The following is a 54,976-nucleotide window of genomic DNA, read 5'->3' as shown; positions in this document are numbered from 1 at the left end:
TGGCTTGCCGCATTGTCATGATAATGCGGTGCATACTCGTCCCATCGTTGCACGTTCTGCATGCGTGTCATCTTGCGGATAAACGTTCCGTTATACATCAAATTCCTCCTTGGTTCAGTCGCTCCCACGAGTCATCGTGACAGACGATGTAAAGCATATCGCTCGCCTGAAGCGGTGTATCGAGCACCGTCGCGTAATCGAGACGGTCGTTGACGGCGATTAACGTGACGCCTTGATGCAACAAGCTTTCCGCAGCGTCCCGGATGGTCGTCCATTCCGGTTTCGGTGCGAGCGCCTGGATGTTGCCGCCTGACTGTTTACTAAGCAGCTGACGGAAAATCGATGTCGTCCCCGGCTGCAGCGTCGCTTTCGCCATGAGGAGTGACACCGAGTCGTTCGCGAGAATAAAGTCGTCGATTCGGACGTGTTTGAATTTCGAGATGTTCCGTTCCTCGCACACCTCGACGACCGTATGCAAATCGACGCCGCGTTCAGACGAGAGCGCTTCGACCGCTGACGCGATGAGCAACGATTTCCCGTCGGCGAGGAGTGTCTCCGTGATGCGGGCATCCGCGAAGATGGCGACCCGGCGCGCCTTTAAAATATTGGCCTGCAAGAGTACGGCCTCATCCGACGCGTCACCGTGGACGAAGTGGACGTTGTCGTGGTCGTACGGTTCTTCCTTCAACTGATCGATTAAGACGATCTCAGCCTTTGGCTCATAGACGAGCACTTCATCAATTGCCTTTTTCGTCTTCGGCGACCAGCCGATATAGACGTAATGCCCTTCTCCTCGATACACTAACTTCCCCTCCCGTTTTAACCGTTGAAACGTCGCACCGACTTCAACGAGTTTTCCAATCAACGCCCCGATAATCCCGATCCCGAACAGGAACAAGAAAATCCCGAGCCAACGTCCCGCGACCGATGTCGGGAAAAAGTCACCGTATCCGACGGTCGTGAGCGTCGTCATCGTCCACCAGAATGAGTCGAACATCGACGGGAACGTCTCCGGCTCGAGCACAAACCCGAGGACGGTACCCGTCAAGATGATGACGAGCGATGCCAGGACGACGTTCAAAAACGATAATTTCGATAACCCGCGCCAGACACGAAAAAAGATATGCACAGAAAAACCCCTCCTTTTCCTATATACTAGAGACAACTTACTTGATTTACGAAACCACCTTACGTTCGGTTCCGTATAGAAAGAAAAAAGAAAGGACGACGTCATGAACTCAATCGTTTTGGAATATCGACTTTATAAAAATGAACTTTCATTCGAGCCACTCTACCATTATACATCGCTCGGCCTCGATGAAGTACTCGCCCGCCGCGAATGCGAATTTTTCGTCAAGGACGGCATGACCTACAAACAGCGCTCATCGGCGCTTGAAGGCGAGCAATATTTCTTGATTTACGTCGACCGCTACACGGAAGGCCCCGTCGACAAGCACGAGACGACCGACATTAAAGTCGAGATCCGGACGCTCGACGACCGGTTCGACAACCCGATGCTCGAGGCGTATTACGTCGATCGGCATCTCGACGCACTCGCCATGCTCGGCAGTCAGTATTTGTATGTCGCCGGCAAAGAATATGAGCGCGACTCGGCCGAGACGGACGAAGATCGTGGCGTCTATGTCATTTACGTCACCCCTACAGGTTATACATTGGAGGAATCAACATGAAGACAAGCAAAAAAATCTTGAGCGGTCTGTCGGCTGCTGTCTTGACCGCATCGTTAGCGGCATGCGGTACCGACGAAACAGAACAAGCGACGTTACCGGAAGAACCGACCGGCTATGAATGCGACGATTGGGACTGGGATGATGAGACGGAGTCATATTACTGTGACGATGATCGCTCCCCTCACTTCGGGAGTTTCTTCTTACTCGGTAGCCTGTTCAATTCAAAGAGTGCATTGAAGAACTCCTCGGCATATAAAAATTACCGCTCGAACGGTGGCGCCAGCAGCATCACCCCGAACAAATCAAACTCAGGCTCCAACTCGGGACTCGGTAGCGGTTCAAAAGGCGGCTTTGGGGGATGAAGCGAGACGCACTGTTTGGCCAAATCCCTTTCTTTTGGCCTGACTTGAACGACGAGGAGTACGCCCTTTACGACTGTCTTACCATGTCTACGGACGCGGTGGGGCAGATTCGGATAGCGACGCGTGACGTCGATGCGATTTTCCGTAAGACGAACCGCCTATTGCGCACCCTCCCGGACGATACTCTCCGCTTGCTCGGTTATCCTGAGGCGAGCCTACCGTTCCTGCGCGACAAGGCGCTGCCGCAAGAGACGATTATCGGTCGCTATGACTGGATCGTAAAAGACGGCACCCTCAAGTTGATGGAATTCAATGCCGATACACCGACGTTCATCAAAGAACTGTTCGACGTGAACGGCTATGTGACGACAGAATTCGGGCTCGACGACCCGAACGCGGCGTCGACCGAAGAGCTCAAGGCCGAACTTCGAAAAGCCGTCATCGCAGCGTGGCAACGACTCGGTCGGGACGGGACACCGAAAATCGTCTTCACGGCCCATGACGACAATATCGAGGACAAATGGACGACGCGCTTCCTTCAAGAGACGCTCGATTTACCGTCCGAATTCGTCCCGCTCGACCGATTGCTCGTCAATGCGGACGGCGTCTTCACACCGTCCGGGGAAAAAGTCGACGTGTTATATCGTCAGACGTATCCAATCGAGCATCTGGTCGACGACCGGGCACCCAATGGTGATTTGATCGGCATCCGCCTGCTCGAACTGAACGCAGCCAAACACGTCTCGGTACTCAATCCGCTCTCGGCGTTTCTCATGCAGTCCAAAGGCGTCCAAGCGCTCATTTGGGAACTGTATGAGGCCGATACATATTTCGACGAAGCGGAACGTTCCATCATCGAGACATATTTTTTACCGACGTATCTCGAGCCTGATCCGTTTATCGGCCAGAGCGCGTACGTGCAAAAGCCCGCCTTCGGCCGGGAAGGCGACTCGGTCATCCTCTACGACCAAGCCGGCGTCCCGTTTCATAAAGAGACACTCCAGACGTACGCGGACGAGACGGCGGTGTATCAACAGTTCATCGAGCTGCCGACCCGTCTGACGAACACGGTCAACGGTCCGCTCGAGACGCACTACATGGTCGGCTGTTTTTGCTTGAACGGCCATCCGTCCGCCCTCGGCGTCCGCGCCGGCAGCATGATTACGAATAACCAGTCTTACTACTTAGCCATCGGCACAACAAAGGAGAATAACTTATGACGTTCATCACGCTCGATTCCATCTTGAGCTTCCTCGCTCACCTCGGCACAGGGTTTGGCCTGATTTTAGCCGGACTCGTCGTCTTCGCCCTTACGACGAAGTATTCGGAACGTAAATTGATTAAAGAAGGTAACGTCGCCGTCGCCTTGAAACTTTGGGGGAAAGCAATCGGACTCGCCATCGTCATCTACACGGTGTGGGCGAACAGCGTCAACCTGCTCGACGCCTTCATCTGGGGACTCGTCGGGATACTTGCCCAAGTGCTCGCCTTCTGGACATTTGAATACGTCCTGACACCAGGCGTGAACTTAGAGAAAGAAGTTGAGAACGGCAACCTCGCCATCGGGATCAGCCTTTTCTCCGCCTCACTCGTCGTCGGCATCATCGTCGCCGCGAGCTTGACGTACTAATCAAACAGCCCATGCGCTCAGGATTGAGGCATGGGCTGTTTCTATAGAAAGGAAGAGACAAATGTTCAAACGAAAAATTATCGGAGTGTTGCTAGCTTGTATCGCACTTATCGCCTTGATACAAAACGGACCTACATTTTTAGAGAATCGAAAGCTTGATCGCTATTTGGCTGATGACGGGTTTCACGCCTACACATACGATCAATTTGATGAATCAAACCTCGCCCTGTTCACAAATGAGGACGAGACAATGCTTGGACTCGCCGAAATGAGTGGTGACGGGTATAGTGCCACAACTGTCGAGACAGTCGATGCAGCTCCGTTCGACTATATCGAGCTTGAACATGAAGGCACTTATTATTGGGGGGTGCGTCTCCACAACAACCCTCAAAAAGTGGCTTCTCTCCGCATCATCGGAGAGCGTATGCAAGGAGAACACGTCCTCAATCGTCCCGAAGAGGATACGTTTTCTAAATATCATATCTTGAAATTACATAACGTCCCTCAAGAAGATTGGACGATTCAAACGTTAGACCAAAATGAGCAAGTCATTGACTCGATCGACCTATGAAAAACCGCAGACCAGCCTTGGTCTGCGGTTTTTGTATTCTCTATTCCTAAACGGTAATTAAGCGCGTGAAAGTACGGCCGATGGACCGAAGAACTCGTAACGGGCTTGTGGAATCGTTTGGACGACCGTCTCCATCATCGCGGTCGGACCGCACGTGTAGACGTCGTGTCCCTCGACATCAAGTGCTTCGAGTTGTGTCGCACTCATGCAACCTGATACGTCATCGACGTGTGTGATGAGCTGGAGACCAGCGTTCACAAGTTCATCGAGCTCTTCACCGAGCGGACGGAGGTTCGTGCTGCGGACAGCATGGAGCAACGTGACCGAACGGCCTTGACCGAGTGCCGTCTTCGCCATGTTGAAGAGCGGCGTGATACCAATCCCGCCAGCGACGAGTGTGAGCGGACGATCCGATGCTTCGAGCACGAATTCGCCAGCCGGGGCACTCACTGGAATCTCCGTACCGACCGTCTGCTCGTGGAGCCAGTTTGAGACGAGCCCTTCCGCTTTCGGCGCGATCCAGTAACCGTCTTCTGTCGTTTCGACGACGCTATATTGACGGTGGTGCAAGATGTCTTCCCCAGCGATACGGGCTTGAACCGAGATGTATTGACCTGGGATGGCCGTCCCAACGACGCCGTCGTTCGCTTTGATGTGGAATCGTCTCACTTCCGGTGTGTCTTCAATCACTTCAGCAACCGTGAACGGTTTGAAACCGATCCATGGTGCATCATCGTACATTTGTTTCTCGAGCGAGATGAAGACGTCGGCGATGACACCATATGCTTTCGCCCAAGCGTCGATGATATCCGGCGTCGCCGCTTCACCGAGCACGTCTTGAATCGCGCCGAGTAAGTTTTGTCCGACAATCGGATAATGTTCCGGACGGATGTTCAAGCTCTTATGTTTATGAAGCGCCGGTTGGATGGCCGGAAGGATTGCTTCGAGACGATCGATATGGACGGCTGCCGCATAGACGGCGTTGGCGAGCGCCTCTGGCTGACGACCGCGTTTTTGGTTCGTATGGTTGAAGAATTGACGGACTTCTGGGTTGTTTTCGAACATGCGCTTATAGAAGTGACTCGTGATAGCGACACCGTGGTCTTTCAAGACCGGTGCGGTTGCTTTGACGATATCCATGGTTTGTTGATCTAACATTTTGTTTCCCCCTTTTTGAAAGTTCATGTTCATTATGTGAGGTAAGTCACTTCAAAAGCAATATATAAAATACTTGTTTAAATATAAGTTCAAATTTCCGCCTTGAATCCGCCACGCTTTTTTCACATCTTCCATCATCGCGCTTTCAGACGATGTCTTGTACAATGAACGGATAAGAGGTGAAACAACATGCGGCTCACGCAAACGTGCGATTACGCACTCCGAACACTCATGTATAGCGCCACGTTCTCCCATCGTCTCGTGACGATTCAAGAAGTGGCGGACCAATATCAGATTTCAAAGAACCACGTCATGAAAGTCGTCTATGAGCTCGGCAAGCATGGGTATCTCGAATCGGTGCGCGGCCGTGGTGGCGGCTTCCGGCTCGCCCGACCGATGGAGGACATCAACGTCGGCGACGTCGTCCGGACGATGGAACCGTTCGAGCTCGTCGAATGTTTCGGCGAAGGACGATGTGTCATCGCACCCGCATGCGATTTGCGGAGCGTCTTGAACGAGGCGATGCTCGCGTTCCTGCACGTGCTCGACCGCTATACGATTGCCGACCTCGTCGCCAACCGGACGAACGAACTGGCTATGTTGCTAGGCATACAAAACCCGACGGACTGAAATAGTCCGTCGGGTTTGTCTGTTATAGCGGTTTTAATTTGGCCTCAATCTCGGCTCGTCGTGGCTCAAGAAACGGTGGTAGCACCAAACGTTCTCCGAGTGACTCGACCGGCTCATCGGTCGCAAAGCCCGGCCCGTCCGTCGCGAGTTCCACTAAAATCCCGCTCGGCTCACGGAAATAAATCGATTTGAAATAATAACGGTCGATCAGGCCCGAATGACTGATGCCGAATGAATCGAGCCGCTCGACCCAACGCGCCATCTCGTCGTCATCCTCGACGCGGATCGCGATGTGGTGGACACTGCCTCGTCCTGGACGCTCCGACGGTAAATCTGGACGGTCGACGAGATGAATCTCGGTCGCCACACCCCCGTCCCCCGTCTCGAACACACGAACCGATTGGCCGTTCCGTTCGAACTCGGACGTGAACCGATAACCAAGCACGTCCGTCAGTACCCGCTCCGTCTTCTCAATTCGCCGCACCGTCCACTCGCTAAATCCGAGGCCGAAGACGGCGACGTCTGCCGGCACCGGTCCGTTTTTCCGCGGCGTCCCTGATCCGCCCTCGACGAGACAGAGCCGTTGCCCCTCCTCGTCCTCGAAGTAAAGCGTCGGACGACCGAGCACTTCCTCGACCGGATCATGGAGTACACCGAATTCGAAAAATCGCTCAAGCCAGTACGACAATGCCCCGTCCGGCACCCGAAGCGCTGTCCGCGAGATGCTACTCGACCCTTTATACGTTTGCCCGAGAAAAGGCAGCTCGAAGAACGTCAAATCCGTCCCCGGTGTCCCCGATTCATCTGCGTAAAACAAGTGATACATCGATGGATCGTCTTGGTTGACCGTCTTTTTGACAAGTCGCATCCCGAGTACCTCCGTATAGAATCGCAAGTTCTTCAACGCGTCCCCTGTCATCGCCGATACGTGATGTTGTCCTAAAATCGCCTTCATCCGACTTCTCCCCTTTCAACTTTGATTATATTGTACCATCCACAAATAAGTAAAGTTTACTTTACATTAAGTAAAGTTTACTTTACACTGAAGATAGAAACAAGAAATGAGGTGGCGGCATGCCATTAATCAATCGCGTCAAAGAGTTGCGGGCCCGGCATCAATTGACCCAAGGCGACTTGGCAGCCAAAGTCGGTGTGACGAGACAGACGATCATCTCGCTCGAAAAAGGGAGCTACACGCCGTCGCTTCTGCTGGCGATGCAAATCGCCCGCGTATTCGAGGAACCGGTCGAATCTATTTTCACAATCGAGGAGGAAACAAATTGAAACACGTCGTCATCCAATCCATCTCCAGCATCATCTTGTACGTCCTGATGGCATTTCTGTTCAGTTCGTTCTTGTCTGACGTGTCGACCGTCATCGAGACCGACCGATTCGAAATTGAGTTTAACTTATTGCCGCTCTTGCTGTTAGTCGGCTTCTTTATCATTTGGACAATCTATTCGTTCAAGACACGCCCGAACCAAAACTTAAGCTTTGGCCAATGGTCGGTCCGGATGACAGAATTTAGCGAAGTCGACGAACGCGAGCAGATCATCACGGCGAAAGCGACGAAAGCCGCCTACGTCTCGTTCGGGATTACTGTGCCGCTCCTCATGGCGTCATTCATGTTTTATCCGCTGTTCGAGAACGCGCTCCCCGCTTATCCGATTTACGCACTCGCCTCGACACTGATCATCTCGACACTCGTTTATATGACGACTTGGATCCGCGCCTATACCCATTAAGGAATTCACATCGAATTCCTTTTTTTGTGTCGATTTTTCGTCGAGTCGTTCCCTACGATTGCGAATTCAGTCACGTCGTGCTTATATATAACTAAACGGTTATATACTAAATGTATTGAAGGGGTCTTTCATCGTGAAAACCATCGATTTGACGACCGGTCAGGTTCAACGCGTCATCGTGGCGCTTGCCCTCCCGCTCGTCGGCAGTTCGCTTTTACAGTTCACGTATAGTCTCGTCGATATGTTCTGGGTCGGTGCGCTCGGTAGCGACGCCGTCGCCAGCATCGGCGCGGCCAGCTTTTATATCATGCTCGGTCAGGCGATTCAATCCCTTATCGTCGTCGGCGCCGGCATCAAAGTGTCGCAAGCCGTCGGACGGCGGGATCAGGCGTTGATTCAGCGCTACGTCCGGGCCGGGAGGCGGATGAACCTTGGTCTCGGCCTGTTATTCGTCACCGTCCTCGCCGCGTTCGGCCAGGCGCTTATCGGCTTTTTGAACATGGACGCACCGGCTGTCGAGCAGTTGGCGTACAGTTATTTGCTCGTCAGTGCACCGATGCTCATCTTTTCGTTCTTCAACTTGTTGTTCGCCCGACTGTTCAGCGCTTATGGCAATACGACGACGGCGATGCGCATCAACGCGACCGGGGTCACGCTCAATATGATTCTGTCGCCGCTCTTCATCTATCCACTCGGACTCGGCGTCGTCGGAGCCGGTCTGGCGACGCTCGTCGCGAACGTCGTCATGTTCGGCTTCTTCTGGCACCGGGCCCGCGTCTTGTTCGATTGGGAGGAGACGGTTGAACCGAATCGCACAGACTATAGAGAAATTCTTCGCCTCGGCTTCCCGATGGCGACCCAGCGCGTCTTGTTCACCGTCATCAGTATTTTCCTCGCCCGCATGATCGGTTCATACGGGACCGAGGCAATAGCGGCCCAGCGCATCGGGCTTCAAATCGAGTCGATCGCCTATATGATGATCGGCGGATTGAACGGTGCCATCGCGAGTTACACGGGGCAAAATCTCGGCGCCCGCAAAGTGGACCGGGTCCATGAGGGGTATCGGGTGACGACGCGGCTCGGCATCTTGTATACCGGGTTGATCACACTCGTCTTCCTCTTCGTTCCAAACGTCCTGATCGGGCTGTTCGTCGATGACCCGACAACGATTGACATCGGTGCGAACTATTTACGGATCATCGGGATTTCGCTCATCTTCGCCTCACTTGAGATGATTGGGAACGGCTACTTCTCCGGACTCGGGCTACCGAAAATTCCGGCGACGATTTCCATTGTCTTCACCGTCGCCCGCATCCCGCTCGCGCTTGCCCTCGAGCCTTATCTCGGTATCGATGCCATCTGGTGGAGCATCGCCCTCTCGAGCATCATCAAAGGGCTCGTCTCTGCCCTCTATGTCCGACTAATGAAAAAGGAAGTGAGTTCCCTTGCAGAAGCGATTTAATCAACTAACTAAACAATTGTTGCACGGGCGCTTCGCCATCGAGCGTGAAATGCTCCGCGTGACACCCGATGGTACGCTCGCCGCTACGAAGCACCCGACAGCACTCGGAGACAAAGCGACGCACCCATATATTACGACCGACTTCTCGGAAAGTCAGATCGAGCTGATCACACCGACGTTCCCGACCGTCGAAGCGGCGCACGACTTCTTACAGACGCTGTACGATATCACGGCACTGAATATCGGTGACGAACGGCTTTGGCCGCAATCGATGCCGTGTGCGCTTCCGGACGGCGGGGTCATCCCGCTCGCAGATTTTGGAAGTTCAGGCCTTGAGGCCGGTCGCTATCGGGAGCATCTGCTCCAAAAATACGGGGCGAAAAAACAGCTCATCTCGGGCATCCATTTCAACTTCTCTTTCGCAGACGAGTTGATTGCCTCCCTCTATGAAGGGTCACCCGAACGATACGACCGTTTCAAGGACGACCTGTATTTAAAACTCGTCCGCAACTATTTACGGACACGCTGGCTCGTCGTCTATCTGTTAGGCGGGACTCCGGCCGTCCACACGAGCTATGAAGAACGCTGCGTCAGTCAAATGCAGGCGCTCAGCGAAGATGTGTATTCGAATACGACGGCCTTGTCGTACCGGAATAGCGACTGCGGCTACACGAATGTCGAGCCGCTCTATCCGGACTATTCAACGCTCTCGGACTACACCGCGAGCGTGCGCCGCTTCATCGCCCAAGGTGACATCGCCAACCCGAACGAGCTCTACTCTCCGATTCGGCTGAAGACGTCACGAGGGGGCAATGACTTGAAACGACTCGAGACGAACGGCATCGATTACATCGAGATTCGCAATATCGATTTGAACCCGTTCGAGAAGACCGGTATCGCCCTGTCCGATTTGAAGTTCTTGCACGTCTTCTTGCTCTACTTGACGTTGAAAGACGAGACACGATTTGCGGATTGGCAGGCCGAGGCGTTCCACAACCAACAACGCGTCGCGAAAGAAGGTCTATCGCCAACACTCATGTTGTACCGCGATGGCGAGGCGTTGGCGCTCCAGACGTACGCTCGTGATTTGCTCGACGAGATTGAAGCGTTCAATGACCGATACGCACTCGGGTTCGACAACGTCTTTGCCTCTGTCCGTGATCGGATCGACCATGTCGAGGCGACTTACGCGTCACGCCTCACCTCCGCCATGATGACGGACGGCTATACAAAGTGGTCGCTCCGACAAGCGGAACTATTCTATCAAGACGCCTACGCCAACCGGTTCCGGATGCACGGCTACACGGACATGGAGCTGTCGACACAGATTTTGATGAAAGCAGCCCTGAAACGTGGGTATGCGGTCGAGGTCATCGACCGTGATGACCAATTTCTACGCATCCGCCACGGCAACCAGACCGAGTACGTCAAACAGGCGACGAAAACGTCGAAAGACAACTATGTGTCGGTACTCATGATGGAAAACAAGACGGTGACGAAACACGTGCTCGCCGAACATGGCATCCGCGTTCCGGGAGGAATCGAACTCCGCAGTGAAGCCGATTTACAGGACGCCTGGACTATGTTCGCGAATGAACCGATCGTCTTGAAACCAAAATCGACGAACTTCGGGATCGGCATTCACATCTTCAAGGACGGGACGACGTTCGAGGAGGCGCTCGAGGCGTTTCGTCACGCTCTTGCGTTTGATGACGTCGTCCTGCTCGAGACGTTCCTGCCCGGGAAAGAATATCGTTTCCTCGTCATCGGTGACGAGGTCGCAGGCATTTTACACCGTGTCCCGGCGAACGTGACCGGGGACGGCGTATCGACGATTCGTGAGCTCGTCGCCAAAAAGAATGAGGATCCGCTCCGCGGGAAAGGCTATAAGACACCGCTCGAAAAAATTGACATCGATGACATCGTCGTCTCGTTCCTGCGTCCACAAGGCAAGACGCCGGACAGTGTCCTCGCCGATGGCGAACTCGTCTTCCTTCGTGAGAACTCGAACATCAGCACGGGCGGTGACAGTATCGACTATACAGACCAGATTTCCGATTCATACAAACGGATCGCGGTCGAGTCAGCCCGAGCGATTGGCGCGACGATTTGCGGCGTCGACATGATGATTCCGTCGCTCGCGCGTGAAGGTGACTACGGCATCATCGAGCTGAACTTCAATCCGGCCATCCATATCCACTCCTTCCCTTACGAAGGCAAGGAACGACCGATTGGCGAGACCGTGCTCGATTTGTTATTTGACGGAAAAGGTTGAACAGATCCCTGAATCGGGAATAGAGACTACATTGATTAGATATATGTATCTTCTGTCTCGAGAAAGGGGTCTTTCCAATGGAAAAAGTAAAGTCTCAAATCGAAGGCAAAACATTAGTCGTCGAACGCAGTTTTAACGCGCCGCGTGCGCTCGTGTTCGAGGCATTCTCGACACCGGCCCACCTCGAAGCATGGTGGGGACCGGCCGGATGGAAGACAGAGGTTCGTACGTTCGAGTTCGAACCAGGTGGCACATGGCATTACAAAATGACGTGTGTCGACAAGGAGCAGGGTGACTATTACGGTATGGAATCATGGGGGAAATCGACGTTCCTCGAAATCGACCCGCACCGAAAAATCGTCTATACGGACGCATTCTCGGACGCGGACGGCCACGTCAATCCTGAACTTCCCGTCATGACGATCACGAACGAGTTTGTCGACATCCCGAACGGCACACTGTTCATCAGCCGCTCCGAATTCACGGACGCCGAGTCGCTCCAGCAAGTCGTCGAGATGGGGGCCGTCGAAGGCTTCTCTTCGCAACTCGAACGGCTCGACGCCATCATATCGCGTTAAAAACAAGCACCGCATCTCTCTTGTTGAGATGCGGTGCTTGTTTGGCGTCAAAATAAGAAATAGCTGACAATCAAAATCAACGTGAAAATGAACACCATCCCGATGGCGAGCGCGACAAGGCTCATCTTCGCTGACTTGAACTGCTGAGAGTTGATCGTATGCACCTTTTTCAAATACGACCGGGTCCCGACGAGGATCGTCGCGATCCCGAAGATGATCGACAAGATGCCGATGGCCGTAATCAATTGGTGCTCGGCCCCGCTCAAATTTTCACTTCGATAGTAGTGGAAGTTCGTCACGAGAAAGCCGATTCCGATGACCGTGATGGCCGTCCGAATCCAGGCGAGGAACGTCCGCTCGTTGGCAAGATGTTGCTGGATGTACTGCGAATCGACCGTCTTCTCTAAATCTAGTTTCACCGATATCCCTTCTTTCTAGCTCATCATTGCTCTAATTGTTCGAATAATCGATTGAGTTGATGTTCATCAATCTCTCCATACGCATCCCCGATACTGATCTCGGTCGAACAATAGTCGTCATGTGATACGAGATAGCCCGTGACGCCGACCCCTGTCGTCTCTTGAACGGATTGAATCCGTGCCGCGACCGCTTCGTCGTCCCCTTCGAGATGAAGATGGAACATGTTCGTCACCGGGACTTCCGGTGTCGTCCACACTCCGTCGATCGCATTGAAGCGGCGCGCCAGTTCCTTCGCCTGCTCGACATACGTCCCCATTCGGTCTTTCCGTAGCTCGTAGTAATAGTCGGCCGGGATGATGTAAGGGTACAGTCCAATCAAATCGCCACCGTACCGCCGTTTCCAAACTCTCGCATCGGCACAGAATGGTTTCGGTCCCGCTAAGATGGCACCTGCAATACCGCCGATGCCTTTATAGAATGAGACGTAGACGCTATCGAACAACGCACATACTTCCTCCGCTGTCTTCTCATAATATGGGAGCGTCTCGAGGAGGCGCGCTCCATCTAGATGCAGACGAATCCCCCGTTCCCGGCAATACTGACTGATTGTCTCAAGCTCTTTAAACGGGGGCAAATAGCCTCCGAGTTCCCGTTGTGGCAACTCAATCAACAGGCAGGCGACATCCGGTAACGCCTTCACTTCGTCGAGCGTCATCAACCGGTCGTCATCCCCAAGCAAAATCGCTTCGAGGTGATGCAACTCCTTCAACCCGTCCTGTTCGTGAATCTCCAAGTGACAGAGCGGATGATAGGCGACGTTTCGATTTCCGGTCTCGTCCGCCCAAATCCGTAAGGCGATTTGTTGTGCCATCGTGCCGCTCGGGAAGAAAATCGCATCCTCCATACCCAGTTCTTGCGCCATTTTTTGCTCGAACCGCATGATGACCTCGCCCGTCCCATAGTGGTCGCTCACCTGATTCGGGTCGACCTCAGCGAACGCCTGCTGCAAGACGCTGACGGTTCGTTTCCCGTGGCCGCTCAGTTGATGCGACGTCTGTTGATACGATGTGCGTAAATCCATGTCATCCCCTCCACAACAAGCCTCCTGTCCGTAGACAGGAGGCTCCCAAGTTAGTCGCGCATGCGGACGATTAATTTACCGCGCACTTTGCGTGTTTGTAGCTGTTCCAAACCATCTTTTAACCGTTCGAACGGCAAGACGTCCGTGACGAGGTCGTTCAATTCATCCGCCTCGAGCAGCTTCATCATCTCTTCGGCCATATAGGACAAGTTACGGATGGCCCGCTCGTTCTCACTCGCATGGGCCGCACCGAGGGCGACTTCATGAATCGAAGGCGACAGCGTGAACCCTTTCATGTTCGACATGTCAGGTGGACCGGCGATATAAGCGAGCTGTCCGCTGAATGCGAGTCGATCCAAATCGGCCGTCGCCACGTCGCGTCCGACCGTGTTCAAAATCAAGTCGACACCGCGACCGTCTGTCAGTTCCATGATTTTCTCCGTCACATCCTCGACGTTGTAGTCGATGGCGACATCGGCACCGAGCGATGTGACCCAGTCAAAGTTTTCCGGCGATGCGGTTGTGAACACTTTGAGCCCAAGTTTTTTGGCAAGTTGAATCGCGTAACCACCGACTCCGCCCGCTCCGGCGTGGACGAGAATCGTCTCTTTGTCGCGTGTGTTCAACTTCTGCATAATGGCCTCATACGCTGTCATGCCGGCACAGAGGATGGCCGCAGCGGCCTCGTCGCTCACTTCCGGCGGGACGACGGCGCAAGCACGCGCATCGACGACCGCATACTCGGCGAAGCCGCCGTTGTTTCCAAGACTCGTGTGGACGGCGACACGTGAACCGGTAATGATATTGGCGATGCTCGAACCGACTTCGACGACTTCCCCGACCAGGTCGACGCCGAGAATGTGTGGATAGGACCAGTTCGGGTTGCCGTTCGTGCCGACTTTATAGTCGACCGGGTTCAAGGCGACCGCTTCGACTTTGATGAGCAGTTCGCCCGCATCTGGTGTCGGTCGCTCCACCTCACCGATGTGCAGATGTTCTAATCCAGGTTGATCAAGTAGCCAAGCCTTCATGCTCAATACGCTCCTTCCGAATACGTCAGTTCATAGGAATGCGAGTAGATTTCGACGAGGTTGCCGAACGGGTCTTCACAATACACCATCCGGTACGGTTTATCGCCCGGGTAATATTCCCGGATTGGCATCCGTTGTTTTCCGCCATGGGCGACGATTTTCTCGACGAGTCCTTCGATGTCCGGGTCTTGGACGCAATAGTGGAAAATACCCGTCTTCCAAAACTCGAAATTGTTCTCCGGCTTCTCATTGTTCGGGAACTCGAACAGCTCGATGCCAATCTTATCGCCGGTCGACATGTGGGCGATTCTGAAGCTGCCCCAGCCCGGTCCGAACACGTCCGTGCACATGACACCGATCGGCGAGTCGTCTTCGACGACGTCTGATGGTTGCATGATGGTGTACCAGCCCATCACGTCCTCATAAAATTTAACTGCTTCCGTCACACTCGGGACCGATAGTCCGATATGTGAGAATGTACGTGGATATGTCACTGTCATCCGCTCCTTTTTGTTTGCTCAATTTGATGGATAACGATACGATACCTTCATCGCAGCAATAAAAAAAGTACGCACATTCAAGTAACTACCCGAAAGCGAGGCGAATTGAACATGACGACCCCGTTCCCCGTCAATAAGGCGCTCGACATCATCGGCGGTAAATGGCGGCCTCAGGTGTACTGTACGCTCGAGAACGGCCCGCGCCGCTTCTCAGAGATTCAGCGCGCCATCCCTGACGTCAGCCGTAAAGTGTTGACCGACCAACTCCGTGAACTCGAACAACTTGGCATGGTCCGCCGCATCGACTATTCGACCGAGAAACAGCTGCACGTCGAATATTCGCTCACCGAGGAAGCGTTCAGCCTACAACCGGCGATGAAGGCGCTCTGCTCTTGGGGCGAGACACACGACGAATAAACCCTCGCCATCCGGCGAGGGTTTTGTCATGCGGCGAATAAACTGATGAGGTTTCCATCCGGGTCGATGACGATGGCATAACGTTGCCCCCAGAACGCATCCCACGGTTCGCGATGTGAGGCATAGCCGTGCCCGACAATCGCTTCATAGCACGCATCTAGCTCATTTCGACTATCGCACAAGAAGGCGAGTTCGATCCGGTGCCCCGTCGCCGGTTTCCATTCCCCATACACCAATTCGGCCACTTCGACCGTATCGAAGGCGAGCCGGACACCGCCGTCATCGACCTCGACGTGCGCTTCCCCATCCATCGCATCCGGGATCGACAGGCCGAGCAGCCTATAAAAATCGAGCGCCCGTTTCATGTCTTCGACGACGATGCCAATCATATCTAGCTTGATTCCCATGTGATCACCTCATTTTCCAAGTTGGTGGTGCTATGATGAGTGTAGCACTACATCCTGCTCGTGAAACGAGGAAATTCAAATGACCCATCAATTCGCTGTCCTGACCCAGCCACAGGCGGAAACGATCGCCTACACGTGGCACTATGAAGGGGATTATTCCTTTTACAACATGGAGGCCGATCAGGACGATTTGGCCGAATTTTTAGACGTCGAACAGCGTGGACAGTCGGTGTTCGCCATCACGTCTGACGGTGAACTCGTCGGGTTCGTGAGCGTCGCGCCAACGGATGCTGAAACAGTCGATATCGGCCTCGGCATGAAACCCGATTTGACCGGGAACGGGAGCGGACGGACGTTCGTCACATCGATTCTAGACTTCGTCAAAGCGACATACTCGCCTCATCGCATCACCTTGTCCGTCGCCGCCTTCAACGTACGGGCGATCCGTGTCTATGAGACGTGCGGTTTCAAACAGACCGGTTCGTTTCAACAATCGACGAACGGGAGCACGTTCGCCTTCATCCAGATGGAACGTCAAGAAAGTCCTCAGAACCAACCGTTCTGAGGACTTTTCCTATGTGAGCTGTTTCTTTTGGATGTATGACAAACCGAGCGCCGCAATCAAAATCGCCCCTTTGACGATATCTTGGGCATAATACGGCACGTCCCACATCGTCAGTCCGTTCAGCAAAATCCCAATCAAGACGGCACCGATCAACGTACCGACGACGTTCGGTCGTCCGGTACCGAAGACGGCGTAACCGATATAGGCGGCCGCGACGGCATCCATCAACAGTGGTGCCCCGGCCGATACTTGTCCGGTACCGATGCGCGACGCCAAAATGATACCGCCGATGGCCGCAAAGAGACCGCTCAACACATACGCGTACAGCTTAATCCGCGTGACGGCGATGCCAGAGCGACGGGCCGCCTCGACGTTCGAGCCGACGTAATAAAACTCACGTCCTGTCTTCGAATACGTCAAAAACAGATGCGCCCCGGCGAAGAACAGAAGCATCAAGATGGCGACGAACGGGACAGGTCCGATTGAACCTTGGCCGATGAAGAGGAACGACGGGATGAAACGTCCCGGTGCCGTCCCTCCATCAATCGGCATGTTGTCGTAGATTGAAAAACCTTTCGTATACGTCAATTGGACCCCGTTGATGACGTACATGATGGCCAGCGTCGCGAGCAAGTCCGGTAACCGGAACTTGATCGTCACGAGCGCGTTCAACAGCCCGACGAGCACACCGAGCGCAATCGGGACGAGCAAAGCGACGAGCAGTTCTTGACTATGTAACACGAGGCTTGACGCCGCCCCGATTGTTGCAAGGCTCGCCGTCGAGCCGACCGATAAGTCGAATCCGCCGACGATAAGCGAGAACGTCACCCCGAGGGCGAGCAAGGAGACGATTGATACGGATTTGATGATGTCGCTAAAGTTCGCGTACGTCAAAAACTGGTCGTTCGTCACACCGAAGACGGCGATGAGTGCGAGAATCGCGAACAGCGTACCGTATTGACCGATGCCACTGAAGCGTTTCGTGCGTTGTTTGATGACGAGTTGGGCCATGTTAGACGCCTCCTTTCTGTTGCCAACGGCCGCGGTCGAGCCAAAGCGTCCGGTTGGCGACCAATTCTAATTCATGCGGTTCGCTCGAGGTGAAGATGACAGTCTTTCCACTTTTCGCGAGGCGAGTGACGAGTTCATAAATATCCCGTTTCGCCGTCACGTCGACGCCTTTCGTCGGTTCGTCGAGCAGATAGACGTCCCGGTCTTCGAGGAGCCATTTGCTGAGGACGATCTTCTGTTGATTCCCCCCGCTCAGCTCCCGGACCGGTTGCCCGACCTGGTCGTATTTCACTCGCAGCGAGGCCAATACACGTGTGATCGCGTTCGCCTTCCCTTCAATCGCGAGGACGTTCCGTTCAATCGAATCGTCGAGGAAAAGCCCCTGTTTCCGGCGTTCTTCTGGTACGAGGGCAAATCCGGACCGGACCGCCTGACGCGGTTCACGAATCTTGAGCGGTTTCCCGTCCAACATCACTTGTTGTTCGACACCAGAGAGACCGAATAGCGCCTCAATCAACTCCGTCTTCCCGCTCCCGGTGACGCCGCCGATGCCGACGACTTCGCCTTTATACGCCGTGAACGAAAGCCTCGTCCCGAACGTCGGTAACGTGAGGTCTGCCTGAATCCGGATCTCGGTTTCAGGAACGGCTTTCTCTACCGCCTCTGCCATGTCAGATCCGCTCAAATACGTATGGATATCTCGTTCTGACAACGCCTGAAACGGCCCTTCGTAAGCGATGCGCCCATCCCGGAGGAACGTCGTCGTCGTGGTGATGCGCGACAGTTCGTCCGATCGATGGGTGATGAGAAGAATGCCGACGTCCTCTGCTGCGAGCGACTGCAGTAATGTGAGCAGTGCCGCCGCATCATCCGTCGACAAGGCGGCCGTCGGTTCGTCGAGCAAGAGGTAGGCCGCATCACTCGCGAGCGAACGGGCAATCAAGACACGTTGTTTGACACTGAGCGGGAAACGCCCGACCGGTTCGGTCACGTCAATCTCTAGCCCGACACGTTCCAAGTAGGCAGCCGCTCGCTGTTTTAGTTCGCGAGGACGAATCCGCTCGACCGCCTGCCACGGCACGACGTTCTCATAAATCGGTAAATCGAGATAGAGCGCGTCATCGACTTCTTGCGACACCGTGATGACCCCGCGGCGAATCGCCTCGGCCGGTGTGAGTGTGACCGCCGTTTCGTCGAGCTCGACCGTCCCGGACGTCGGGATGATGGCGCCACTCAACAGCTTCACGAGCGTACTCTTTCCGGCCCCGTTCAATCCAAGCAATCCATGAATCTCGCCACGTCGAAGCGTGAAGCTAACATCGTCGAGCACGGTGACGTCGCCATAGCGTTTCGTGACGCGTTCGAGCCGTAACATCAGTCCGTCCCTTTCATCCAGTCCGACCAGGCCGCGTCTGATGCGCCCCAGTTCGGGACGTATTGACCGAGGTCGTCCATCGTCACTTTTTCGTCCGGCAAGACGTCACGATCGACGAGATACGGGTCGACCGAATGAATTGACGGCGTCTCTTCACCCGCTAATTTTTGATACGCATAACGGACTTGGATCCGTCCGATTTCAGCTGGGTCGGTCGCCGCCGTTACTTTCCACGGGCTACCGTCCTCTTGCATGAGTTGAAGGTCTTCGTCACTCAAATCGATGCCATAGACGGCGATTTCATCGCGTCCAGCCTGTTTGATGGCACGGCTCGCCCCTTTGGCGAACTCGTCCCACATCGCGAATACGGCATCAATCTCGCCTTCCGGATACTTCTTCAAAATCGCTTCCATCTGGCTCTGTGTGTCGAGCGCCGTATTGTTTGTCGCCGAACCGAACTTGGCGACTTCCGTAATGCCCGGGTAGCGTTTCAAGAACGCATCATAAATCGTGTGGCGTCGTTCCATCGGTGTGAAGCCACCGACCCAAATCGTGACGATTTTGCCTTCGCCGTCCAAATCTTCAGCGAGTGCCTTGAGCGAACGCCAGGCGAGCGAATAGTCGTCCTGGTCGATGACCGTCACCCCGTCGTTCGTCAAATCGTTGTCGAACGCGACGACTTTGATACCTTTGTCGAGTGCGCGTTGGACCGGTTCTTTCAACGCATCGGCGCGGCCATGGTCAATCAAGATGACATCGACGCCTTGCGTCGTCGCCGTGTCGACGTAGCTCGCCATCTTCGACAGATCGTTGTCGGCGTTGTACACTTTCACGTTGCCGCCGAACGATTCGACTTGTTCTGTCACCCCATTGATATACTGCGACGAGAACGTCCCGATCGACATCTGCATGATCAAGGCGACGTCGATCTCTTTCGGCAACGTCCCGTTCGAGACCGAGACGGGCTTGGTCTCTGCCGTCTTCTCGGCCGGCTTCGACGGGGCCGCTTGCTCGTTCGTGCAACCGACGAGCGCCAAGACGAATGTGAATAACAAAATCAATAGTTTTTTAGACATGAATCGTTCCCCCTACATGATGTGTGATGGTGGCTTCTGTCGGTTCGAACACCCCCGCCTCGGTGATGAGTCCGGTGATGAGGTCGGGCGTCGTGACGTCGAACGCCGGATTGAAGACGGTGATACCGACAGGCGCCGTCGGTTGACCACCGATATGTGTGACTTCTGACGGATTCCGCTCCTCGATTTCAATCGTGTCATCCGCCGTCAAATCGAACGTCGAATGCGGCGCAGCGACGTAGAACGGAATGCCGTAATGCTTGGCGAGGACGGCGAGCTGCAACGTCCCGATCTTATTGGCGACGTGACCCGTCCGTGTGATACGGTCGGCTCCGACGATGATGGCGTCGACTCGTTTTGACTGAATCGTCCAAGCCGCCATATTGTCCGTGATGAGCGTCACGTCGATATCGGCCCGATCGAGCTCCCAGACGGTGAGGCGTGCCCCTTGCAGGAGCGGTCGCGTCTCACAGGCGAAGACGTTGAAGGATACACCTCGTTCTTTTCCGACGTAAAACGGTGCGAGCGCCGTACCGTAACGCGATGTCGCGATGGCACCGGCGTTGCAAATCGTTAACACGTTCCCCCCGGCCGGCAACACCGTCAGTGCATGCTCGCCGATGGTCCGGTACGTATCGACGTCCCGGTCGTACAAAGCGATGGCGCGGCGTTTGATTTCCTCGGCAATCGCCTCAAAATCATCCCCGACATTTAAATCAAGGAGCGATTCAATCACGTTTTGCAGATTGACCGCTGTCGGCCGGGTCGCAATCAAGCGGCGTCCGACGAGGTCGAGCCGACGCGTGAAGTCCGGGTCATCGACTAACCGTCCCGCTTCTTTGGCGAGGACGAACGCCCCGAAGTAAGCGATGGCCGGTGCGCCGCGGACTTGGAGCGTCTCGATGGCATGTTCGGCCTGTTCAAGCGTCTCGATTGTCACGTAACGCTCTTCATGCGGCAACAACGTCTGGTCCAATACGATGAGTTCGTCTGTCTGTGAATGGAAACGGATGTTTTGGACCGTCATACGCGCACCCCCGACAGGAGTGTCACCAAGTCGTCAATCGATTCGACGCTGTGTCGTTCTTTAATGAGCGCCGTCCCGAGGGCGAGCGCGTCACGTTTTCGTTCGAGCCGCGTCGCTTCCGGCAATGTCTCGAGATCGGCGACACCGGCCAGTCCGACGGCACGGCGAATGAGTTCGCAACCGGCGTAGCCGATCGTGTCGCTGAAGACCGTCCGCAACAACTCGTCGACGAAACCATCCGTATTGAATGGCTCGACGGCGCGCTCAAAATTAGCCCGAAACGTCTTCTCGAACGTCTCCCACACCGTCAAGACGTCCGTGAAACGCTCGAAGCGTTTGAGCGGGTCATAGAACGTCGACAGCGTCAAATGGGCGATGATTTGGCCGAGGTCGAAGCCGAACGGTCCGTAAAATGCGAACTCTGGATCGATGATTTTCGTCTCTTGTTGAGTCGCGAAGATGCTGCCCGTATGTAAGTCTCCATGCAGGAGTGCCTCATGTTTCGTGACAAACCCGACTTTCAATTTCGTCACCTCGATCTTGAGCGCCTGGTCTTGCCAAAGGCGTTCGACATCTGCTCGCAGCGCCGTCTCGATGTTGTTCGACTCCGCGTCTTTGAACGGATCGGTGAAGATGAGCTTCTCGGTGATGTCACACAGTTCCGGGTTGTAATAGTCACGTTCAATCCGCTTCTTCGCGATCGGTCCAGCTGCGTAATCCGACGTCGCAAACAGCGTCTCGCCCAAAAATTCACCGACATGACGGGCGAGTTCCGGGTAGCTCTCCCCGTTCAAATAGCCGGTGCGGACAATCTCATAATCAGATAGATCTTCTATAATCGTGTAAGCGAGTGTCCGGTCGCTGCCAAGGACAGCCGGGACGAACCGAGGCGCGACAGTCGCAAACTCACGGAGTGCCAACTGTTCAATCCATGCCCGCTCGAGCGTGAGCGGCCAGCTCTCACCGACGACTTTGGCGTATGGGAGCGCTTGTTTGACGATCAGGCGCTGTTCGCCTTGGCGAATCCGAAACACGAGATTCAAGTTGCCGTCCCCGATCTCCTCGCACTCGGCGATTCCTTCTTGCAAGTATCCTAATTGACGGACGTGCTCGACGACGGTCTGTTCTGTAAATGGTTGATATGACATGATGTTTTCCCCTTCCTGTACGTTGCCCACAAAAAAAGCCCCTTTCTCCGCGAGAAAGAGGCACAGCCAAAATGGTTGTTCCTCTCATCTGTCAGACATTCGTCTGGTGGATGTAGCACCGTGCCTAGTGGTCGGTTGCTGCGGCGTCATCGGGCCAATTCCCTCTGCCAACTCGCGATAAGAGTGTGTTATTCGATTCGGTGAACTTATGTGATGAATATTACGGACTCGACGTCACGATTGTCAACGTCATTTTCTCGACGCAACTCCGTCTTTTTTTGTGCATATATGGAAACAACTTCCCAAAATATTTTTTTTGGAAAAAAAGGAATTGACGACGTGATGATTCTGTGCAAAAATTCAATTAAATTTCACAACTTCAAATCACATTCTTATCAAGAGCAGACGGAGGGACGAGCCCGATGATGTCGCAGCAACCGACCAGAGATGGCACGGTGCTAATTCTTGCAGCGAAAGCTGAGAGATAAGAGTTCATTTTTTTATGATGACCTCTTGCCTCGGCATGGGGTCATTTTTTGTTTGCCTGGAAGGAGGAACCATATGAGTATCACTGCCACATATGAAATCAAACGAACGGACGCGGTCGCGACCGTCGCCGACAAAATCGCCCTCGAGCTGACGGTCGGTACTTGGACGGAGCTGCCTCACTTAGAGCAAGAGCAGTTACAGGCGTACCGGGGTGAGGTCGTGTCGACCACACATACGGATACGACGAGCCGCTTCACAATCCGCTACCCGTTACATAATGTCAGCCCTGACTTTTCATCCATCTTGACGACGACGTTCGGGAAACTGTCCCTCGACGATTCGATTCGGTTAATCGATTTGACGTTGCCCGAGACGCTCGCCCCTCATTTCAAAGGCGCCAAGTTCGGGGTCACTGGAATTCGCGAGTTACTCGGTGTTCATGATCGCCCGCTCGTCATGAGCATCTTCAAAGGTGTCATCGGCCGTGACCTCGCGTTTCTCGAGCAGCAACTCCGCGATCAGTTCGCCGGAGGCATCGATATCGTCAAAGACGACGAGATTTTATACGACAACCCGCTCACCCCATCGCTCGAACGGGCCCGGATCGGAGCGGACGTCATTCAAGCCCACTTCGAGGCGACCGGGAAACGTGTCCTCTACGCCATCACGCTGAGCGGCCCCGTGTTCGGTCTACGTGACCAGGCGCTCCGTCTTATCGAGGCAGGTGCGACAGCGCTCCTGTTCAACGTCTATACGTACGGTCTCGACGCACTGCGCGAACTTGCGAACGATTCAGACATACGCGTCCCCATCTTGGCACATCCGGCCTTTGCCGGCGCCTTGACCGGATCAATCAGTCATTCGCTCTTACTCGGTAAACTCCCACGCCTCGCCGGGGCCGATTTAACGCTCTTCCCGTCTCCGTACGGCTCCCTCGCGACACCGCGTGACGAGGCGTTCACGATTCGTGACCAGAGCGCCGAACCGCATTGGTCGAAACCGATTTTACCGGTCCCGTCAGCCGGGATTCATCCAGGACTCGTCGCCGATATCATTCGTGATTTCGGGACGGATGTCGTCATCAACGCCGGCGGTGGCATTCACGGACACCCGGACGGCGCAGCCGCCGGGGCTCGTGCTTTCCGACAAGCGATCGCTCACGTTCTCGGCCAAACCGAAGGACAGACGGACGAGCTCGATACCGCGTTGAAGGCGTGGGCGTCACGATGACGGTCCATATCCTCTGCGACTTCGACGGGACGATCACGGCGGAAGACAATATTATCGCGTTGATGAAGGCGTTCGCCCCGCCGGCTTGGGTCGAGTTGAAAGATGCGGTCCTCGAGCAACGGATTTCGATTCGCTCCGGTGTCGGTCAACTGTTTCAACTATTGCCGAGCGCAGATGCCCCGGCCTACCGTGATTATTTGTTGGAGCGCATCACGCTCCGCCAAGGGTTCCCGGCATTTTTAGAAGAAGTTCGGGCCCATGGCTGGAAGTTTGACGTCGTCAGCGGCGGGATGGACTTCTTCGTGCAGCCGGTCTTGGACGGGCATGTCGCCCCCGAGCATATCTACTGCAACGTCGCCGACTTCTCCGCTGAGACGGTCACCGTCGCTTGGCCACACGCTTGCGATGAACAATGTACGAACGATTGCGGCTGTTGCAAGCCGACGCTCGCTCGTCGCATCGTCAATCCCGCCGACCGCTTGATCGTCATCGGCGACTCAGTGACCGACTTCGAGGTCGCGAAGCGTGCCGACTTCGTCTACGCACGAGGTCAACTCATCACGCTCTGCGAAGCGGCAGGCATCCGTTACGCACCGTTCGAGACGTTTGACGACATCACCCATCACTTGAAGGAGGTGGTCGTATGAGCCTTGCGACACGTTGGCTTGAACTCGCCGACATTAAAGACGAACTCGCCGCCCGCGACTGGTTCCCCGGAACGAGTGGGAATTTGGCGATTCGCGTTTCCGACGATCCGCTCGAATTTCTCGTCACGGCGAGCGGACGCGATAAACGAAAACGAACACCGGAAGACTTTGTTCACGTCGATGCGGCCGGACGCTTGATCGGCGAACAGACAGGAAAACCATCCGCCGAGACGCTGCTCCACGTTGAAGTGTTCAATCGGACGGACGCGACGTGTTCGCTCCATGTCCATACGGTCGACAATAACGTCATCTCCGAGCTCCATGCTGCCACCGGCGAAGTCGTCTTCACCGGCCAAGAGATCATCAAGGCGCTCGGCTACTGGGACGAGGACGCGGTCGTTCGCGTGCCAATCATCGAGAACCATGCGGACATCCCGACGCTCGCGGCCGCCTTCGCCCCTCACATCCACGCAAGCGCCGGTGCCGTTCTCATCCGCAATCATGGTATCACCGTCTGGGGCGAGACCCCGGACGCGGCCAAACGCTATTTAGAGGCTTACGAATTTTTGTTCAGCTATACATTAAAACTACGCGCCCTAGGCGTCCATTCATAAGGAGGAACCAACCATGGCAACTGTCTATTTCCAACAAACCGAAGAGCGTTACGTCGATCAAACTGAAGTGAGTGCCTTTTTAGAGTCTCGCGGGATTCTGTACGAACAGTGGGACATCACAAAGCTCCCGGAAAACCTGCAAGAGAACTATCAGTTGACGGACGAGGACAAACAAGCGATTTTGTCGACGTTCCGTGACGAGATTCGCGACGTGTCGGAGCGACGTGGCTATGAGACGGCAGACGTCATCTCGTTGTCGGATGCGACGCCGAACTTGGACGAACTGCTCGTCAACTTCCAAAAGGAACATCACCACACAGATGACGAGGTCCGCTTCATCGTCAGCGGCCATGGCATCTTCGCCATCGATGACGCCGAACGTGGCTATTTCAACATCGAGCTCAACCCAGGCGACCTCATCTCGGTGCCGGTGAACACACGCCACTACTTCACGCTCCAAGACGACCGCAAAGTCGTCGCCGTCCGGATTTTCGTGACGACCGAAGGCTGGGTGCCGATTTACGAGAAGCAAGACGTGACAGCATGAAAAATGGTCTCTCGCCCAAAGGTGAGAGACCATTTTTTTAATGTTTGGCAGCGGCTGTCGGTTTTGAAGAGAACCAACCCCATACCGCGATACCGACCATGACCGACCAGAAGAACACGGTCCACGCCGTCGAGTGGACGAATCCGTCCGGAAGACCCATGAATTCGAACGGTGTGCCGGCAATCAATTTCTTGAAGCCAGGGTGTTCAAGCACGAGCACCGTCAACTTCACACCGACCCAGCCGACGATGATGAAAGCAGCTGTTTCGAGTGATGGGCGTTGATGCAACAGTTTGACGAAAATTCGAGCAGCGAAACGCATCAAGATGACCCCGATGAGTCCACCTGTCAAGACGACGAAGAACTGACCAGAGTCGATCCCACCGATTTCACCGAGACCGAGTGGCGGCAAGCTGACCGCGAGCGCGACCGCTGCGAGAATCGAATCGACCGCGAAGGCGATGTCGGCAAACTCGACTTTAGCAACCGTCCACCAGAATTCTTTCTTCGTGACCGGCTTCTCTGTGACAGCCGTCTCTTCTTTCGCCTCAGCAGCGAGATCTTGTTTCGGCTCTAGCTTGCGGGCCTTATAGGTCATATACAGATGTCGTGCACTCATTCCGATCAAGTAAAGCGCACCGAGCGCCTGGACTTGCCAGACGTTGATCAAGAATGAGATTAGGAACAATGCGATGAAGCGGAAAACGAACGCTCCAAGCAAGCCGTAAAATAGTGCCTTCTTCTGTTCCGTCCGCGGCAAGTGCTTGACCATAACCGCCAAGACGAGTGCGTTGTCTGCAGAAAGTAGCCCCTCGAGACCGACGAGTACGACAATGATCCAGGCGTACTGCAGGATTAACTGCCAATCCATTAAAACATCCCCTTTTTCTGTTGTGTTCCTTCATATTTAACAGTGATCTATTTTTTAAGTTCACAGGAACATTTTATTCCCGATTTAACACGAAATCAATCTTCTTTTCTTCAATTGCTGAAGTTTTTTTATTTATGAGGACATGCAAAGCACGTTCAAAGCATGTTCAGAGAGCAAAATGGTACCCGGTCGATGTACATTTCGTGATAAAATCCTAACAAGAACGAGTGGCAGTCATTTGCCCTCTCAAAAAAGGAGAATCCGATTATGTCTACAAGCCATGTCGCTTTACCTACTAAAGCAGAACGACATAAATTATTCGGTTCGGTCCCGCCCATCAAAGGCACGAAACCAACTGAAAAAGATAAAATGGTCGATCTACAAAACACACCAAAAAACTTCTTGTTCGCGCTTGACAGCGTCGGCATCTCAAACGTCAAACACCCAGTCAACATCGAGACGCCAGACGGCATCCAAGCGACGGTCGCCACGTTCGAGTTGACGACTTCGCTCGTCCAAGACCGTAAAGGCATCAACATGTCACGTCTGACAGAACAGCTCGACGCGTACCACACGCAAGGCTGGACGTTATCGAACCGCTCGCTCATCGAGTTCGCGCAAGAACTCGCCGAGCGCATGGAACAGACGGAAGGTCAATTGACGGTCCGTTACCCATGGTTCTTCAGCCGGAAAGCCCCGGCCACAGGTCTCAGCGGTCTCATGAATGCGGACGTCATGCACAACGTGACGTACAACCTCGAGACAGGGATGGCAAGCGTGACGGTCGGTCTCGTCATCAACGTGACAACGCTCTGCCCATGCTCGAAAGAAATCAGCGAGTACAGCGCCCACAACCAACGCGGCTACATCACGATTGAAGCCGGTCTCGATGAAGCATCGCTCGACGGTTTCGACTGGCGTCTCGCGCTTCTTGAGGCAGCTGAGTCGAACGCATCGGCCCCGCTTCACCCTGTCTTGAAACGTCCGGATGAGAAGCGTGCCACGGAAATCGCGTACGAGAACCCGCGTTTCGTCGAAGACATGGTCCGCTTGATCGCGGCTGACTTGTATGAAATGAAACAAGTCGTCAACTTCTTCGTCGAATGCCGCAACGAAGAGTCGATTCATCAGCACGATGCGATTGCCTCAATCACATTCGATAAGCGCGATAACTAAAAACGAGTGAAGCCTGTGCGGGCTTCACTCGTTTTTTATAGACTTTGGACGAGCTGAATCGTCAACATCATGACGATGACGATGAGCCAGACAGCCCAGACGAGCCTCCATTTATCGCCATCGACTCGTTTGACGAACGTATAGACGGTCAAATAGAGTGCGATTAACAGCGGGATGACGACCCATGGATTGTCGAGCATCACGCCTCGATATCGCCGTCCCACGCGAGCATGCCGCCTTCGACGTTGACGACCTTATAGCCTTCCGACTCCAAATAGTCGCATGCCGTCACACTGCGGCCGCCTGAGCGGCAGATGACGTGATAAACGTTATCTTTCGCGAGCTTGTCCGTGACGCCAGGAAATTCAGACAGCGGATAGAGCGGCACGTGCGGGATATGGCCCGCGTCGTACTCGTCTTGTTCGCGCACGTCAATGATATGGAGCGTTTCGCCGTTCTCAAGCTTTTCACGTAATTCAGTTGCATGGATGTTTTGCATGGTAGTTCCCCCTTAATAGTGTTGTCCCCTACTAGTTTACCTCAGTTTTCGATCAAGCAAACTCCAATTGATTGTCGTGTTTTCATCACAATAGAAGCCTTCGAGTTCGCACCGCTCGACCATCTGCTCGACCCAAGCTCGGCTGCCACAAATCAACGTGAAATGGCTATCCCAAGGCGGTACGATGAGCCAATCATGTTGATGTCCGAAGAACGTCCGATGCCGCATCCCCCACGTATCGGAGGTTAGCGTCTCCCGAATGTTGATGAGATGCCGTTCCGTGCAGAACTCGTCTCCGCTCCACATCCACTCTTCTCCCATCCCAAGAAGTGCTCGTAACACCTGATTCTCTAAAAGATTCGACAGCTCCCCTTCGCCTGGTGGAAGTAAGTTCTCGCGATTGCAAAATTCGATGATTCGATTCGCACCTTCTTGATCTTCGGCGTGCGGTTTCAGCGCCGCAATCATCGTCCGGAGTGCGTGATCGATGCGTTTGATGTCGTCGAAATCAAGTCGGCGGCGCATATCTGCCCATGTTATGGCCCGAAATTGCTGTTCGACCTCGTTTTTATCCAACTCGACATAACGGTCAACCGCGGTCGGGTCGTCTTGCGGGACCAGAAACGGATGAAACACGACGAATACTGTTTCGAACACCCCTTTGTAATACGTTTTAATTGGATAATCATCCCCGCCACCGAACATGGCGTACCGATGCCCTTCCGGCAATGTGATGATGCCTTCCTCTTCATCCATTTCCTCGCCCCCTTTTCCAATAGTTTACAATGTGACCACAAAAAAAGCATCCTCCGCTCAGGAAGGATGCTGCGACTTACGCTTCGTTGCGCTCGTCGATGGCTTGTGCCGCTGTGATGAGCGTCAATTTATAGACGTCCTCTTCGTTACAGCCACGCGACAAGTCGTTGACCGGCTTGTTGAGACCTTGAAGGATTGGTCCGATCGCTTCGAATCCGCCGAAACGTTGAACCATCTTGTAGCCAATGTTTCCGGCTTCGAGGCTTGGGAAGACGAAGACGTTCGCATTTCCGGCTACTTCAGAGCCTGGTGCTTTCTTCGCCGCCACGCTCGGTACGAACGCCGCATCGAATTGAAGTTCGCCGTCGATTGGAAGGTTTGGCGCCTTCTCTTTGGCGAGACGTGTCGCTTCGATGACTTTTTCTGTCTCTGGCGACTTCGCTGATCCTTTTGTCGAGAAGCTGAGGAGCGCGACTTGCGGCTCGATGCCGAACGTCTTCGCTGTCAACGCTGACAAGTAGGCGTTCTCGGCGAGGTCAGCCGCATCCGGTGCGATGTTGATGGCGCAGTCCGAGAAGACGTACTGCTCGTCGTCACGTACCATGATGAAGACGCCTGACGTCTTTTTGATGCCTGTTTGCATCTTGATGATTTGAAGGGCCGGACGGACCGTATCGGCAGTCGCATGCATCGCACCTGAGACGAGACCTTCTGCTTTTCCTGTGTGGACGAGCATCGTACCGAAGTAGTTCACGTCTGACGACAACAATTCACGTGCCTGTTCCGGTGTCGCTTTACCTTTGCGGCGCTCAACGAACGATTCGACGAGTGTATCGATGTCTTCGTACGTCGCTGGGTCGTATTGCGTCAAACCTGAGATGTCAAAGCCGTGCTTCGAAGCGACCGCTTCGAGTTCAGCTTTTGGTCCGATGACGATCGGTTCAACCATGCCATCATTTTTCAAACGGACAGCGGCACCGAGGACGCGCTCATCGATCCCTTCTGGGAAGACGATGGTCGGGCGAATCGGGCTGACTTTTTGTTTCAACGTGTCAAATAGTTTCATAGTGAATGAACTCCTTTTCGATTAGAAGAAATCGGATTTTTTCTCTCTCGGACGCTCTCGTCCATATGCGAGTTTTATTATACACAGTACGTTTTTTAAAATAAACTATTCTGCCCATTTCGTCATAAATCGCTTGAAATCAATCATTATATGAATAGAACAGTTTACCATTTCCGACTGATACAGCCCATTGTGAAGCCGTTTTCAAAAATCTTGCTCCCTATCTCTTTACCCGGCCCGGAGTGTGACTATCCTCACGGCGGCATCAAATTTGCCAGACGGTCAAACGTGTATGGTAAAATAGTCAGCGAAGCCTAGTCTCGAAAGGAGTTTTTTTTAATGTCAGAACGTCCAGCACCGACAACCGAAACGCAACACGCAGCCGCCACGTTAGACGGTTGGTATACGCTCCATGATTTCCGCTCCATCGATTGGACTCGTTTAAAAGCAGTCGACCCAACCGCCCGTCAAGAGATGATTGACGAGTTCGTCGCCTTCCTCGGCTCACTCGAAGAGGTCGAGACACGCGGTGAAGGAAGCCATGCCTTTTACTCGATCCTTGGTCAAAAGGCGGACGTCGTCTTGATGGTCCTTCGTCCGACGTTCAAAGAGCTCGAGCAAGTCGAACTCGCTCTTCGGAAGACGAAATTGTACGATTACATGATTCCAAGCTATTCATACGTGTCTGTCATCGAACTCGGCATGTACCGAGGTTCTGGAGACGGTGACCCGTACGAGAACCCTCACATTCGGGCCCGCCTCTATCCGACACTCCCGAAAGCGGCCCACATCTGCTTCTACCCGATGAGCAAGGCTCGTCGCGACGGGGACAACTGGTACACGTTGTCGATGGATGAGCGCAAAGACCTCATGTATCGCCACAGCATGATCGGCCGCAGCTACGCCGGCAAGATTCAACAGTTCATCGGCGGTTCGACCGGTTTTGACGGTTGGGAGTGGGGCGTCACCTTGTTTGCGGAAGACTCGCTCCAATTCAAAAAGATCGTCTATGAGATGCGTTTTGATGAAGTCAGTGCCAAATATGGCGAGTTCGGCGACTTTTATGTCGGGAACATCCTTCCAAAAGAAGAACTCGGCACATTCCTCGGGTAATCGAGGTTTACGCTATCATGCCCTCGGGAATCATTGTTGTAGAAGCAACATAACAATGATCAATGAGGTGAACAACGATGCGCGTGTTCAAGGAATCAGATCGAGACACTGCGAAACGTTTAGATTCGTTCATCGAACGAATGGCACCGACAGCAGAACTAGTCCAACTTCGATTTGAACAACAATTACAACATACACAGCGAAAGGGTCAGGCAAAAGCCTGACCCTTTCTTCTATCTTTATTTCGTTGTGACCGCCAAGGCGTCCCCAAGGAACGTCGCAAGTTCGAGCATACCGTACTGCCCCGCTTTCGCTTCGGCGTCAGAATTATAGTTCGTGTTCGTGTTGACGTCATACGCGTAAACGTTCCCGTCCGCGTCTTCGATGATTTCAATCCCGGCGACCGCAATCTCGTTCTTCTGGAGGAACGTTTCCAACTGTCCGATGATTGGGTCATTGAATCCTTCGACGATTTCAAACTTCGCCGGTGGTGTCTCGCCGACCGGGCAAAACTGGTCTTCAATCGAGCAGGCGTCGGCCGGACAGAGTTCGAAACCGTCTGACGTATCGACACGCACCGCGTAAACGAATTTACCACCGATGAACTCACAGCGTGTGATGTACGGTTTGGGCGCCTCGATATATTGTTGGATGAGCGTAATCCCGTCAATCGATTCCTCGAACGTCGGACCCTCGACGTATGCCTTCAACGCATCGATCGAATGGAACAGTTGAACACCGAGTCCTTTGCCGGCTCGGTTATGTTTCGTGATGAACGGCGTCATCCCGAGCTTCTCGGCCGCCTCGATGATTTGCTTCTTCCCGACGGCTGCCACTGTCTTCGGTACACGAATGCCTTCTCGTTGAAGCGCGGTATACTGATTGACCTTGCTCACTTCGAGCCGAATCGCCCGCGTCCCGTTGAAGACGGTCCGTCCGTTCGCTTCGAGCCATGCGAGCACCCCTTCCGTCAGTTCCGGCGCGTAGCGGTGACCCCGCGTATGCGACGACGCGCTCATCCGGTTGTAAAACACACCTTCCGGCGGTTCGCTCGCCAAGTCGATCGTCCCTTGATCGAGGTGCCACAGTTCATACGGCAATGATAATTCTTCGAGTCGTCGGACGAGATGGTTCGTCCATTCGTTGTTTTCATGGAGCACGTGAATTTTAGTCATGTGAATCCCCCTTTTTGATGCCCCTACTGTACCACATCTATATCCGATTATTCCAATGTGCATAATTCTCGATGCGTCATTTCTTAATTCATAACCATTTCATGGTATAATGAACTTAATAATACATGTGAATATCAACGTGAAAAAGGAAGTGATGTGTTTGACCGCACCGATTTTGAGTACTGATATTTTGATTCTATTATTCGGTCTGCTACTTGTCGCCGGCGTGTTGGCCACACGCGTATCGACGCGTTTCGGCTTACCTGCCCTGATTTTGTTTATGGGCATCGGCATGCTGATGGGCAGCGATATTACCGGGCTGATTTTCTTCGATGACACCAATCTCGCCCAAATGATTGGGGTCGCGGCCCTCGTCGTCATCTTGTTCGAAGGTGGTTTACAGACGAAATGGTCGTCGATCCGGAGCGTGCTCGCCCCGTCCGCTTCACTCGCCACGATTGGCGTGCTGTTGACGACCGGGCTCATCGCTGTGGCCGTTCGTTTCGTATTTGGCTTCGACTGGGTGGAATCTTTCCTATTTGGCGCCATTATCGGCTCTACTGACGCGGCTGCTGTTTTCGCCGCCTTCAAAGGAAAGAATATCTCACCGAAAGTTGGTTCGACACTCGAAGCCGAGTCCGGCACTAATGACCCGATGGCGATGTTCTTGACGATTCTCGCCCTCGACTTCATGTTAAAACCCGACACGACGATTTGGGACGGTATTTGGATGTTCATCCTGCAAATCATTGTCGGCGCGTTCGTCGGTTACATGCTCGGAAACTTGTCCCGACTCATGCTTAACCATTTGCGTCTCGAGTCGAGTGGTCTGCATGCTGTCCTCATGATTTCGATGGCCTTTATGACGTATGGGGTCGCTGCTTACTTTGCCGGTAGCGGACTACTTGCCGTCTATCTCGCCGCGATGATTGTTGGGAATGCGCACACGGCCCATGAAGTGACAATCGTTCAATTCTCTGAGGCTTTGGCCTGGATCATGCAAATCATCATGTTCGTCATCCTCGGTCTGCTTGTCTTCCCGAGACAGTTGCTTGACCCCGAGCTCATCTGGAAAGGGTTATTGATTTCATTCATCCTGATGTTCATCGCCCGGCCGATTGCCGTCTATTTATCGACAATCAAGATGCAGTTTACCCACAAAGAAAAACTGTTTATCTCGTGGGCCGGACTGAAAGGCGCCGTGCCGATTGTCCTCGCTACGTTCCCGCTCATCGCAGGCATCGACAACGCCCAATTGATTTTCAACGCCGTCTTCTTCGTCGTCGTGACGAGTGCCTTGATTCAAGGAACGACATTAACACCGCTCGCGGCGAAACTCGATTTGCTCGGACCGGATAAAATTCGATCGCCCTATACGATCGCACTCGTCTCGAGCAAGCAATCGCAACATCAGCTCGTCCCTTACGTGGCGACCGAAGAATCATCAATGATTGGAAAAACGCTCGCCGATATCACCTTGCCACCGAACACGGTCGTGAATGCAATCGTCCGTCAAGACTATCTCATCCCGCCGACGGGCCAGACGAAAATCGAGCCAGGCGACTTGTTATACGTCCTCGCCTCGACGTATCGCCATGACCAACTCGATCGCAAGTTCGGGGAAGACGGGTTAGAGCGCGTCGAATTGTGATCCTCTTTTCTTCATCGAACTGTCACGTCGATTACGTTTATCCTTAGCTAAAAACGGACAGAGTAAAAGTGACAACACTTCTACTCTGTCCGTTTTTTGAAGGGGGAATTTGTATGTTCGATTTGACGCCATTCCGGAAGAATGAGCTCGAGCGATTGCGCAAAGATTTGTTCGGCGACGTCTTTGATCGGATGAATCAACTGTTCGATCCGAAAGACGGCGCGACGTCGTTCCTCGACTCGTTCAAACTCGACGTCCGGGACCAGGACGGCCAATACGTCATCGAGGCCGAGATGCCAGGTATCAAAAAAGATAACATTCACATCCGCTACGACAAAGACTATCTCATCCTCTCGGTCGACCAACGTGAAGAGAGGGAAGAAGACAAAGACTACGTCTATCGGGAACGCCGCGTCACATCGATGCAACGTTCACTCTATCTACCGAACGTGAAAGAAGATGCCATCAAAGCGAAACTGTCAGACGGCGTGCTCCACTTGACCGTACCGAAAGCCGATGACGGCTCGAGCACCCGCACCATTGAAATCGAAGAATAAATAAGGATCGTGCCGAGGCACGACCCTTATTTTTTTGCGTTGACCGTCCGCGCCGATGCAATCAACGTGGACACGTCCTGTTCACGTCCCGCATGGAGCGCCTCGACGATGAAACTACCGACGACGACCCCGTCACAGGCTGACCCGAGCGTCCGGACCTGATCGGTGCGATGGACACCAAAACCGGCGAGCACCGGTACGGGTGAACGTGCCGTCAACGAACGCAAGTGCTCGAGTAACTCATCCGGGAACACGTCCGTCTTCCCAGTCGTCCCTTTGAGCGTCACCGCATAGACGAATCCTTCCGCCTGATCCAGAATCGTGTCGATGCGGGTCTGACTGCTCGTCAACGTGACGAGCGGTACGACCGCGACTCCGTGACGATCGATGCCAGCGAACAAATCGAGGCTCTCTTCAAACGGCAAATCGGGAATGATGACGCCGCTGACCCCAGACGCTGCCGCCCGCTCGAAGAAACGCTCGACCCCGAACCGGAACACCGGATTCAAGTAAGTCATCAAGACGATTGGCACCGAAAAACGACCCGTTCCTTCTATTAAACGGTCCAACACGTCCGTCAACGTCACACCTTGTTCGAGGGCGCGCATTCCAGCCGCCTCGATGATGGGACCGTCTGCCACCGGATCCGAGAATGGAATTCCGAGTTCGATGGCCGTCGCTCCCATCGCTTCTAGCCGTTCAATCGTCGGAATCAAGTGATCGAGTCCGCCGTCCCCGGCCATGATGTACGGGACGAACGCCGTCCCTTCACTCCGCTGTCGAATCGCTTCATCTAATCTCATCATTGAGTCACCCTTTCTCGAATCGTATGAACATCCTTATCCCCGCGACCAGATAGACAGATGACGAGCACGTCGTCCTCGTCCATCGTTTGGGCGAGCGTTTCCGCATAAGCGAGCGCATGCGATGACTCAAGTGCCGGAATAATCCCTTCTTGGCGGCTGAGCGACATGCAGGCTGCGAGTGCGTCCTCGTCCGTGACCGCCGCATAGCGGACCCGTTCGATATCTTTCAAGAAGCTGTGTTCTGGTCCGACACCCGGATAATCGAGTCCGGCCGAAATCGAGTGGGCTTCCTGGATTTGCCCGGCTGCGTCCTGGAGCACGTACATGAGCGACCCGTGAAGCACCCCGACCTCGCCCTTCGTGAGCGTTGCCGCATGCTTGTCCGTGTCGACACCGCTCCCTGCTGCCTCGACACCGTATAAGGCGACTGTTTCGTCATTCAAGAACGGATAGAACATGCCCATCGCATTGCTACCGCCGCCTACACAGGCAACGACCGCGTCAGGGAGACGACCTGTCTTCTCGAGCACTTGACGACGTGTTTCTGTCCCGATAACGCTTTGGAAATCGCGGACCATCGTCGGGAACGGGTGCGGTCCGAGCACCGACCCCATCACGTAATGCGTGTCATCGACATGTTTGACCCAGTAACGGAGCGCCTCGTTGACGGCATCTTTTAACGTTCGACTCCCCGACTTAACGGGAACGACTTTCGCACCGAGTAACTCCATTCGAAATACGTTCAATTCTTGACGTTCGACGTCGACCTCACCCATGAAAATCGTACATTCGAGATTGAGCAGCGCACATACCGTCGCCGTAGCGACCCCGTGCTGTCCCGCGCCTGTTTCGGCGACGACTTTTTGTTTGCCCATTCGTTTGGCGAGGAGCGCCTGGCCGATCGTGTTGTTGATTTTGTGGGCACCGGTATGGTTCAAATCTTCTCGTTTTAAATAGACATTCGTCCCGAGGCGGCGGCTCATGTTCTCCGCATAATAGAGTGGCGTTTCCCGTCCTACATACTCACTGAGGAGATCAGCGAAACGTTCCTGGAACTCAGGGTCTTGTTTCGCTTCCTCGTACGCCACTTCGAGCTCTTCGACTGCTTGCATGAGCGTCTCAGGAATATATTTTCCGCCATATGGTCCAAACTTTCCGTTCACTGGTTGTGTATACATTGTGTTTCCTCCTTGGCGCGTCGGATGAACGCGCGAATCTTATCGTGATCTTTCTGTCCGTTCGTCTCCACACCACTCGAGACATCGACGCCGTCCGGTCGCATGGCGCGAATCGCCGCACCGACATTGTCGACGTTCAATCCACCGGCGAGCCAAAACGTCTGTTCCGGCCGTTCGAGCGTCGCCCAATCAAGAGTCTGCCCACTGCCCGGCGTCGGCGCGTCGAGTAAAATGATGTCGGCCTCCGACTCGTGATCCGCTTCGATGATCGGGAGACCGAACTGACGGAACGTTTCAAGCGGCCGTGTCCGGCGGTGTAATTGGATATCGGTCAACCCGCAAGCGACGGCAGCTTCGACCTCTTTGATTGTTGGATCGAGAAATACGCCGACGACTCGGACATCTTCCGGGATGAACCCCCGAAGCCGTTGCGCCGTCGCGATGTCGATTTGGCGCGAACTGTTCGCAAAGACGAATCCGATAGCGTCCGCTCCGGCCTCGATCGCCGTCGCGACACTCGCTTCCGTCGTCAATCCACATATTTTAACGAACATGATGTCAACTCCTCAATCAAGGCTGTCGGGTCGTCCTGTCGCATGAGCGCCTCCCCGACGAGAATCGCTCGGGCCCCGGCCGTCTGTAACCGACGGGCCGCCTCGCCTGTGCTGACGCCGCTCTCGCTGACGAACGCGACATCTGGATACTTCGTCATCAAGTCGACCGACGTGTCGAGCGAGACCTCGAACGTCTTCAAGTTTCGATTGTTGATGCCAATCAACACATCGCCCAGTTCGAGCGCCGTCTGGAGCTCGGCCTCATCATGAACTTCGACAAGCACGTCGAGGCCGATGGACCGCGCATACTGTTTTAACGTATGAAGCCGGCTCGGATGGAGCGCAGCAACAATCAATAGTGCCGCACTCGCTCCAGCTTCCTTCGCCCGGTCGAGCTGTCGTTCATCGATGATAAAGTCTTTGCAGAGGACTGGGATCTCAACAGCGGCCGCGACATCACGCAAGTCGTTGAACGAACCGTTGAAGTAGGTCGTATCCGTCAAAACGGAAATCATTGTCGCCCCTGCCTGTTCATACGTGCGGGCCCGGCTCACGACGTCCACTTCTTGGCGAATCACTCCTTTTGACGGGGAGGACCGCTTAATTTCGGCGATGACATGAAAGCCGTCCTTCATTAAAAGCGGTAATGAGATGGCTGTCGTCCGCGTCACCTCGATGTCTTCCATTTGATTGACCTCTTCGATTTTCGTTCCGATGATTTTCGTCAAGTAGCTCATGCGCCAACCTCCGTTCGTTGTAGTTGTTTGAGCACGCGGATGGCGTGCCCTTCATCAATGCTTGCCGTTGCCACCGCGACGCCTTCGCGAAGCGTTTGGACCGTCCCATACGTGCAGAGGGCGAGCGCGGCGTTCAATAAGACGACGTCTCGCGCCGGTCCCTTCTCTCCGTTCAAGACGGCCAGGAGCGTCGCCGCATTCTCAGTTGGTGTCCCGCCTTGCAAGGCCAACAGCGGAGCGCGCATCAATCCGACGTCGCGCGGGTCGACGGTGTAGCGGGCCACTTTGTCGCCGTTGAAGAACAAGACGTCGTTTCTGCCGGCGAGACTCGCTTCATCCAGCCCGCCTGCCCCATGGACGACCATGCCGCGCTCGACGCCGAGGTGACGCATCGCCGTCGCCATCTTCTCGATGAGCGATGGATGGTACACGCCGATCAATTGCCGCTTCGGTTTGAGCGGGTTCGTCAACGGGCCGATTTGATTGAAGATGGTCGCCGTTGCGAGTCGTTTCCGGACCGGCATGACATGTTTCATGACCGGATGGATATGTTGGGCGAACAAGAAACTCAAGTTCGTCCGCTCAAGGTCGGCGAGCATCGCCTCATGACTTTGGACGATAGGGATATTTAATGACTCGAGGACGTCGGCACTGCCTGACCGACTCGACACGCTGCGATTCCCATGTTTGGCGACCGGGATATCGAGCCCCGCCAAGACGAACGCGACCGTCGAGCTGATGTTGAACGTGTTCGCCCCGTCCCCGCCTGTGCCACAGACGTCGAGCACAGGGAGCGTCGTCTCGGGGAACGTTGCCGCCTCACGAATATAGTCAGCGAGTCCGGCCATCTCCTCAGCCGTCTCACCGCGCGCTTTCATCGCGAGTAACACCTCGGCGATTTGCGCTTCATCGGCTTGGAACAGCTCGGCCGCTGCCAGTTTCATTTCATTCGTCGTCAATGGGTTCGTCAATAGTCGTGTTAACATGTCCGTTCCTCCTCAAGCATTTTGGGTATAAAAAAACTCCATACGACGTCTGTCGTATGGAGGACGGTATGGACCGCGGTGCCACCTCTCGTTGGATCGATTGATCCCACTTTCCGATGCTATCACATCGTATCCCGATAACGGAGGAAACCGTCATGACCTACTTGATTCAGCCATGCTCTCATGAGCCCATTCACGTGATGGCCTCGGCCGGGATCCCACCACCCCCGGCTCTCTGAACGAGACTTGTTCACGCTACTCTTCTCAATCACTGATTTATGATGTGTTGAAACGAAAAAGGGTTACTCGTCCTTCTCATAGCTTGCGCTATGAGAAGGACGAGTAACCCCGTGGTGCCACCTTCGTTGGTTCCGTAGAACCCACTTCACGGACAAACATCCGCTTTCCCATGGTAACGGTGGGTGACCCGCTAAAGCCTACTAAAAGTTTCGGTTTAGAGCTCGGAAGTCCATTCGCGACGTCCCGCATACTGATTCACACCAACCATCAGCTCTCTGTCATACGGGGACCGTCGTTACTTCTCTTCGTCGACGCCTTTGTTCGTTTCAATTAAGTTAACTCGTACTATACAGGTCGAGAAACCTCCTGTCAAACAAAAGCATGTAAAAAAACTTTGCTTCTATAGGTGCGGCCGAATCGATGCCGTCTTTTGCGATTTCGCGAGTTGACACTTGATTTTTTTGTCTGCTATAGTCGTCCCCAACAACACTTCACTCAACTAAAGGAGAATTGACTTTGGAAACTAGCAAATTAAAACGTGAACTGTCCACGCGGCAGTTGACGATGATTTCGCTCGGTAGCGCCATCGGGACGGGCCTCTTCCTCGGAAGCGGGCTCGCTATCCAAACGGCAGGACCGAGCGTGCTCGTCAGTTACGCCATCGGGGCGTTCATCGTCCTGTTACTGATGGGCTGTCTCGCTGAAATGACCGTCGCCCATCCGACTTCGGGCTCGTTCGGCACGATCGCCGAACGGTATGTCCATCCGCTCGCGGGCTTTTTGGTCCGCTACTCATACTGGGTCGCCAACGTCCTCGCCATCGGCGTCGAAGTGAGCGCGATTGCCATCTATATGCGGTACTGGTTCCCCGATGTGAACGGATTCGTCTGGGTCGCCGTATTCGGCGGATTGCTCATCTACGTCAACGCCCGGCACGTCCATACGTTCGGGACGACCGAATACTGGTTATCGTTCATCAAAGTTACGGCCATCATTCTGTTTATCGTCCTCGGTGCCGCCACGCTGTTCGGTCAACCCGGTTCACCAATCGAATCGATCACGACCGGCGATGAAGGTTTCTTCGCCTTCGGGTTTTACGGGATGTGGGTGACGATTTTCATCTCGCTCTTCAGTTTCCTCGGGACCGAGCTCGTCGCCGTCACGGCCGGCGAAGCGAAAGACCCGGACCGCGCCGTACCGAAAGCGTTGCGCGCGACTGTGTTCCGTCTGACGTTCTTTTATCTCATCACGATTGGGATCATGCTCATGCTCATCCCATGGCAGCAAGCGGGCATCGATCAAAGCCCGTTCGTTCTCGTCATGCAACAGTTCGACGTGCCTGGCGCTGCTGGCATTTTGAACTTCGTCATCTTAATCGCTGCCTTGTCGGCGATGAATGCACAGCTCTACGCGTCAACGCGAATGATGTATTCCCTCGCCGAGGCCGGTGATGCTCCGCGCATCTTTAAAAAAGTCAGCACTAGCGGGATTCCAATGCCCGCTTTGCTCGTCTCAACAGGCGGGATTATTCTCGCGGCGTTGCTTCAAGTGTTCATGGAAACATCGTATCCATTCTTGATGGGCATCTCGATGTTCGGAGCCATCTTCACATGGTTCATGGTATTCGTCTCCCACTTGTTCTTCCGTAAGAAGTGGACAGGACGCAAATTACCGGTCCGCATGATCGGTTACCCGTTCTTGCCGTTACTCGGTGCCGGACTATTGCTCAGCCTCATGATCACAACATGGTTCACCGACTTCAATATTCTGCTCAAGTTCGGGATTCCATGGTTGGTCGGATTGACCGTCATCTATCTCGTCCGTGAGCGGTTCCGCAAAGCAAAGGATCAATCAGACGACATCGAGCAAGCCAACTGAAACAAGCGCCTGTCCGCAACGGATAGGCGCTTGTTTTTAGTTTTGCTGGGACACAAAACGAGGACCTGTCACGATTGACGGGTCCTCGTTGAATATCAGAAGAACTGACGTGGGTTGACTGTGCTTCCCGCGCTCGTTCCTGAATATGAATAGCTTCCTTGGTGAATCTCGAAGTGAAGGTGCGGGCCTGAAGAGTTACCCGTGTTGCCGAGTCCACCGATGTTCGACCCTTGCGTCACACGTTGACCGGCGCTTACTGAGACCGAGTTCAAGTGTGCATAGACCGTCGTCCAGACTTGTCCGTTGATGACGTGGGCGATCATGACGTGATTCCCATATGCGCCACCCCAGCCTGCACGGATGACCGTTCCCGTTGCCGAGGCACGGATTGGTGTTCCGACAGGTCCAGCGATATCGACGCCGTTATGGAACGAGTAGCCGAATTGACCGCTTGCCGGTCCCCATCCTTGTGAGAAACGTCCCGTTGTCGGTTGAATGAACATTGCGCCCGATGGTGCCGGTGCCGATGTGGTCGGTGCCGTCGGAGCTGGTTTAGGCGCTGGTACTGGTGCTGGCGCCGGCTTTGGTGCTGGCGCAGCCGGTTTCGGTGCCGGTGTGCTATTTTGTGTCGTCTGGTTTGAAGATGAAGACGACTGGGTATTATTGTTATTGTTCTGCTGTTTTTGAGCTGCTGCTCGTTCTGCCTCGGCTTTAGCCGCTGCCGCTCTTGCTTCTTCTGCTTGACGGGCTGCTGCTGCTTGCGCCGCTTCTGCTTGGCGAGCTTCTTCAGCTTTACGGGCTGCTTCTTGACGAGCCGCCTCTTCAGCACGACGACGCGCTTCTTCTTCCTCACGACGTTGCGCTTCAATCTCAGCCGCAATCGCTTCTTCTTGCGCGATTAACGTCGCTTCGATTTCTTGAAGGTCGAAGATTTGCGATTCGAATTTGATATTCTTGTCCTCGAGCTCTTTGATGCGAGCTTCGCGCTGTTTCATCTTCTTCTCGAGTTGAGCTTGACGTACTTCTAGCGCTTTTTGTTGCTTCAAGAGCGATGTGCGTTCTTCTTTAAGTGATGCTTGCGCTTCTTGTAACGATTGACGCGTCGCTTCATAGTCTTCAAACAACTCTTGGTCGCTTCGTTGAATCGTTCCGGCCGTGATCATCCGTGTGATCAAGTCCGAGAAGTTTTTCGAACCGAAGATGAACTCAGCCCAATTGATTGAGCCGCCGCCATTCGTTTGCATCGTGGCCATACGCTCTTTCATCATTGCTTCTTGAGCCTTCATCTTCTTCTCATAGCCTTTAATGTCAGCTTCGAGGTCTTCAATTTTCAACTCAGTACGCTTGATTTCTTGGCGTTTCGCTGCGACATCATTGATGATGTCTTGAAGTTGGGCATCCATCTTGTTGACTTCAGCTTGAACTTTCGAGATTTCATTTTTATTTTGCTTAATTTTCGAAGACGTATTCGATTGGTTCTGTTTGACGTTATTCCGTTGCTCTTGCACTTTCTTCTGCTGCTCTTGTTTCTCCTTGATTGACGTCGAGGCATCAGCCACCGAGTGCGTCCCAAGAAGAAGCGCGCTAAGCGTGAGTGTCGAGACGGTGCGTTTCCAATTGATCAATGGGGACATCCTTTCTATTGACGGGGTTAGGGTTCACGTACTATTTAAAGGTCAGTCGTTTTGCTATGTAACAAAAACGATTAATTTTTTAGTTTCAACACGACTAATTATATCGAAGTGTCGAATGTTTTCCTGTTAAAGTTATATTTCACTTTTATTACGACGAAGGGGTGGGAAACCTTATACGGCTCCCCACCCCTTTATATTTCAACATTTTTTCACTTTTCTTTTCTCGAAACATAGTTGTAATAATAGATGAAAATAGGAAATTATTGACCTTATATTAAAAAAGTATAATCCAGGTATTTTTCTAAGTCTAACCATTTCCAAAAAACGTAAAAAGGGCCTGTTTAGTCTCTCGCTCCAGGCGAAAAAGGCTAAACGGGCCAATTGTTCGTTGGTGTGGAGACAAGGGGTCTCACACTCCGAATGATACAGGAGGACTGTTAATCAGGCGTTAACGTTTGATTACAGTTTGAGCGCGCCAATGATGACGAACACCCAGGCCGCGATAAACAAGACGCCGCCAATCGGTGTGACCGCTCCGAGCTTCGTGATTCCGGTCAGCGCCATCACGTAAAGGCTCCCCGAGAAGAAGATGATTCCGGCGAACATGAGCCAACCTGCCGTGCTGAACTGGCTGATGCTCACTTTCATCAAGACGCTCGCCAAGGCGATAATCCCGATGGCATGAATCATATGGTAGAGCACGCCTGTCTGCCAGTTCGCGAGCATGTTCGGTGTCAGACGTTCTTTCAAGGCGTGGGCCCCGAACGCACCGAACGCGACGCCGAGTGCCATCAAGGCAGCGCCGATGATCAGCAATACTTTCATACTAGTTTCCCCCTTATCGCACTTTGCGTGCAGGTAAATTCCACTTTCGATAGTAGGATATCACTCGAAGCGTCGCCACGACAATTAATAGCGCATACACCGCAAGCCCACCTTCGAGCCGGAAATAATACGTGACGACCGCGATGATGATGGCCCAAATCGCATATACTTCCGATTGTAAGACGAGCGGCTTACGTCCGGCCAACAAATCACGGACAACACCCCCGCCGACACCTGTCAAGACGGCAGCCGCAATCGCTGCCGATAATGGTAAATCGAGCTTGATGGCGACTTGTGCGCCTTGAAACGAAAAGGCGACAAGCCCAATCGCATCGACGATGACACCCCAGCGTTCCCAATGGGGCAAAACGACGCTCGGCAGCAGGAAGATGAGCAATGCGACAAGAAAACAAAGGATGAAGAGATCATTTTGTTGCCAAATCAAGCTGACGGGGTTGCCGAGCAAGACGTTTCGGATCGCTCCGCCGCCGAAGGCTGTCGTAAAGGCGAGCAACCATACCCCAAAAATATCATATTTCTCGTCCATCGCGATGATGGCGCCGCTCGCCGCGAACGCGATCGTCCCGACGACGTTGAGTAATTCCCACTCCATAAACATCCCTTGCCCTTTCTTGAAAGCATTCTGTGGTAAAGTTAAGATACAAAAAATCAGACCAGTCGAGCGACTGCTTGTAAAGGATGTCGGTACTTTATGAAACGAATCGCCTTGTTCCGCATATGGATTATCGTCACAATGTTCGCCCGATTCATCATTAAAATTTATGCCTTCTCACGCAAACAGCAGCAAGGTCTCGCGTCGACCGAAGAATACGAGACACTCATGTTGAATCTCGCCCGCGAGTATAAGCGAAACGCGCTCCGACTCGAGGGGCTGCTAATCAAGCTTGGCCAATTCTTATCGATTCGAGCCGACTTGTTGCCCCCATCCGTTTTAAATGAATTGTCGGAGCTCGTCGACCGTGTCCCGACTTCAGGCTGGGACAAATCCCGCGCCATCTTGGAAGCAGAATGGGGCGTCCCTTACACACAGGTCGTGAAAGACGTCGGCATCGATGCCGTCGCCTCCGCTTCGATTGGGGAAGTATACGGCGCGACCCTGCTTGAGACAGGGAAGCGTGTCGCTCTGAAAATCCAGCGTCCGGACATCGAAAAAATCATTCGGACCGACTTTAAAGCGATGCGAATCGTCACGACGATGCTCAAGCGGACCTCGCTGGCAAAATCGACCGACTTAGATAGCTTATATCGCCAAATGATTTTTGTCATCGGGGATGAATTAAATTTCCAAACCGAATTAAAAAATGCCCTTTATTTCAAAGCGAAGTACGCCGAAAATCCGGACGTCTACATACCGGACTATTATGATCATCTCTGTTCGAACCGGGTGTTGACGATGGATTGGGTCGATGCGCGTCGCATCACCGACCTCGCCTTCTTGAAAGAGAATAACATCGATCGCTCCGCCCTGGCCGAACGCTTATTCACGATGGCGGCCGAGCAACTGTTGTTCGGCGGGAAATTCCACGCCGACCCACACCCGGGTAACGTGCAGATCCGGGCCGATGGCACGATCATCCTGCTCGACTTCGGAATGGTCGGCTCGACGACACCACAAGATATGGCGACCATCCGTAAAATCCTGCAGGCGTTCATCTCGCTCGACTATGACGGGGTCGTCGACGGCCTCGAAGACTTGCGCTTCTTGTTGCCGACGGCGAACAAGCACAATATCCGCCAGGCACTCGAGAAAGCGGTCACGTTCTATTTAGAGACCGATATCGACACGGTCGACACGAAATTGATTGAAAAAGTGTTGCAAGACATCCAGTTGCTCGTCAAGAACGAGCCGATTCAATTGCCAGCCGAGTTCGCGTTCTTCGGTCGAGCCGCCTCGACCTTGCTCGGGATTTTACAAATCCTTGATTCAAAAATCGATTTGTTTACGCTCGGTAAACCGATTGTCATTCAATGGCTCGAGGCCGACGGCACGACAATTCAAAACCGTTACGTCATGACGGCGCTCAACTACGGCAAGAAGTTGCTGAACGTCCCGCCGCTCCTCGATAACTATTTGAAAGAGCCGACCCGGAAGCGCCTGTCCGAACAAGCGATGTTCCAACGTGAGCTCGAGTCGAAAGAACTGCTCCATCGTCAAACGTTCAACGCTGGCTTGATTATTCTCGGCCTTGTCGTCGGGCTATTCGGCTATCTCCGACCGGATGAGTGGCTGTTCTGGTCAGGTGGCGTCGTCTCGGTCATCGCTTATTTCAACTCAAGACGCCTCGGTCGAAAGATTCGTCATTTGGCCCGCCAAGATTTCCGCGTCTGAACCCGTCACTCCATGGAGTGGCGGTTTTTTTCTGGAGCCACGTCCCGATATAGGCGGCGACTTGCTGCAAATCCCGGTCGGTCGTCCATCCCATCGTCGCGACTTGGAGACAATTCGCGCGCTGCAAATAAACGCTCTCGAACTGGACTTGATAGCCGTGGAACGCCAATTGATATCCTAGCTCAATCGAGGACAGTGTGTCTGGCAGCGTGAGCGAAAAAATGCCCGGCGCTTGGTCGTCCCCGAGTTCAACCGATACACCGCGGCGCACCAGTTCATGTACGAACGCATCAAGTTTGGATTGATGGGTCGCAATCTCCGCGTCCGTCAGCTCGTGCAAGGCGACGTCCATCGCTTGAATGAGCGGGACCGATTGCGTGAAGGCGATTGGGTCATAGCCTGCCAAGTCCAAATAACGCGGAATCGACGGGTTCGGGACAGCTCGTTCTCGCATGGCGACAAACGCCAATCCAGGAGCATTTCGGAGCGCTTTGCCCGAGACGAACGTCACCAGATGCGCGAACGAATAGTCGGTCACTTTCGTCCCGACCACACTGATGGCATCAATCGCAATCTTCGTCGGATGTGTTTGTGCATACTGACGCAACTGGTCCAAATCGACCAGCTTCCCCGTCGACGTCTCGCAATGGACCGTCCAAATCCAATCTGGTGCATGTTGTCCGATTCGCTTTAAGTCGAGACGACGCCCAGCCGAAAGCGGGACGACATCAAATTCAAGACCAGCCCGATTGGCATGGTCAATCAGCCGCCGTCCGAACTCCCCTGTGTCGATGATCACGCCACGTCCGCGCAACTGGGCGGCGACGGCATCGTTCGCAATCGTCCCGCTCCCGAGCAATGTGTAAACATGGGGCAACTTGACGAGATGGCTCAGCCTCGACTGGACCGAATGGAGCAAACGGCTAGCCTCGGCCGACCGATGTGATATCGGCTGAGCGGCAAGCGCAGCGCGCACTTGATTCGACAGTTCGACGGGCCCGGCGAGGAGTAGCTTTGGCCGCAACGTTCGAGCGGTCTCTGACTGCATGAACCCATAGCGCGTCAACTGCATCGGCACGTATAACGCCTCCGACGTCCCGACCGGTTCTGCGAACGGGATAAACCCAAACCGTCGATATAGCTTCTGTTCGCGCACGGTTCCGCTGATGACAATCCCTTCCACACCCCGGTCTGTCGCTTCCATGATCATCGCTCGCATAAGTCCGGCAAACGTCCTCGTGTTCCGATAGGCGGGCGTCACGGCCAATAGCCGGACTTCAATCCACTCTCCCGGTGGCAGCGTCACACCTTTTTGTTCAAGTGAAAACGGGTGCTCGTCCCGGATGGCACACATGGCAACGAGCTGCCCGTCCGCCAACCCAATCCAATATGTATTCGTGTCATGAAAGCGGTCGACGAGAAGCCGGTCCGCGTTTGGATGGTGCTGCGGAATTTCCTCCACGAACGTCTCATAGTTCAGTCGGTGAATCGCCGAAGCATCCTCCGGCGTCGCTCTTCGAAATTCAAGCACGTTGTTTCCCCCTTATGTGGTGATACACGATGAGTAGCATCGTCAAACTGGCCAATCCGACATCTGTTGCGTCCCCCCAGGCCGCGAGCGGCAGGAGCACGAGCATGACGAGCCCCGTCTCGCGCGAGTTACGCGTCACTTTGATGAGAAGCAACAACAGCAGAAGTCCCACAATAAACCATAGCGGGCTGTACGCTAATATAATTCCAGAAAATACGGCATACCCCTTCCCCCCGGAACGAATATGCCAAATCGGATAAATGTGGCCGATCGTCAAGGCGAGTCCGGTCTCAAAAAAGTATGGACCGCTGATTGACAACACGAGTACCGTCTTCAAGACGTCGAATCCGTAAACGAACAAGAACGCTCGCTTCCCGCCGATCCGTAACGCATTGCGGGCACCGGTGTTCCCCGATCCGGTCGTAGCCAGATGTTGACCACTCCACATGCCGTACAAGCGTCCGCCCAGGATACTGCCGACGACATAACCGACAATGATGATCCACATGGCGACCCTCCTCTTTGTAAAATTGTGTATGATTTTTGAAAACGGGTACTTTTACAATGTGACCTAGACGAAAGGGGAAATCAAGATGCGAGTGGAGAACAATTTCATCAATGGAGAATGGATTGATACATCGGACACGATCGAGGTGCGCAACCCCGCCACCGGAAACATCATGGCCACGGTGACAAAGAGTGACACGGCCGAAGCGAAACAGGCTGTCGATGCCGCGTACGATGCCTTGAAGGACTGGCAAGAGAAGACCGCCGAAGAACGCGGCGCTCTCCTGCTCGAATGGAACCGCCTGATTGATGAACATACGGAAGCCATCGCTCGGACGATGGTTGAAGAACAAGGCAAGCCGTTACAAGAAGCCATCGGCGAAGTCCGCTATGCGAATGGCTTCATCGAGTGGTACGCCGCCGAAGGAAGACGCGTGTACGGCGAGACCATCCCGGCCTCGTCGAACAAGAAGCGAATCTTCGCCATCAAGCAACCGGTCGGCGTCGTCGCCGCCATCACGCCATGGAATTTTCCGGCGGCGATGATCACCCGGAAGCTCGCACCGGCTCTGGCTGCAGGCTGCACCGTCGTCCTGAAACCGGCCTCCGCGACGCCGCTGACGGCCATTGAACTCGTCAAACTGGCCGAGAAAGCCGGTTTCCCCCCCGGCGTCATCAATCTCGTCACCGGGAAAGCCTCTGACATCGTGAACACGTGGCAACACGATCCCCGTGTCCGCAAATTGACGTTCACCGGTTCGACCGAGGTCGGCAAGACGCTCATGCGCGGTGCCGCCGATACGATGAAGAAAATCTCGCTCGAGCTCGGTGGTCACGCCCCGCTCATCGTCACAGCGCAGGCAGACCTCGACAAGGCCGTGCCTCAAGCCGTCGCGACGAAATTCCGTAACGGCGGACAGACGTGCGTCTGTGCCAACCGAATTTATGTCGAGCAATCCATCGTCGATGCGTTCTCTGAAAAATTCATTGAGGCCGTCGCGGCGCTCGAAGTCGGGAACGGACTCGACGAAGGGACGGATATCGGCCCGCTCATCGACGAGGCCGCGGTCGAGAAAGTGATGAAGCACTTGGAAGACGCCCAAATCCGGGGCGGGGAAATCACGGGTGGCGAACAGCTCGACGGATTGTTCGTCCGGCCGGCCGTCGTCCGCTATGCGAATGAGGATATGCTGTGCATGAACGAGGAGACATTCGGCCCCGTCGCACCGATTGCGTCGTTCGATACGCTCGAGGAAGTGATTGAGCGCGCGAATGCGACCCCGTTCGGTCTCGCCGCTTATGTGTTCACGCAAGACATCAACGAGGCCCTCTATTTGGCCGAAGCGCTCGAATACGGCATCGTCGGCGTCAATGACGGTCTCCCGTCGACGCCGCAAGCACCGTTCGGCGGGTGGAAGCAGAGCGGTCTCGGCCGTGAAGGCGGTCACCATGGCATCGAAGAATTTTTGGAAATCAAATATATCTCGCTTGGACTTTAAAAAAATTCCGGTTGAACATCGCGTTCAACCGGAATTTTTTATGATTCGATATACGTAATCAAGTCGTTCGGCGTCGCAATTACATGATCCGCGAGCGCCCATTCGTCCTCGTTTCCAAACCCAAATCCAGTCAAGACGACCGGGAAGTCATGGGCCCGAGCCGCTTCGACATCCGATTTCCGGTCCCCGACCATCACATAGTCGTTCTCGCCGTGACGGAGGCGATGCGCCGTCAAAATGTCGGCTTTTTTCTCACCACTTACGGATTCGAGGCATTCTGGCGCCGTCATGAACTGGCGAATGTTTTGCGAGTCGAGAATCAGGTTCAAATAATGGACACCGCAGTTGCTTGCGGTCGTCAACGTGTGCCCTTTTTTATGAAGCGCCTCGAGCATCTCATAGATGCCGTCGAACAAGACGAGCTGTCCTTCCATCGCCCGCTCGAGCGTCTCATGCCGCAACTTGCGGATTTGGCGAATCTCTTCAATCGTCGCTTCCGGGATAACATGTTCCCAAAATGCGTTGCCGGCCAACCCGTAACCGGAACGGACCGCATCCTCACTCGGTTTCGGTAAATGTGGAAGTTGCTCCAACGCCTCGTGAATCGCTTGCGTCATCGGTCCGGTCGTGTCGACGAGCGTCCCATCGATATCAAATAAAATGACTGCCATTGTCTGGTCCCCTCTCTCTTTCCTATGTTCCTACCGTAGCAGAATCCCCTGAAAACCGAAAGCGGAAACGTTTCATAAAAATAGCTCTAGCTGAACATATTGTTCGGCTAGAGCTGCTCTCATAATCCACGCCAGAAATTCATACCGCCTTTGACCGAGTAGACGTCCGTATAGCCAGCGCTCTTCAACATGGCAGCGGCCCGCTGGCTTCGCATCCCACTTTGACAGATGACGTAGACCGGACGTGCTTTATCTTTTGGATACTGGGCACTCGCATTGCCGAATCCAGACAAAGGGACGTTCTTCGCTTGCTTGATATGCCCGCCCTTGTATTCATGCGGTTCCCGGACGTCGAGCAATTGAATGTTCCGCTCTTCGGCAATCTTTCGTTTCAACTCATCCGTCGAGACTGTTTTCGTGCCGTTCCGCTTCGTCCACCAAAAATAAATCAATCCGATCACTACTGCAACAAACAAGAAGTCAAGCATAGTCACGCCTCCGTTAGGTATATTTTAGTTAACCTCATTATACCCCCTACGGTATATAAGTCAACGCGAACGCCTCACAAAAAAAGCTGTGCCACGGGGCACAGCTTAAAAGTCGAGCAATGAATCAGTTTTCGGTTTATCCTCTTCTTCAAGCGGAATTCCAAGGAACGCCGCCATCTGACGATCGAGCGGCGGCTTCGACTCGACCGGTTGGGCCACAGGAACCACTGCTTGTTGCGTCGGAGCCGAATCGGCGAGCAGTAGCTCGCAATACCCCATCAGCTTGGCCAAATGGCGCTTCTGGGCCTCTCCGCTCGACTGTTCGATTTGTGTCATCACTTGCTTCATCTGCAAGATGACCTGTTGTTCCGTAATCATCTATCGCACACATCCTTTACCGTTCCATTCTGAGGCAAACGAGGGGCTGGCCGCAAGTCCGATGCTCGTTCAGACGTGAGTCTCCGAGCGCGTCGTGAGCCATGTCTGGAACGCTTCAAAATCAAACCGGACTTGATTGGCGTAAAATTGGGACCACCTTGTGATTTGACGGATAAACAGTGGGCGCGACACACCGATGGCCGCCGCGATGCGTTCACTCGCCTCATAATCGAGCACGTTCGCATCCGCATCCGCCCGGGCATGAATCTTGGCGGTGATTTCCGCCTGCACTTTCAACGTCTCGATGAGCGATTCCTCATTCTTGATGTGCTTCGCTTTCACTTTTCGCTTATACGGTGACCGTTGACGGACGTAGTATTCATTCCCATCAATCGTCAAGTAGCCGAGATACGGGTCACGACTGTGCACCATGGCACGCTGAGCCGCGATGACACGGGCCCCTTGATGGGACAGCCCGTCCTCAAACAATGGATGCGTCGGCAAGAAGAGAGACGGGACGGCCGATTGGGCTTGTTTCATTTCCAGGATGATATCCTCGTCATGCTCCTCGTCCGCGCCTTCAATCAAAATATAATAGCGTTCGAGTCCAATCGAAGCGGTGCCACTCTCACGTTTAATGGCGATATCTTTAATCTTGTAATGGTCGGCGTGATGGCGATGTTTCTCCGATAACGACGACAAATAGTCCGGCCATGCCTGCTTGATTTGCTTCGCCGTCTTCGGACTGACCGGAACGAGGTCGTCACTCGTCGCAAAGTAACGCTCCTCATCCCGTACTTCCGTCCGCTCGGCCATGAACGCGTCTTTCTTCTTCTCGGCCTTTTTAATCACTTTCTTGATCGCTTTGCACGTGTTCGCTTTCGTAAACTGGACATCTTCGTCTTTCCCGTTCGCGTAACGCTCAATCGCACGTGCATACGTGTCAGCATATGTCTCGATGGCACGAGTCGCATCAAAACCTGACTCGGCGGCAAACAAGTCGACTGAGATGGCCATGCGCAGGACGTCAAACAAATAAGAGCCGAGATACGCCTCATCAAAATCGTTCACATCGTAAATGATCGTCCCGGCGCCATCCTCGAACACACCGAAATTCTCAAAATGGAGATCTCCTTGAATGAACGTCGGATGGGACGCATCCGTATCGAACGCGAGCGGGACTTTCGCAAAGTCGTAATAGAACAAGTGCGAACTCCCCCGGAAAAACGAGAACGGCGTCGCGCTCATCTTGTTATACTTCTCGTCTCTGGCGGCTTCCGATAGATTCCGAATCGATTTGTCGTAATAGTCCAATACGGTCGCGAGCGTCTCACGACGGATCTGTTGTTTGACGGATGTGAACATGGCCTTCTCTCCTTCACGCATCGAATAAGTGCTTGTACTCTCCATACCCTGCAGACTCGAGTTCTTCTTTTGGAATGAAACGAAGCGCTGCCGAGTTGATGCAGTAGCGCAAGCCACCGAGCTCTTTCGGACCGTCATCGAACAAGTGGCCGAGGTGGCTGTCGGCTCCCTTCGAACGGACCTCCGTCCGGACCATATGGTGCGTCGTGTCCATGTTCATGTCGATGCGCTTCTCTTCGATTGGACGCGCGAAGCTCGGCCAACCGCAATTCGATTGGAATTTATCGCGCGACGTGAAGAGCGGTGTCCCATCGATGACATCGACGTACAGCCCTTCCCGCTCCTCATCCCAATATTCGTTTTGGAACGGGGGCTCGGTGCCGTTCTCTTGCGTGACTTTATATTGCATCGGCGTCAGACGATCTTTCAATTCTTTCTGAATCTTCTTGTCACTCCACGCTTCTTTCACGAACTTGGCCCGGCCAGAACCGACCCGGTACATCTCATAACGGAACGGGTTTTTCTTGTAATAGTCCTGATGGTAGTCTTCTGCTTCCCAGAACGTCTTCGCGGGGCGAATCTCCACTTCAATCGATCGGTCGAATCGACCCGAATCTTCGATTTCTTGTTTGGAGCGTTCAGCCGCCGCACGCTGTTCTTCTGAATGATAGAAAATCGCCGGTCGATACGATTCACCCCGGTCGTTGAACTGTCCGCCGCCATCGGTCGGGTCGATTTGACGCCAATAGATGCGCAACAGTTCCTCGTACGAGATGACTTCCGGATCGAACGTGACCTCGATCGCCTCTAGATGACCTGTCGTCTCTGAACAGACCTGTTGGTAGGTCGGATTGTCGACATGTCCGCCCGTATAGCCGGAAATGACGCGCTCGACCCCCTCATATTTATGAAACGGTTTGACCATGCACCAAAAACAGCCTCCCGCAAATGTAGCTTTTGTCATAATAAATCCCTCCTTACTATGTAGTGTACCCAAAAAATCTCACAGACAACAAAAAACGAGAACCCCGAACGTGTTCTCGTTAGTCTTCTTCGACCCGATTCATATGACGCATCACTAAAAATAAGATGACGCCGACGATGGCCGCTCCGAGAGCAGTCAATGCCAGATTGCCTCGAGCCGATAATGTATAAAAGATGGCTAACCCGATCAAGATGAGCGCGATCGGAATGAAGGCTCGTTTGAAATGATCCCAATACCGCACGGACAGTCCCCCTTTTTCTCTATCATACCAAACTTATTTGCTAAGATAGAGTGGAAGATGATGTTCCATTTCGAAGGAGGCACCTAGTATGGAAGTTGAACGATTATGGGCCAATCGCCCGACACTGATGTGGGAAGACCGAATGAACGAGGGAGATGACGTGTATACCGTCGAGATCATCTTTGCCGTCGATGCCGCGCTTCGGCGGTACGTGACCGCCTTGACACAGGCAGACGGCACGGAAGCAAACGTGTTAGCGGCCGTCCGCGACGTCGTATTGCGTTTAAACGAAATTGACGAAGAACACGACCATTTCATCGAGACGGTCGAGCGTGAGGAATTGTACGACTTCATTCAAGCCGGTGCCATTTTAGCCGGTTATGAGACGACAGAAGACGTGACGGAAGAATGGCGGGAATGGTGAACACATTATCCCCATCCATCAAGCGTCAACCTGGTTGTAATGTGCTAAACTGAAACTAATTATTTCCATTTCACGTTAGGGGATGCGTTCATGCTCACGATCATCAACTCATTTTTTCTAAATCTGTGTATCCTATTCACGCTATTCACGATTTCGTTTCTCCCTTTCCGAAACCGTCCACGGCTCACACCGAAATCACCTTTAAAAAGCAGAATTCTGCTCGGCGTTCAAACCGGGTTCGTCGCCTTGATTTTACTAGCGAACGCACTGCCACTTGAAGGGATGCTAATTGATTTGCGCTCCATCCCAATCTCACTTGCCGTCCTGTTCGGTGGATGGGTCAGCGGAACGGTTGCCGCCGTTATCTTTTTGACTGCTCGTTTTTTGATGGTCACCGATGGGGCGTACATCGGCTTTTATTTAGCGGTCTTGACGATGATCGGGCTCGTTCTTCCCATCAGTCTCTTGCGCCTCAAACTCGATAATACCCGCAATACGCTACTTATTTTCACGACAATCAGTATCGCTGTTTTCGGTGCCGCCATCTATTACGCGTTACCGCTTCAATTGTTCTATCCCGTCATTCTTGCCTACGTCGTGATGGCATACGGCGGTGCCTGTGCTTCTTACCGGTTGCTCCAAGAGTTGCGACGTCACTTTGAGAACGTCCAGCACCAGCAACAACTTGCTCGGACGGACGCGCTGACCGGCATCGCCAACCGACGTCTATTGAATGAAGCCATGGCCAACCTGAACGTCGAGGCGAAAGAGTACGCGTTGATCCTTGTCGACATCGACCATTTCAAGCGCGTGAACGACACGTACGGTCATGACGTCGGGGACGACGTATTACGTGAGCTCGGCATGTTACTCGTCGCCGAGAGCGACGAACGGCATCTCGTCGGTCGTTTCGGCGGAGAAGAATTTTTAATCATCATGCCGAACGCCAATCGAGAGGACGTGACTCGCCTCGCCGAATCTATACGAGAAAAAGTCTCGACATTCCCGTTCGAGACGAGCGCCGGGACGTTACATATCACGGTCTCGCTCGGCGCCTGCCATTCAAACGACATCGAAGTCGACAGCGTGTTGAAGCATGCCGACGAAGCGTTATACCACGCTAAGGAATCTGGTCGCAATCGCTTCAT

The 54,976-nt window shown here is 53.8% G+C and carries 62 protein-coding genes, 2 riboswitches and 2 other annotated features (2 of these 66 running past the window's edge); of the genes, 26 read left to right on the top strand and 36 right to left on the bottom strand.

Going from position 1 to position 54,976, the window contains the following annotated elements; all coding sequences use genetic code 11:
• Both KNP84_RS13480 and KNP84_RS13475 read right to left on the bottom strand, forming a co-directional pair.
• A protein-coding gene (locus KNP84_RS13480) for a YfbR-like 5'-deoxynucleotidase (protein WP_215114963.1) crosses the window boundary here: on the bottom strand, positions 1 to 98 show its start. The gene continues 1,030 nt to the left of window position 1, outside the view; the window shows 98 of its 1,128 coding nt (coding positions 1-98); it begins with the start codon at positions 96 to 98; the stop codon falls past the left edge of the window.
• A complete protein-coding gene (locus tag KNP84_RS13475) occupies positions 98 to 1,129 on the bottom strand; it encodes an ion channel (protein ID WP_214802369.1) in 1,032 nt (343 codons plus the stop codon). Before KNP84_RS13475 ends, KNP84_RS13480 begins: the two co-directional genes overlap by 1 nt.
• Before the next feature lie 103 nt (positions 1,130 to 1,232).
• On the opposite strand from KNP84_RS13475, the gene KNP84_RS13470 reads away from it, so the two are divergent.
• The 5 genes from KNP84_RS13470 (at position 1,233) to KNP84_RS13450 (ending at position 4,254) form a co-directional block, all read left to right on the top strand.
• The gene (locus tag KNP84_RS13470; RefSeq protein ID WP_021066042.1) at positions 1,233 to 1,691 is read left to right on the top strand and encodes a hypothetical protein; all 459 of its coding nucleotides are present in this window, start codon (positions 1,233 to 1,235) and stop codon (positions 1,689 to 1,691) included.
• Positions 1,688 to 2,053 carry a hypothetical protein gene (locus KNP84_RS13465; protein WP_021066041.1) on the top strand — a complete coding sequence of 122 codons (366 nt, stop codon included), beginning with the start codon at positions 1,688 to 1,690 and terminating at the stop codon, positions 2,051 to 2,053. Before KNP84_RS13470 ends, KNP84_RS13465 begins: the two co-directional genes overlap by 4 nt.
• The gene (locus tag KNP84_RS13460; RefSeq protein WP_215114962.1) at positions 2,050 to 3,273 is read left to right on the top strand and encodes a glutathionylspermidine synthase family protein; all 1,224 of its coding nucleotides are present in this window, start codon (positions 2,050 to 2,052) and stop codon (positions 3,271 to 3,273) included. The genes KNP84_RS13465 and KNP84_RS13460 overlap by 4 nt, the downstream gene beginning before the upstream one ends.
• Positions 3,270 to 3,683 carry a DUF350 domain-containing protein gene (locus tag KNP84_RS13455; RefSeq protein ID WP_021066039.1) on the top strand — a complete coding sequence of 138 codons (414 nt, stop codon included), beginning with the start codon at positions 3,270 to 3,272 and terminating at the stop codon, positions 3,681 to 3,683. Before KNP84_RS13460 ends, KNP84_RS13455 begins: the two co-directional genes overlap by 4 nt.
• Before the next feature lie 61 nt (positions 3,684 to 3,744).
• Positions 3,745 to 4,254 (top strand): hypothetical protein, encoded by a 510-nt coding sequence (locus tag KNP84_RS13450; protein ID WP_214802378.1) that lies wholly within the window; start codon positions 3,745 to 3,747, stop codon positions 4,252 to 4,254.
• A gap of 57 nt (positions 4,255 to 4,311) precedes the next feature.
• On the opposite strand, the gene KNP84_RS13445 is transcribed toward KNP84_RS13450, so the two are convergent.
• A complete protein-coding gene (locus KNP84_RS13445) occupies positions 4,312 to 5,412 on the bottom strand; it encodes a globin domain-containing protein (protein WP_215114961.1) in 1,101 nt (366 codons plus the stop codon).
• 189 nt (positions 5,413 to 5,601) lie between these two features.
• Here KNP84_RS13445 and KNP84_RS13440 point away from each other — a divergent pair, with 189 nt between their 5' ends.
• Positions 5,602 to 6,042 (top strand): RrF2 family transcriptional regulator, encoded by a 441-nt coding sequence (locus tag KNP84_RS13440; protein WP_021066036.1) that lies wholly within the window; start codon positions 5,602 to 5,604, stop codon positions 6,040 to 6,042.
• 22 nt (positions 6,043 to 6,064) lie between these two features.
• On the opposite strand, the gene KNP84_RS13435 is transcribed toward KNP84_RS13440, so the two are convergent.
• Entirely contained in the window at positions 6,065 to 6,997 is a 933-nt protein-coding gene (locus tag KNP84_RS13435; protein WP_215114960.1) for a ring-cleaving dioxygenase, read from the bottom strand.
• Positions 6,998 to 7,116: 119 nt separating this feature from the next.
• On the opposite strand from KNP84_RS13435, the gene KNP84_RS13430 reads away from it, so the two are divergent.
• From KNP84_RS13430 to KNP84_RS13410, 5 genes are all read left to right on the top strand, one after another.
• Positions 7,117 to 7,326: a helix-turn-helix transcriptional regulator gene (locus tag KNP84_RS13430; protein WP_021066034.1), complete on the top strand. Its 210-nt coding sequence runs from the start codon at positions 7,117 to 7,119 to the stop codon at positions 7,324 to 7,326.
• On the top strand, positions 7,323 to 7,787 hold the full coding sequence (locus tag KNP84_RS13425; RefSeq protein WP_021066033.1) for a hypothetical protein: 465 nt from the start codon (positions 7,323 to 7,325) through the stop codon (positions 7,785 to 7,787). The genes KNP84_RS13430 and KNP84_RS13425 overlap by 4 nt, the downstream gene beginning before the upstream one ends.
• Before the next feature lie 133 nt (positions 7,788 to 7,920).
• The gene (locus tag KNP84_RS13420; protein WP_215114959.1) at positions 7,921 to 9,249 is read left to right on the top strand and encodes an MATE family efflux transporter; all 1,329 of its coding nucleotides are present in this window, start codon (positions 7,921 to 7,923) and stop codon (positions 9,247 to 9,249) included.
• Entirely contained in the window at positions 9,233 to 11,524 is a 2,292-nt protein-coding gene (gene gshAB / locus KNP84_RS13415) for a bifunctional glutamate--cysteine ligase GshA/glutathione synthetase GshB (protein WP_215114958.1), read from the top strand. Before KNP84_RS13420 ends, gshAB begins: the two co-directional genes overlap by 17 nt.
• Positions 11,525 to 11,601: 77 nt before the next feature.
• The gene (locus KNP84_RS13410) at positions 11,602 to 12,102 is read left to right on the top strand and encodes an SRPBCC family protein (protein WP_138858704.1); all 501 of its coding nucleotides are present in this window, start codon (positions 11,602 to 11,604) and stop codon (positions 12,100 to 12,102) included.
• Between the two features lie 47 nt (positions 12,103 to 12,149).
• Here KNP84_RS13410 and KNP84_RS13405 read toward each other — a convergent pair whose 3' ends face one another.
• The 4 genes from KNP84_RS13405 to KNP84_RS13390 are packed head-to-tail and all read right to left on the bottom strand — an operon-like array spanning position 12,150 to position 15,128.
• A complete protein-coding gene (locus tag KNP84_RS13405) occupies positions 12,150 to 12,521 on the bottom strand; it encodes a YidH family protein (RefSeq protein ID WP_021066029.1) in 372 nt (123 codons plus the stop codon).
• 23 nt (positions 12,522 to 12,544) lie between these two features.
• Positions 12,545 to 13,603, bottom strand: coding sequence for a threonine aldolase family protein (locus KNP84_RS13400; protein ID WP_215114957.1), 1,059 nt, complete (start codon positions 13,601 to 13,603; stop codon positions 12,545 to 12,547).
• Positions 13,604 to 13,653: 50 nt separating this feature from the next.
• Complete coding sequence (locus tag KNP84_RS13395) at positions 13,654 to 14,634, bottom strand: zinc-binding dehydrogenase (protein ID WP_214802400.1); 981 nt, start codon at positions 14,632 to 14,634, stop codon at positions 13,654 to 13,656.
• A 2-nt stretch (positions 14,635 to 14,636) separates the two neighbouring features.
• Positions 14,637 to 15,128, bottom strand: a complete 492-nt coding sequence (locus KNP84_RS13390) for a lactoylglutathione lyase family protein (RefSeq protein ID WP_021066026.1) — start codon at positions 15,126 to 15,128, stop codon at positions 14,637 to 14,639.
• 117 nt (positions 15,129 to 15,245) lie between these two features.
• Here KNP84_RS13390 and KNP84_RS13385 point away from each other — a divergent pair, with 117 nt between their 5' ends.
• Positions 15,246 to 15,551: a winged helix-turn-helix transcriptional regulator gene (locus tag KNP84_RS13385; protein ID WP_021066025.1), complete on the top strand. Its 306-nt coding sequence runs from the start codon at positions 15,246 to 15,248 to the stop codon at positions 15,549 to 15,551.
• A 26-nt stretch (positions 15,552 to 15,577) separates the two neighbouring features.
• Here KNP84_RS13385 and KNP84_RS13380 read toward each other — a convergent pair whose 3' ends face one another.
• Positions 15,578 to 15,958 carry a VOC family protein gene (locus tag KNP84_RS13380; protein ID WP_215114956.1) on the bottom strand — a complete coding sequence of 127 codons (381 nt, stop codon included), beginning with the start codon at positions 15,956 to 15,958 and terminating at the stop codon, positions 15,578 to 15,580.
• Between the two features lie 79 nt (positions 15,959 to 16,037).
• Here KNP84_RS13380 and KNP84_RS13375 point away from each other — a divergent pair, with 79 nt between their 5' ends.
• Positions 16,038 to 16,523 (top strand): GNAT family N-acetyltransferase, encoded by a 486-nt coding sequence (locus KNP84_RS13375; RefSeq protein ID WP_021066023.1) that lies wholly within the window; start codon positions 16,038 to 16,040, stop codon positions 16,521 to 16,523.
• Positions 16,524 to 16,532: 9 nt separating this feature from the next.
• Here KNP84_RS13375 and KNP84_RS13370 read toward each other — a convergent pair whose 3' ends face one another.
• The 5 genes from KNP84_RS13370 to mtnK are packed head-to-tail and all read right to left on the bottom strand — an operon-like array spanning position 16,533 to position 22,160.
• Complete coding sequence (locus KNP84_RS13370; protein ID WP_215114955.1) at positions 16,533 to 17,534, bottom strand: ABC transporter permease; 1,002 nt, start codon at positions 17,532 to 17,534, stop codon at positions 16,533 to 16,535.
• A 1-nt stretch (position 17,535) separates the two neighbouring features.
• A complete protein-coding gene (locus KNP84_RS13365) occupies positions 17,536 to 18,909 on the bottom strand; it encodes a sugar ABC transporter ATP-binding protein (RefSeq protein WP_215114954.1) in 1,374 nt (457 codons plus the stop codon).
• Positions 18,909 to 19,985, bottom strand: a complete 1,077-nt coding sequence (locus KNP84_RS13360; protein ID WP_058764921.1) for a sugar ABC transporter substrate-binding protein — start codon at positions 19,983 to 19,985, stop codon at positions 18,909 to 18,911. Before KNP84_RS13360 ends, KNP84_RS13365 begins: the two co-directional genes overlap by 1 nt.
• Positions 19,978 to 21,012, bottom strand: coding sequence for an S-methyl-5-thioribose-1-phosphate isomerase (gene mtnA / locus KNP84_RS13355; RefSeq protein ID WP_215114953.1), 1,035 nt, complete (start codon positions 21,010 to 21,012; stop codon positions 19,978 to 19,980). The genes KNP84_RS13360 and mtnA overlap by 8 nt, the downstream gene beginning before the upstream one ends.
• The gene (mtnK, locus tag KNP84_RS13350; RefSeq protein WP_058765092.1) at positions 21,009 to 22,160 is read right to left on the bottom strand and encodes an S-methyl-5-thioribose kinase; all 1,152 of its coding nucleotides are present in this window, start codon (positions 22,158 to 22,160) and stop codon (positions 21,009 to 21,011) included. Before mtnK ends, mtnA begins: the two co-directional genes overlap by 4 nt.
• A gap of 81 nt (positions 22,161 to 22,241) precedes the next feature.
• A riboswitch (SAM riboswitch) is annotated at positions 22,242 to 22,344 on the bottom strand.
• A 205-nt stretch (positions 22,345 to 22,549) separates the two neighbouring features.
• Positions 22,550 to 22,651, top strand: a riboswitch (SAM riboswitch).
• A gap of 70 nt (positions 22,652 to 22,721) precedes the next feature.
• On the opposite strand from mtnK, the gene KNP84_RS13345 reads away from it, so the two are divergent.
• From KNP84_RS13345 to KNP84_RS13330, 4 genes are read left to right on the top strand one after another with little or no spacing between them, the layout of a single operon-like run.
• Positions 22,722 to 23,879 (top strand): 2,3-diketo-5-methylthiopentyl-1-phosphate enolase, encoded by a 1,158-nt coding sequence (locus KNP84_RS13345; protein ID WP_021066017.1) that lies wholly within the window; start codon positions 22,722 to 22,724, stop codon positions 23,877 to 23,879.
• Positions 23,876 to 24,526, top strand: a complete 651-nt coding sequence (locus KNP84_RS13340) for a 2-hydroxy-3-keto-5-methylthiopentenyl-1-phosphate phosphatase (protein ID WP_021066016.1) — start codon at positions 23,876 to 23,878, stop codon at positions 24,524 to 24,526. The genes KNP84_RS13345 and KNP84_RS13340 overlap by 4 nt, the downstream gene beginning before the upstream one ends.
• A complete protein-coding gene (locus KNP84_RS13335) occupies positions 24,523 to 25,140 on the top strand; it encodes a methylthioribulose 1-phosphate dehydratase (protein ID WP_021066015.1) in 618 nt (205 codons plus the stop codon). Before KNP84_RS13340 ends, KNP84_RS13335 begins: the two co-directional genes overlap by 4 nt.
• A gap of 13 nt (positions 25,141 to 25,153) precedes the next feature.
• Positions 25,154 to 25,687 (top strand): 1,2-dihydroxy-3-keto-5-methylthiopentene dioxygenase, encoded by a 534-nt coding sequence (locus tag KNP84_RS13330; protein WP_021066014.1) that lies wholly within the window; start codon positions 25,154 to 25,156, stop codon positions 25,685 to 25,687.
• 37 nt (positions 25,688 to 25,724) lie between these two features.
• Here the strand turns inward: KNP84_RS13330 and KNP84_RS13325 are convergent, their stop codons facing one another.
• Entirely contained in the window at positions 25,725 to 26,558 is an 834-nt protein-coding gene (locus tag KNP84_RS13325; protein WP_021066013.1) for a TerC family protein, read from the bottom strand.
• Between the two features lie 267 nt (positions 26,559 to 26,825).
• Between KNP84_RS13325 and folE2 the strand changes: the two genes are divergently transcribed.
• Entirely contained in the window at positions 26,826 to 27,734 is a 909-nt protein-coding gene (gene folE2 / locus KNP84_RS13320) for a GTP cyclohydrolase FolE2 (protein ID WP_021066012.1), read from the top strand.
• A gap of 35 nt (positions 27,735 to 27,769) precedes the next feature.
• On the opposite strand, the gene KNP84_RS13315 is transcribed toward folE2, so the two are convergent.
• The 4 genes from KNP84_RS13315 to pta form a co-directional block, all read right to left on the bottom strand.
• Complete coding sequence (locus KNP84_RS13315) at positions 27,770 to 27,958, bottom strand: hypothetical protein (protein ID WP_138858686.1); 189 nt, start codon at positions 27,956 to 27,958, stop codon at positions 27,770 to 27,772.
• Positions 27,934 to 28,233 carry a rhodanese-like domain-containing protein gene (locus tag KNP84_RS13310; RefSeq protein WP_021066010.1) on the bottom strand — a complete coding sequence of 100 codons (300 nt, stop codon included), beginning with the start codon at positions 28,231 to 28,233 and terminating at the stop codon, positions 27,934 to 27,936. The genes KNP84_RS13315 and KNP84_RS13310 overlap by 25 nt, the downstream gene beginning before the upstream one ends.
• A gap of 36 nt (positions 28,234 to 28,269) precedes the next feature.
• Entirely contained in the window at positions 28,270 to 28,989 is a 720-nt protein-coding gene (locus tag KNP84_RS13305; RefSeq protein ID WP_215114952.1) for a DUF2711 family protein, read from the bottom strand.
• A 76-nt stretch (positions 28,990 to 29,065) separates the two neighbouring features.
• The gene (gene pta, locus KNP84_RS13300) at positions 29,066 to 30,055 is read right to left on the bottom strand and encodes a phosphate acetyltransferase (RefSeq protein WP_029594589.1); all 990 of its coding nucleotides are present in this window, start codon (positions 30,053 to 30,055) and stop codon (positions 29,066 to 29,068) included.
• A gap of 339 nt (positions 30,056 to 30,394) precedes the next feature.
• Between pta and hemQ the strand changes: the two genes are divergently transcribed.
• Positions 30,395 to 31,168 (top strand): hydrogen peroxide-dependent heme synthase, encoded by a 774-nt coding sequence (gene hemQ, locus KNP84_RS13295; protein ID WP_021066007.1) that lies wholly within the window; start codon positions 30,395 to 30,397, stop codon positions 31,166 to 31,168.
• Between the two features lie 239 nt (positions 31,169 to 31,407).
• Here the strand turns inward: hemQ and KNP84_RS13290 are convergent, their stop codons facing one another.
• Entirely contained in the window at positions 31,408 to 32,343 is a 936-nt protein-coding gene (locus KNP84_RS13290; RefSeq protein ID WP_029594588.1) for an ATP-grasp domain-containing protein, read from the bottom strand.
• Positions 32,344 to 32,497: 154 nt separating this feature from the next.
• Here KNP84_RS13290 and KNP84_RS13285 point away from each other — a divergent pair, with 154 nt between their 5' ends.
• On the top strand, positions 32,498 to 33,994 hold the full coding sequence (locus KNP84_RS13285) for a potassium/proton antiporter (RefSeq protein ID WP_031199977.1): 1,497 nt from the start codon (positions 32,498 to 32,500) through the stop codon (positions 33,992 to 33,994).
• A 113-nt stretch (positions 33,995 to 34,107) separates the two neighbouring features.
• Positions 34,108 to 34,551, top strand: a complete 444-nt coding sequence (locus KNP84_RS13280) for an Hsp20/alpha crystallin family protein (protein ID WP_021066003.1) — start codon at positions 34,108 to 34,110, stop codon at positions 34,549 to 34,551.
• A 26-nt stretch (positions 34,552 to 34,577) separates the two neighbouring features.
• On the opposite strand, the gene trpA is transcribed toward KNP84_RS13280, so the two are convergent.
• The 5 genes from trpA to trpD are packed head-to-tail and all read right to left on the bottom strand — an operon-like array spanning position 34,578 to position 38,812.
• Positions 34,578 to 35,354 (bottom strand): tryptophan synthase subunit alpha, encoded by a 777-nt coding sequence (gene trpA, locus KNP84_RS13275; RefSeq protein WP_215114951.1) that lies wholly within the window; start codon positions 35,352 to 35,354, stop codon positions 34,578 to 34,580.
• The gene (gene trpB / locus KNP84_RS13270) at positions 35,354 to 36,535 is read right to left on the bottom strand and encodes a tryptophan synthase subunit beta (protein ID WP_214803166.1); all 1,182 of its coding nucleotides are present in this window, start codon (positions 36,533 to 36,535) and stop codon (positions 35,354 to 35,356) included. The genes trpA and trpB overlap by 1 nt, the downstream gene beginning before the upstream one ends.
• Positions 36,517 to 37,089: a phosphoribosylanthranilate isomerase gene (locus KNP84_RS13265; protein WP_214803169.1), complete on the bottom strand. Its 573-nt coding sequence runs from the start codon at positions 37,087 to 37,089 to the stop codon at positions 36,517 to 36,519. Before KNP84_RS13265 ends, trpB begins: the two co-directional genes overlap by 19 nt.
• Entirely contained in the window at positions 37,065 to 37,826 is a 762-nt protein-coding gene (gene trpC, locus KNP84_RS13260) for an indole-3-glycerol phosphate synthase TrpC (RefSeq protein WP_058764941.1), read from the bottom strand. The genes KNP84_RS13265 and trpC overlap by 25 nt, the downstream gene beginning before the upstream one ends.
• Complete coding sequence (gene trpD / locus KNP84_RS13255) at positions 37,823 to 38,812, bottom strand: anthranilate phosphoribosyltransferase (protein WP_215114950.1); 990 nt, start codon at positions 38,810 to 38,812, stop codon at positions 37,823 to 37,825. Before trpD ends, trpC begins: the two co-directional genes overlap by 4 nt.
• A gap of 56 nt (positions 38,813 to 38,868) precedes the next feature.
• Positions 38,869 to 39,093 (bottom strand) — a binding site (T-box leader).
• Positions 39,094 to 39,143: 50 nt separating this feature from the next.
• Positions 39,144 to 39,373, bottom strand: a binding site (T-box leader).
• 189 nt (positions 39,374 to 39,562) lie between these two features.
• On the opposite strand from trpD, the gene KNP84_RS13250 reads away from it, so the two are divergent.
• Positions 39,563 to 40,930, top strand: a complete 1,368-nt coding sequence (locus tag KNP84_RS13250; protein WP_031199974.1) for an amino acid permease — start codon at positions 39,563 to 39,565, stop codon at positions 40,928 to 40,930.
• A gap of 95 nt (positions 40,931 to 41,025) precedes the next feature.
• Here KNP84_RS13250 and KNP84_RS13245 read toward each other — a convergent pair whose 3' ends face one another.
• The 3 genes from KNP84_RS13245 to KNP84_RS13235 all read right to left on the bottom strand — a co-directional run bounded on the left by KNP84_RS13245 (position 41,026) and on the right by KNP84_RS13235 (position 44,008).
• Positions 41,026 to 42,564, bottom strand: a complete 1,539-nt coding sequence (locus tag KNP84_RS13245; protein WP_215114949.1) for a murein hydrolase activator EnvC family protein — start codon at positions 42,562 to 42,564, stop codon at positions 41,026 to 41,028.
• Between the two features lie 459 nt (positions 42,565 to 43,023).
• The gene (locus KNP84_RS13240) at positions 43,024 to 43,389 is read right to left on the bottom strand and encodes a DUF423 domain-containing protein (RefSeq protein WP_021065995.1); all 366 of its coding nucleotides are present in this window, start codon (positions 43,387 to 43,389) and stop codon (positions 43,024 to 43,026) included.
• Between the two features lie 13 nt (positions 43,390 to 43,402).
• A complete protein-coding gene (locus KNP84_RS13235; protein WP_021065994.1) occupies positions 43,403 to 44,008 on the bottom strand; it encodes a trimeric intracellular cation channel family protein in 606 nt (201 codons plus the stop codon).
• A gap of 93 nt (positions 44,009 to 44,101) precedes the next feature.
• On the opposite strand from KNP84_RS13235, the gene KNP84_RS13230 reads away from it, so the two are divergent.
• Positions 44,102 to 45,739: an ABC1 kinase family protein gene (locus KNP84_RS13230; RefSeq protein WP_021065993.1), complete on the top strand. Its 1,638-nt coding sequence runs from the start codon at positions 44,102 to 44,104 to the stop codon at positions 45,737 to 45,739.
• Here the strand turns inward: KNP84_RS13230 and KNP84_RS13225 are convergent.
• Complete coding sequence (locus KNP84_RS13225) at positions 45,678 to 47,270, bottom strand: GNAT family N-acetyltransferase (protein WP_215114948.1); 1,593 nt, start codon at positions 47,268 to 47,270, stop codon at positions 45,678 to 45,680. The two genes, KNP84_RS13230 and KNP84_RS13225, sit on opposite strands and share 62 nt — an antisense overlap.
• Positions 47,263 to 47,778: a glycerol-3-phosphate acyltransferase gene (locus KNP84_RS13220; RefSeq protein WP_215114947.1), complete on the bottom strand. Its 516-nt coding sequence runs from the start codon at positions 47,776 to 47,778 to the stop codon at positions 47,263 to 47,265. Before KNP84_RS13220 ends, KNP84_RS13225 begins: the two co-directional genes overlap by 8 nt.
• An 85-nt stretch (positions 47,779 to 47,863) precedes the next feature.
• Here KNP84_RS13220 and KNP84_RS13215 point away from each other — a divergent pair, with 85 nt between their 5' ends.
• Complete coding sequence (locus tag KNP84_RS13215; protein ID WP_215114946.1) at positions 47,864 to 49,276, top strand: NAD-dependent succinate-semialdehyde dehydrogenase; 1,413 nt, start codon at positions 47,864 to 47,866, stop codon at positions 49,274 to 49,276.
• 38 nt (positions 49,277 to 49,314) lie between these two features.
• Here KNP84_RS13215 and KNP84_RS13210 read toward each other — a convergent pair whose 3' ends face one another.
• The 6 genes from KNP84_RS13210 to KNP84_RS13185 form a co-directional block, all read right to left on the bottom strand.
• A complete protein-coding gene (locus KNP84_RS13210) occupies positions 49,315 to 49,947 on the bottom strand; it encodes an HAD family hydrolase (protein WP_021065989.1) in 633 nt (210 codons plus the stop codon).
• 119 nt (positions 49,948 to 50,066) lie between these two features.
• A complete protein-coding gene (locus KNP84_RS13205) occupies positions 50,067 to 50,435 on the bottom strand; it encodes a rhodanese-like domain-containing protein (protein ID WP_215114945.1) in 369 nt (122 codons plus the stop codon).
• 105 nt (positions 50,436 to 50,540) lie between these two features.
• Positions 50,541 to 50,813 carry a DUF5327 family protein gene (locus KNP84_RS13200; protein WP_058764957.1) on the bottom strand — a complete coding sequence of 91 codons (273 nt, stop codon included), beginning with the start codon at positions 50,811 to 50,813 and terminating at the stop codon, positions 50,541 to 50,543.
• Between the two features lie 69 nt (positions 50,814 to 50,882).
• Complete coding sequence (locus KNP84_RS13195; protein WP_214831005.1) at positions 50,883 to 52,178, bottom strand: DUF2252 domain-containing protein; 1,296 nt, start codon at positions 52,176 to 52,178, stop codon at positions 50,883 to 50,885.
• Between the two features lie 13 nt (positions 52,179 to 52,191).
• A complete protein-coding gene (msrA, locus tag KNP84_RS13190) occupies positions 52,192 to 53,142 on the bottom strand; it encodes a peptide-methionine (S)-S-oxide reductase MsrA (RefSeq protein WP_214831007.1) in 951 nt (316 codons plus the stop codon).
• Between the two features lie 79 nt (positions 53,143 to 53,221).
• The gene (locus KNP84_RS13185; protein ID WP_214716382.1) at positions 53,222 to 53,404 is read right to left on the bottom strand and encodes a hypothetical protein; all 183 of its coding nucleotides are present in this window, start codon (positions 53,402 to 53,404) and stop codon (positions 53,222 to 53,224) included.
• 88 nt (positions 53,405 to 53,492) lie between these two features.
• Between KNP84_RS13185 and KNP84_RS13180 the strand changes: the two genes are divergently transcribed.
• Positions 53,493 to 53,828, top strand: a complete 336-nt coding sequence (locus KNP84_RS13180; protein ID WP_214716401.1) for a hypothetical protein — start codon at positions 53,493 to 53,495, stop codon at positions 53,826 to 53,828.
• Positions 53,829 to 53,918: 90 nt separating this feature from the next.
• Positions 53,919 to 54,976, top strand: the 5' portion of a protein-coding gene (locus KNP84_RS13175) for a diguanylate cyclase (protein WP_214837587.1). 13 nt of this gene lie beyond the right edge of the window; 1,058 of the gene's 1,071 nt are visible here — the first part of the coding sequence; the start codon lies at positions 53,919 to 53,921; its stop codon lies off the right edge, out of view.

Origin of the sequence: Exiguobacterium sp. s70, assembly GCF_018618315.1 — a bacterium.
In the GTDB taxonomy this organism is placed as follows: Bacteria; Bacillota; Bacilli; order Exiguobacteriales; family Exiguobacteriaceae; genus Exiguobacterium; species Exiguobacterium chiriqhucha.
This window is presented reverse-complemented; position numbering and strand designations above follow the sequence as displayed.

Coding starts and splice junctions, on each gene's coding strand:
- KNP84_RS13470 (WP_021066042.1), top strand. CDS start 1,233: ATGAACTCAATCGTTTTGGAATATCGACTTTATAAAAATGAACTTTCA.
- KNP84_RS13465 (WP_021066041.1), top strand. CDS start 1,688: ATGAAGACAAGCAAAAAAATCTTGAGCGGTCTGTCGGCTGCTGTCTTG.
- KNP84_RS13460 (WP_215114962.1), top strand. CDS start 2,050: ATGAAGCGAGACGCACTGTTTGGCCAAATCCCTTTCTTTTGGCCTGAC.
- KNP84_RS13455 (WP_021066039.1), top strand. CDS start 3,270: ATGACGTTCATCACGCTCGATTCCATCTTGAGCTTCCTCGCTCACCTC.
- KNP84_RS13450 (WP_214802378.1), top strand. CDS start 3,745: ATGTTCAAACGAAAAATTATCGGAGTGTTGCTAGCTTGTATCGCACTT.
- KNP84_RS13445 (WP_215114961.1), bottom strand. CDS start 5,412: ATGTTAGATCAACAAACCATGGATATCGTCAAAGCAACCGCACCGGTC.
- KNP84_RS13440 (WP_021066036.1), top strand. CDS start 5,602: ATGCGGCTCACGCAAACGTGCGATTACGCACTCCGAACACTCATGTAT.
- KNP84_RS13435 (WP_215114960.1), bottom strand. CDS start 6,997: ATGAAGGCGATTTTAGGACAACATCACGTATCGGCGATGACAGGGGAC.
- KNP84_RS13430 (WP_021066034.1), top strand. CDS start 7,117: ATGCCATTAATCAATCGCGTCAAAGAGTTGCGGGCCCGGCATCAATTG.
- KNP84_RS13410 (WP_138858704.1), top strand. CDS start 11,602: ATGGAAAAAGTAAAGTCTCAAATCGAAGGCAAAACATTAGTCGTCGAA.
- KNP84_RS13400 (WP_215114957.1), bottom strand. CDS start 13,603: ATGGATTTACGCACATCGTATCAACAGACGTCGCATCAACTGAGCGGC.
- KNP84_RS13395 (WP_214802400.1), bottom strand. CDS start 14,634: ATGAAGGCTTGGCTACTTGATCAACCTGGATTAGAACATCTGCACATC.
- KNP84_RS13385 (WP_021066025.1), top strand. CDS start 15,246: ATGACGACCCCGTTCCCCGTCAATAAGGCGCTCGACATCATCGGCGGT.
- KNP84_RS13380 (WP_215114956.1), bottom strand. CDS start 15,958: ATGGGAATCAAGCTAGATATGATTGGCATCGTCGTCGAAGACATGAAA.
- KNP84_RS13375 (WP_021066023.1), top strand. CDS start 16,038: ATGACCCATCAATTCGCTGTCCTGACCCAGCCACAGGCGGAAACGATC.
- KNP84_RS13370 (WP_215114955.1), bottom strand. CDS start 17,534: ATGGCCCAACTCGTCATCAAACAACGCACGAAACGCTTCAGTGGCATC.
- KNP84_RS13365 (WP_215114954.1), bottom strand. CDS start 18,909: ATGTTACGGCTCGAACGCGTCACGAAACGCTATGGCGACGTCACCGTG.
- KNP84_RS13360 (WP_058764921.1), bottom strand. CDS start 19,985: ATGTCTAAAAAACTATTGATTTTGTTATTCACATTCGTCTTGGCGCTC.
- mtnA (WP_215114953.1), bottom strand. CDS start 21,012: ATGACGGTCCAAAACATCCGTTTCCATTCACAGACAGACGAACTCATC.
- mtnK (WP_058765092.1), bottom strand. CDS start 22,160: ATGTCATATCAACCATTTACAGAACAGACCGTCGTCGAGCACGTCCGT.
- KNP84_RS13345 (WP_021066017.1), top strand. CDS start 22,722: ATGAGTATCACTGCCACATATGAAATCAAACGAACGGACGCGGTCGCG.
- KNP84_RS13340 (WP_021066016.1), top strand. CDS start 23,876: ATGACGGTCCATATCCTCTGCGACTTCGACGGGACGATCACGGCGGAA.
- KNP84_RS13335 (WP_021066015.1), top strand. CDS start 24,523: ATGAGCCTTGCGACACGTTGGCTTGAACTCGCCGACATTAAAGACGAA.
- KNP84_RS13330 (WP_021066014.1), top strand. CDS start 25,154: ATGGCAACTGTCTATTTCCAACAAACCGAAGAGCGTTACGTCGATCAA.
- KNP84_RS13325 (WP_021066013.1), bottom strand. CDS start 26,558: ATGGATTGGCAGTTAATCCTGCAGTACGCCTGGATCATTGTCGTACTC.
- folE2 (WP_021066012.1), top strand. CDS start 26,826: ATGTCTACAAGCCATGTCGCTTTACCTACTAAAGCAGAACGACATAAA.
- KNP84_RS13310 (WP_021066010.1), bottom strand. CDS start 28,233: ATGCAAAACATCCATGCAACTGAATTACGTGAAAAGCTTGAGAACGGC.
- KNP84_RS13305 (WP_215114952.1), bottom strand. CDS start 28,989: ATGGATGAAGAGGAAGGCATCATCACATTGCCGGAAGGGCATCGGTAC.
- pta (WP_029594589.1), bottom strand. CDS start 30,055: ATGAAACTATTTGACACGTTGAAACAAAAAGTCAGCCCGATTCGCCCG.
- hemQ (WP_021066007.1), top strand. CDS start 30,395: ATGTCAGAACGTCCAGCACCGACAACCGAAACGCAACACGCAGCCGCC.
- KNP84_RS13290 (WP_029594588.1), bottom strand. CDS start 32,343: ATGACTAAAATTCACGTGCTCCATGAAAACAACGAATGGACGAACCAT.
- KNP84_RS13285 (WP_031199977.1), top strand. CDS start 32,498: ATGTGTTTGACCGCACCGATTTTGAGTACTGATATTTTGATTCTATTA.
- KNP84_RS13280 (WP_021066003.1), top strand. CDS start 34,108: ATGTTCGATTTGACGCCATTCCGGAAGAATGAGCTCGAGCGATTGCGC.
- trpA (WP_215114951.1), bottom strand. CDS start 35,354: ATGAGATTAGATGAAGCGATTCGACAGCGGAGTGAAGGGACGGCGTTC.
- trpB (WP_214803166.1), bottom strand. CDS start 36,535: ATGTATACACAACCAGTGAACGGAAAGTTTGGACCATATGGCGGAAAA.
- KNP84_RS13265 (WP_214803169.1), bottom strand. CDS start 37,089: ATGTTCGTTAAAATATGTGGATTGACGACGGAAGCGAGTGTCGCGACG.
- trpC (WP_058764941.1), bottom strand. CDS start 37,826: ATGAGCTACTTGACGAAAATCATCGGAACGAAAATCGAAGAGGTCAAT.
- trpD (WP_215114950.1), bottom strand. CDS start 38,812: ATGTTAACACGACTATTGACGAACCCATTGACGACGAATGAAATGAAA.
- KNP84_RS13245 (WP_215114949.1), bottom strand. CDS start 42,564: ATGTCCCCATTGATCAATTGGAAACGCACCGTCTCGACACTCACGCTT.
- KNP84_RS13240 (WP_021065995.1), bottom strand. CDS start 43,389: ATGAAAGTATTGCTGATCATCGGCGCTGCCTTGATGGCACTCGGCGTC.
- KNP84_RS13235 (WP_021065994.1), bottom strand. CDS start 44,008: ATGTTTATGGAGTGGGAATTACTCAACGTCGTCGGGACGATCGCGTTC.
- KNP84_RS13230 (WP_021065993.1), top strand. CDS start 44,102: ATGAAACGAATCGCCTTGTTCCGCATATGGATTATCGTCACAATGTTC.
- KNP84_RS13220 (WP_215114947.1), bottom strand. CDS start 47,778: ATGTGGATCATCATTGTCGGTTATGTCGTCGGCAGTATCCTGGGCGGA.
- KNP84_RS13215 (WP_215114946.1), top strand. CDS start 47,864: ATGCGAGTGGAGAACAATTTCATCAATGGAGAATGGATTGATACATCG.
- KNP84_RS13210 (WP_021065989.1), bottom strand. CDS start 49,947: ATGGCAGTCATTTTATTTGATATCGATGGGACGCTCGTCGACACGACC.
- KNP84_RS13205 (WP_215114945.1), bottom strand. CDS start 50,435: ATGCTTGACTTCTTGTTTGTTGCAGTAGTGATCGGATTGATTTATTTT.
- KNP84_RS13200 (WP_058764957.1), bottom strand. CDS start 50,813: ATGATTACGGAACAACAGGTCATCTTGCAGATGAAGCAAGTGATGACA.
- KNP84_RS13195 (WP_214831005.1), bottom strand. CDS start 52,178: ATGTTCACATCCGTCAAACAACAGATCCGTCGTGAGACGCTCGCGACC.
- msrA (WP_214831007.1), bottom strand. CDS start 53,142: ATGACAAAAGCTACATTTGCGGGAGGCTGTTTTTGGTGCATGGTCAAA.
- KNP84_RS13180 (WP_214716401.1), top strand. CDS start 53,493: ATGGAAGTTGAACGATTATGGGCCAATCGCCCGACACTGATGTGGGAA.